The 57265-nt window shown below is 70.8% G+C and carries 50 protein-coding genes and 3 pseudogenes (1 of these 53 running past the window's edge); 37 read left to right on the top strand and 16 right to left on the bottom strand.

The genetic code is table 11. The features are described 5' to 3' along the window. The 8 genes from ACGFYQ_RS11180 to ACGFYQ_RS11145 form a co-directional block, all read left to right on the top strand. Positions 1-275 carry the 3' portion of a non-ribosomal peptide synthetase gene (locus ACGFYQ_RS11180; protein ID WP_393742350.1) on the top strand. The gene continues 1552 nt to the left of window position 1, outside the view, so 275 of the gene's 1827 nt are visible here — the last part of the coding sequence; the start codon falls outside the window, past its left edge; it ends in the stop codon at positions 273-275. 271 nt (positions 276-546) lie between these two features. Then, positions 547-3597: a beta-ketoacyl synthase N-terminal-like domain-containing protein gene (locus ACGFYQ_RS11175; protein WP_393742348.1), complete on the top strand. Its 3051-nt coding sequence runs from the start codon at positions 547-549 to the stop codon at positions 3595-3597. Then, positions 3590-4792, top strand: coding sequence for a MupA/Atu3671 family FMN-dependent luciferase-like monooxygenase (locus ACGFYQ_RS11170; protein ID WP_393742346.1), 1203 nt, complete (start codon positions 3590-3592; stop codon positions 4790-4792). The genes ACGFYQ_RS11175 and ACGFYQ_RS11170 overlap by 8 nt, the downstream gene beginning before the upstream one ends. Positions 4793-4795: 3 nt before the next feature. Further along, a complete protein-coding gene (locus ACGFYQ_RS11165; RefSeq protein WP_393742344.1) occupies positions 4796-5362 on the top strand; it encodes a gamma carbonic anhydrase family protein in 567 nt (188 codons plus the stop codon). Next, complete coding sequence (locus tag ACGFYQ_RS11160) at positions 5359-6138, top strand: thioesterase II family protein (protein ID WP_393742342.1); 780 nt, start codon at positions 5359-5361, stop codon at positions 6136-6138. Before ACGFYQ_RS11165 ends, ACGFYQ_RS11160 begins: the two co-directional genes overlap by 4 nt. A gap of 25 nt (positions 6139-6163) precedes the next feature. Continuing rightward, on the top strand, positions 6164-6958 hold the full coding sequence (locus ACGFYQ_RS11155; protein WP_393742340.1) for a substrate-binding periplasmic protein: 795 nt from the start codon (positions 6164-6166) through the stop codon (positions 6956-6958). Continuing rightward, entirely contained in the window at positions 6945-7451 is a 507-nt protein-coding gene (locus ACGFYQ_RS11150; RefSeq protein ID WP_393742338.1) for a flavin reductase family protein, read from the top strand. Before ACGFYQ_RS11155 ends, ACGFYQ_RS11150 begins: the two co-directional genes overlap by 14 nt. A 78-nt stretch (positions 7452-7529) precedes the next feature. Continuing rightward, a complete protein-coding gene (locus ACGFYQ_RS11145; protein WP_393742336.1) occupies positions 7530-8825 on the top strand; it encodes a homoserine dehydrogenase in 1296 nt (431 codons plus the stop codon). A 261-nt stretch (positions 8826-9086) separates the two neighbouring features. Here ACGFYQ_RS11145 and ACGFYQ_RS11140 read toward each other — a convergent pair whose 3' ends face one another. Next, entirely contained in the window at positions 9087-9776 is a 690-nt protein-coding gene (locus tag ACGFYQ_RS11140) for a TetR/AcrR family transcriptional regulator (RefSeq protein ID WP_393742333.1), read from the bottom strand. 86 nt (positions 9777-9862) lie between these two features. On the opposite strand from ACGFYQ_RS11140, the gene ACGFYQ_RS11135 reads away from it, so the two are divergent. From ACGFYQ_RS11135 to ACGFYQ_RS11115, 5 genes are all read left to right on the top strand, one after another. Then, the gene (locus tag ACGFYQ_RS11135; protein WP_393742331.1) at positions 9863-10660 is read left to right on the top strand and encodes a DUF4386 domain-containing protein; all 798 of its coding nucleotides are present in this window, start codon (positions 9863-9865) and stop codon (positions 10658-10660) included. A gap of 9 nt (positions 10661-10669) precedes the next feature. Then, positions 10670-14206 (top strand): AAA family ATPase, encoded by a 3537-nt coding sequence (locus ACGFYQ_RS11130; RefSeq protein WP_393742329.1) that lies wholly within the window; start codon positions 10670-10672, stop codon positions 14204-14206. 170 nt (positions 14207-14376) lie between these two features. After that, complete coding sequence (locus tag ACGFYQ_RS11125) at positions 14377-15618, top strand: glycosyltransferase (RefSeq protein ID WP_393742327.1); 1242 nt, start codon at positions 14377-14379, stop codon at positions 15616-15618. A 103-nt stretch (positions 15619-15721) separates the two neighbouring features. Further along, complete coding sequence (locus tag ACGFYQ_RS11120; RefSeq protein ID WP_393742325.1) at positions 15722-16243, top strand: hypothetical protein; 522 nt, start codon at positions 15722-15724, stop codon at positions 16241-16243. A 56-nt stretch (positions 16244-16299) separates the two neighbouring features. After that, positions 16300-16935, top strand: coding sequence for a DUF3995 domain-containing protein (locus tag ACGFYQ_RS11115; protein WP_393742323.1), 636 nt, complete (start codon positions 16300-16302; stop codon positions 16933-16935). On the opposite strand, the gene ACGFYQ_RS11110 is transcribed toward ACGFYQ_RS11115, so the two are convergent. After that, positions 16883-17311 carry a Fur family transcriptional regulator gene (locus ACGFYQ_RS11110; protein WP_393742321.1) on the bottom strand — a complete coding sequence of 143 codons (429 nt, stop codon included), beginning with the start codon at positions 17309-17311 and terminating at the stop codon, positions 16883-16885. The two genes, ACGFYQ_RS11115 and ACGFYQ_RS11110, sit on opposite strands and share 53 nt — an antisense overlap. Positions 17312-17579: 268 nt before the next feature. On the opposite strand from ACGFYQ_RS11110, the gene katG reads away from it, so the two are divergent. Further along, entirely contained in the window at positions 17580-19769 is a 2190-nt protein-coding gene (gene katG, locus ACGFYQ_RS11105) for a catalase/peroxidase HPI (protein ID WP_393742319.1), read from the top strand. Between the two features lie 97 nt (positions 19770-19866). Here katG and ACGFYQ_RS11100 read toward each other — a convergent pair whose 3' ends face one another. The 3 genes from ACGFYQ_RS11100 to kdpB (ACGFYQ_RS11090) form a co-directional block, all read right to left on the bottom strand. Next, a complete protein-coding gene (locus ACGFYQ_RS11100) occupies positions 19867-20934 on the bottom strand; it encodes a serine hydrolase domain-containing protein (protein WP_393742317.1) in 1068 nt (355 codons plus the stop codon). 474 nt (positions 20935-21408) lie between these two features. Further along, positions 21409-23346 carry an amino acid transporter gene (locus ACGFYQ_RS11095; RefSeq protein ID WP_393742315.1) on the bottom strand — a complete coding sequence of 646 codons (1938 nt, stop codon included), beginning with the start codon at positions 23344-23346 and terminating at the stop codon, positions 21409-21411. A 160-nt stretch (positions 23347-23506) separates the two neighbouring features. Further along, positions 23507-25192, bottom strand: coding sequence for a potassium-transporting ATPase subunit KdpB (gene kdpB / locus ACGFYQ_RS11090; RefSeq protein ID WP_393742313.1), 1686 nt, complete (start codon positions 25190-25192; stop codon positions 23507-23509). A gap of 396 nt (positions 25193-25588) precedes the next feature. Here kdpB (ACGFYQ_RS11090) and kdpF point away from each other — a divergent pair, with 396 nt between their 5' ends. The 6 genes and pseudogenes from kdpF to ACGFYQ_RS11060 form a co-directional block, all read left to right on the top strand. Beyond that, complete coding sequence (gene kdpF / locus ACGFYQ_RS11085; RefSeq protein WP_063789431.1) at positions 25589-25678, top strand: K(+)-transporting ATPase subunit F; 90 nt, start codon at positions 25589-25591, stop codon at positions 25676-25678. An 8-nt stretch (positions 25679-25686) separates the two neighbouring features. Next, positions 25687-27351: a potassium-transporting ATPase subunit KdpA gene (kdpA, locus tag ACGFYQ_RS11080; protein WP_393742310.1), complete on the top strand. Its 1665-nt coding sequence runs from the start codon at positions 25687-25689 to the stop codon at positions 27349-27351. Beyond that, complete coding sequence (kdpB, locus tag ACGFYQ_RS11075) at positions 27348-29453, top strand: potassium-transporting ATPase subunit KdpB (protein ID WP_393742308.1); 2106 nt, start codon at positions 27348-27350, stop codon at positions 29451-29453. The genes kdpA and kdpB (ACGFYQ_RS11075) overlap by 4 nt, the downstream gene beginning before the upstream one ends. Before the next feature lie 6 nt (positions 29454-29459). Next, the gene (locus ACGFYQ_RS11070) at positions 29460-30176 is read left to right on the top strand and encodes a potassium-transporting ATPase subunit C (protein WP_393742306.1); all 717 of its coding nucleotides are present in this window, start codon (positions 29460-29462) and stop codon (positions 30174-30176) included. Positions 30177-30306: 130 nt separating this feature from the next. After that, entirely contained in the window at positions 30307-30996 is a 690-nt protein-coding gene (locus ACGFYQ_RS11065; RefSeq protein WP_393742304.1) for a response regulator, read from the top strand. Between the two features lie 14 nt (positions 30997-31010). Next, positions 31011-33280: pseudogene (locus ACGFYQ_RS11060) on the top strand (ATP-binding protein); the annotation flags it as partial. A gap of 122 nt (positions 33281-33402) precedes the next feature. Here ACGFYQ_RS11060 and ACGFYQ_RS11055 read toward each other — a convergent pair. Beyond that, positions 33403-33528, bottom strand: coding sequence for a hypothetical protein (locus tag ACGFYQ_RS11055; RefSeq protein WP_393742302.1), 126 nt, complete (start codon positions 33526-33528; stop codon positions 33403-33405). A gap of 85 nt (positions 33529-33613) precedes the next feature. Beyond that, a complete protein-coding gene (locus ACGFYQ_RS11050; RefSeq protein ID WP_393742300.1) occupies positions 33614-34147 on the bottom strand; it encodes a toxin-antitoxin system HicB family antitoxin in 534 nt (177 codons plus the stop codon). A 364-nt stretch (positions 34148-34511) separates the two neighbouring features. Between ACGFYQ_RS11050 and ACGFYQ_RS11045 the strand changes: the two genes are divergently transcribed. Further along, the gene (locus tag ACGFYQ_RS11045) at positions 34512-36752 is read left to right on the top strand and encodes an MMPL family transporter (protein WP_393742298.1); all 2241 of its coding nucleotides are present in this window, start codon (positions 34512-34514) and stop codon (positions 36750-36752) included. A gap of 150 nt (positions 36753-36902) precedes the next feature. Here the strand turns inward: ACGFYQ_RS11045 and ACGFYQ_RS11040 are convergent, their stop codons facing one another. The 3 genes from ACGFYQ_RS11040 to ACGFYQ_RS11030 form a co-directional block, all read right to left on the bottom strand. Further along, entirely contained in the window at positions 36903-38270 is a 1368-nt protein-coding gene (locus ACGFYQ_RS11040) for a carotenoid oxygenase family protein (RefSeq protein ID WP_393742296.1), read from the bottom strand. A gap of 67 nt (positions 38271-38337) precedes the next feature. Further along, positions 38338-38778: an SRPBCC family protein gene (locus ACGFYQ_RS11035; RefSeq protein ID WP_393742294.1), complete on the bottom strand. Its 441-nt coding sequence runs from the start codon at positions 38776-38778 to the stop codon at positions 38338-38340. 158 nt (positions 38779-38936) lie between these two features. Further along, positions 38937-39503, bottom strand: a complete 567-nt coding sequence (locus tag ACGFYQ_RS11030; protein ID WP_393742292.1) for a TetR/AcrR family transcriptional regulator — start codon at positions 39501-39503, stop codon at positions 38937-38939. 162 nt (positions 39504-39665) lie between these two features. Here ACGFYQ_RS11030 and ACGFYQ_RS11025 point away from each other — a divergent pair, with 162 nt between their 5' ends. Further along, positions 39666-40892, top strand: coding sequence for a PP2C family protein-serine/threonine phosphatase (locus ACGFYQ_RS11025; RefSeq protein ID WP_393742290.1), 1227 nt, complete (start codon positions 39666-39668; stop codon positions 40890-40892). A gap of 22 nt (positions 40893-40914) precedes the next feature. Here ACGFYQ_RS11025 and ACGFYQ_RS11020 read toward each other — a convergent pair whose 3' ends face one another. Both ACGFYQ_RS11020 and ACGFYQ_RS11015 read right to left on the bottom strand, forming a co-directional pair. Continuing rightward, complete coding sequence (locus ACGFYQ_RS11020; protein ID WP_393742288.1) at positions 40915-41400, bottom strand: hypothetical protein; 486 nt, start codon at positions 41398-41400, stop codon at positions 40915-40917. A gap of 21 nt (positions 41401-41421) precedes the next feature. Then, a complete protein-coding gene (locus tag ACGFYQ_RS11015) occupies positions 41422-41811 on the bottom strand; it encodes a VOC family protein (protein WP_393742286.1) in 390 nt (129 codons plus the stop codon). Positions 41812-41916: 105 nt separating this feature from the next. Between ACGFYQ_RS11015 and ACGFYQ_RS11010 the strand changes: the two genes are divergently transcribed. The 7 genes from ACGFYQ_RS11010 to ACGFYQ_RS10980 all read left to right on the top strand — a co-directional run bounded on the left by ACGFYQ_RS11010 (position 41917) and on the right by ACGFYQ_RS10980 (position 48569). Further along, a complete protein-coding gene (locus ACGFYQ_RS11010) occupies positions 41917-42963 on the top strand; it encodes an Lrp/AsnC family transcriptional regulator (protein ID WP_393742284.1) in 1047 nt (348 codons plus the stop codon). A gap of 284 nt (positions 42964-43247) precedes the next feature. Next, positions 43248-43985 carry a DJ-1/PfpI family protein gene (locus ACGFYQ_RS11005; protein ID WP_393743253.1) on the top strand — a complete coding sequence of 246 codons (738 nt, stop codon included), beginning with the start codon at positions 43248-43250 and terminating at the stop codon, positions 43983-43985. Between the two features lie 154 nt (positions 43986-44139). Then, positions 44140-45030: an SDR family NAD(P)-dependent oxidoreductase gene (locus tag ACGFYQ_RS11000; protein ID WP_393742282.1), complete on the top strand. Its 891-nt coding sequence runs from the start codon at positions 44140-44142 to the stop codon at positions 45028-45030. A 72-nt stretch (positions 45031-45102) separates the two neighbouring features. After that, positions 45103-45684 carry a TetR/AcrR family transcriptional regulator gene (locus tag ACGFYQ_RS10995; RefSeq protein ID WP_393742280.1) on the top strand — a complete coding sequence of 194 codons (582 nt, stop codon included), beginning with the start codon at positions 45103-45105 and terminating at the stop codon, positions 45682-45684. Between the two features lie 230 nt (positions 45685-45914). Beyond that, a complete protein-coding gene (locus ACGFYQ_RS10990) occupies positions 45915-46712 on the top strand; it encodes a VOC family protein (RefSeq protein ID WP_393742278.1) in 798 nt (265 codons plus the stop codon). 271 nt (positions 46713-46983) lie between these two features. Then, positions 46984-47391, top strand: a complete 408-nt coding sequence (locus ACGFYQ_RS10985) for a YciI family protein (protein WP_393742276.1) — start codon at positions 46984-46986, stop codon at positions 47389-47391. Between the two features lie 26 nt (positions 47392-47417). Next, positions 47418-48569 carry an RNA polymerase sigma factor gene (locus tag ACGFYQ_RS10980; RefSeq protein ID WP_393743251.1) on the top strand — a complete coding sequence of 384 codons (1152 nt, stop codon included), beginning with the start codon at positions 47418-47420 and terminating at the stop codon, positions 48567-48569. A 108-nt stretch (positions 48570-48677) separates the two neighbouring features. Here ACGFYQ_RS10980 and ACGFYQ_RS10975 read toward each other — a convergent pair whose 3' ends face one another. Then, entirely contained in the window at positions 48678-49031 is a 354-nt protein-coding gene (locus tag ACGFYQ_RS10975) for a VOC family protein (RefSeq protein WP_393742274.1), read from the bottom strand. A 141-nt stretch (positions 49032-49172) separates the two neighbouring features. On the opposite strand from ACGFYQ_RS10975, the pseudogene ACGFYQ_RS10970 reads away from it, so the two are divergent. After that, positions 49173-49695, top strand: a pseudogene (locus ACGFYQ_RS10970) (NAD-dependent epimerase/dehydratase family protein); the annotation flags it as partial. A 55-nt stretch (positions 49696-49750) separates the two neighbouring features. Here ACGFYQ_RS10970 and ACGFYQ_RS10965 read toward each other — a convergent pair. Both ACGFYQ_RS10965 and ACGFYQ_RS10960 read right to left on the bottom strand, forming a co-directional pair. After that, positions 49751-50860 carry a sensor histidine kinase gene (locus ACGFYQ_RS10965; protein ID WP_393742272.1) on the bottom strand — a complete coding sequence of 370 codons (1110 nt, stop codon included), beginning with the start codon at positions 50858-50860 and terminating at the stop codon, positions 49751-49753. After that, positions 50853-51653, bottom strand: coding sequence for a response regulator transcription factor (locus tag ACGFYQ_RS10960; RefSeq protein WP_393742270.1), 801 nt, complete (start codon positions 51651-51653; stop codon positions 50853-50855). The genes ACGFYQ_RS10965 and ACGFYQ_RS10960 overlap by 8 nt, the downstream gene beginning before the upstream one ends. Before the next feature lie 123 nt (positions 51654-51776). On the opposite strand from ACGFYQ_RS10960, the gene ACGFYQ_RS10955 reads away from it, so the two are divergent. Next, positions 51777-52472: a glycosyltransferase family 2 protein gene (locus ACGFYQ_RS10955; RefSeq protein WP_393742268.1), complete on the top strand. Its 696-nt coding sequence runs from the start codon at positions 51777-51779 to the stop codon at positions 52470-52472. On the opposite strand, the pseudogene ACGFYQ_RS10950 reads toward ACGFYQ_RS10955, so the two are convergent. Further along, a pseudogene (locus ACGFYQ_RS10950) lies at positions 52430-53116 on the bottom strand (alpha/beta fold hydrolase); the annotation flags it as partial. The gene ACGFYQ_RS10955 and the pseudogene ACGFYQ_RS10950 overlap by 43 nt on opposite strands. A 61-nt stretch (positions 53117-53177) precedes the next feature. Between ACGFYQ_RS10950 and ACGFYQ_RS10945 the strand changes: the two are divergent. The 6 genes from ACGFYQ_RS10945 to ACGFYQ_RS10920 all read left to right on the top strand — a co-directional run bounded on the left by ACGFYQ_RS10945 (position 53178) and on the right by ACGFYQ_RS10920 (position 57190). After that, positions 53178-53597, top strand: a complete 420-nt coding sequence (locus ACGFYQ_RS10945; protein WP_393742266.1) for a MarR family winged helix-turn-helix transcriptional regulator — start codon at positions 53178-53180, stop codon at positions 53595-53597. 192 nt (positions 53598-53789) lie between these two features. Continuing rightward, a complete protein-coding gene (locus ACGFYQ_RS10940) occupies positions 53790-54005 on the top strand; it encodes a three-helix bundle dimerization domain-containing protein (protein WP_393743249.1) in 216 nt (71 codons plus the stop codon). A gap of 451 nt (positions 54006-54456) precedes the next feature. Further along, positions 54457-54879 (top strand): nuclear transport factor 2 family protein, encoded by a 423-nt coding sequence (locus ACGFYQ_RS10935; RefSeq protein WP_393742264.1) that lies wholly within the window; start codon positions 54457-54459, stop codon positions 54877-54879. Continuing rightward, on the top strand, positions 54879-55718 hold the full coding sequence (locus tag ACGFYQ_RS10930) for an NmrA family NAD(P)-binding protein (RefSeq protein WP_393742262.1): 840 nt from the start codon (positions 54879-54881) through the stop codon (positions 55716-55718). Before ACGFYQ_RS10935 ends, ACGFYQ_RS10930 begins: the two co-directional genes overlap by 1 nt. Positions 55719-55909: 191 nt before the next feature. After that, the gene (locus tag ACGFYQ_RS10925; RefSeq protein ID WP_393742260.1) at positions 55910-56524 is read left to right on the top strand and encodes a TetR/AcrR family transcriptional regulator; all 615 of its coding nucleotides are present in this window, start codon (positions 55910-55912) and stop codon (positions 56522-56524) included. Between the two features lie 180 nt (positions 56525-56704). Next, positions 56705-57190: a VOC family protein gene (locus tag ACGFYQ_RS10920; protein ID WP_393742258.1), complete on the top strand. Its 486-nt coding sequence runs from the start codon at positions 56705-56707 to the stop codon at positions 57188-57190. Positions 57191-57265 lie beyond the last annotated feature (75 nt).

Genomic DNA, 57265 nt, shown 5'->3' with positions numbered 1-57265 from the left:
GCGCCGCGCGGCTGACCGACCGCGAATCCACCTTCTTCGGCGTGGGCGGAACCTCCCTGAGGATCGTCGTCCTCCATGCGGAGATCCAGGCCGAGTTCGGCGTCCGCTTTCCGCTCGTCCGATTGTTCGAGCACGCCTCCTTCAACGCTCAGCGTCGATTCCTCGAAGACATGACGAAGGACCCGGGCAGTCACGCGCCGAGCGCCGCGGGGGCCGTTCCCCGCGCCGCCGCACGGCGTCGCGTGCTGTCGGCCAGGCGCTCCCGTCATCTCTAGTGCTGTGACCGGCAAGGTTCACCGGGTCGCGACGCTCCCCCGGCTACCTCCCCCAGACTCCGTCCGGGGGGACCCCCAGGGAGGTACCCCCAAGCACGGCACCTCGCAGCGTTGTCGGACCGCGCAAGTACGTCCAGTACGAGCCGCGGCCCTCCGCCTTGCGATGCACCGCACCTGGGGGCACCTCCCAGCGGTAGCTGGGGGAGCCGCGCCCCGGCAAACCTTTCCGGCCACAGCACTAGCAAGCACCCCTGTACTGGATGGGACAAGGATGAACATACAAAGCGATGACGACGACCTGATCGCGATCGTCGCGATGGAATGCCGGCTTCCGCAGGCGGCGGACGTCGACGAGTTCTGGCAGAGGCTGGTCGACGCCGAGAGCGTCATCACGGATCTTACGGATGCGGAAGTGGCGGCTGCCGGGATCCCGGCCGGTCAGAGCTCCCGGCCGGACTACGTCAAGCGGGCCGGAGTTCTGGAGGGCCTCTCGGAGTTCGACTCCACGTACTTCGGCTACTCCTCGCGTGAAGCGGACATCCTCGACGTCCAGCAGCGCCTCATGCTGGAGAAGTCCGTCTCGCTGCTGGAGCGGGCCAACATCGATCCGCGCCGCACCGACCAGCGGATCGGTGTCTTCGCCGGGTCGGGGATGAGCACCTACCTCTACCGGGTCCTGAACCGTCCGGACCTCGTCGACTCGCTCGGCGAGATGGTCGTACGCCACGGCAACGACAAGGACTTCCTGGCCACGCGGATCTCCCACAAGCTGAATCTGCGCGGCCCCAGTGTGAACGTGCAGACCGCGTGCTCGACCGGCCTGGTCGCCGTCCACTCCGCTGTTCAGAGCCTGCTGCTGAACGAATGTGACGCGGCGATCGCGGGCGCGGTGTACGTACGTGTCCCGCAGCACGCCGGATACCGGTACCAGGTCGGCGGCGTGCTGTCGCCGGACGGCACCTGCCGGCCGTTCGACGCCGAGGCCAACGGAACGCTCTTCACCAACGGCCTCGGTCTCGTCCTGCTGAAGCGGCTGCGCGACGCGATGGCCGACGGCGACGAGATCCAGGCGGTGATCGCCGGATCGGCGGTCAACAACGACGGAGCGCAGAAGGCCAGCTTCACCGCTCCGAGCGTGTCGGGCCAGGTCGGTGTCCTGAGCGACGCACTCGCGATCTCCGGCGCCAAGCAGACGGACATCACGTACATCGAGGCGCACGGTACGGGGACGGCCCTCGGCGACCCCATCGAGATCGAAGCGATCAAGCAGGCATACGGCATCGACGGCGAGCCGTGCGGCATCGGCTCGCTCAAGGGCAACTTCGGGCACCTCAACATCGCCGCCGGGATCATCGGCCTGATCAAGGCGGCGCTGGTCCTGAAGCACAAGTACGTGCCCCCGACGGTGAACGTGAAGGAGGTCAACCCGGCGCTCGAACTGGACGGCTCACGCTACTTCGTGACCACCGAGGGGCTGCCGCTCGACGGGGACCACCCGCGCTGGGCCGGCGTGAGCGCCTTCGGCATGGGCGGCACCAACGGCCACGTCATCCTCAGGAGTTACGACAAGGCTCCGGCGGTGCACGCCGTACCCGCCGAGGCCGCCGCCGGTCCGAGCATCCTCACCTTCTCGGCGAGGTCCGAAGACGCACTGCGGCGACAGGCGGCCGAACTGGCGAAGCACCTCGCGGCGGACACCGACGGCTCGCCGGCCGAATACGCGCACACGCTGCGCACGGGCAGGATGCTCCACCCCCATCGCGCCTCGCTGGCCGTGGTGGACCGTACGGAGGCGGTCTCGCGGCTGAAGGCCGAGCGGTACCACGTGGGAACCGAGACGGACTCGAACGAGATCACGTTCGTCTTCGCGGGGCAGGGAACCCAGCGTCGCGCCATGGGCTCCGTACTCGCCGCGAAGAACGCCTCCTTCGCCCGCCGGCTCGACGAAGCGGTCGCCGCGGTGAACGAGCACACGGACTTCGACCTGCGGAGCTTCCTGCGCTCCGACGGCCGGGCCGACGCCCCCGGCGCCGACGACGTCATCGACACCTCCGTGGCGCAGCCCCTCCTGTTCGCCGTCGAGTACGCACTGGCGACGGCCCTCATCGACGCGGGCGTCAGGCCCCGCTACCTCTTCGGGCACAGCCTCGGGGAGGTGGTCGCCGCGACGGTGGCGGGCGTGTTCGACCTGCGGACGGCTGCGGAGCTGGTGGTGGTACGGGCGAGGGCCATGGCCCGCTGCGCCGCCGGAGCGATGCTCTCGGTCGGCCGGCTGGATCCGTTCGCCGACCTGATCGACGCGGGCGCCCTGGTGGTCGCGGCGACCAACTCCCCCCGGCAGTTCGTCCTGTCCGGAACCCACGAGGGCATCGAGCAGGCGGTCACGAGGGCGGCGGACGCGGGCTTCCCCCACCACAGGCTCGCCACCTCGCACGCCTTCCACTCGCCGCTGATGCGCGGTGCCGCGGAGGAGTTCCTCGCCTTCCTGAAGACCGTCGACCTCCAGGAGCCGCGGATCCCGCTGGTGTCGAACATCACCGGCCGGATCCTCACTGGGTACGAGGCCCGGAACCCGCACTACTGGGCGGACCACCTGATCCGGGGCGTCGACTTCGCCGGGTCGGTGGAGACGCTGCTCGGGCTGGGCGCGCGGAGGTTCGTCGAGATCGGCTCCGGCCGGTCCATGGGCAACCTGATCCGTGCCAACGCCGGACCGGAGACGGCCTCGGCCCTGGAACTCGCCCAGACGCTGGGTGAGCCGGAGCACGAGGACGAGTCGTTCGCGGACGCCGTCGCCTTCGGGTGGGCTTCCGACCCCGAGGTACGCATCGAGGCCTATGCGAGCGCGGGGCGGATGGTGTCCCTGCCGACCTACCCGTTCGAGAAGCTGGTCCACTGGGTGGAGTCGACGCCCGCTCCCCCCTCGGATGCCTGTGGCTGCGAGGCCGAGGGCCGGTCGGACGTCGCGGAGACGAGCACGGTCCAGGCCCCGGGAGCGGGCGTCGCGGCCGCGGACGCACCGTCCTCCTCGGCGGCGGCGACGACGGCCGTGGAAAGCACCGGCGCCGACGCGGCGACGGAAGAGATCCGGCTGATCGTCGGCCGGATCTTCGAGAGCTTCCTCGGCGAGTCGACCGCGGCCGACGACCTCGGCTTCTTCGAGCTCGGCGGGAACTCGCTCATGGCGATCCAGCTGATCAACAAGCTGCGCGAAACCTTTGAACTGGACCTGTCCGTACGGGACTTCTACGAGAACAGCTCGATCTCGGCGACCACGAACGTGATGAGGGCCATGCTGCTTGAGGAGCCCGTGAATGTCTGACAGCACCTTCCTCGACGCCGGTCGGCTGGCGAGGCTGAAGGCGCAACTGAAATCCGGTTCGGCAGCCGCGTCCGAGACGGGTGAACTCCGGACGTCCGAGCCGGGTCAGCACCCGCGGCCCGCGCCGCAGGAACGCCGGCCGTCCGCGCCGATACCCGACCTGGGCGTCATCTTCTTCTCCGGCCTGAGCGGGGACAGCGACCCCTACGACCTCCTGCTGGACGTCTCGCGCTTCGTCGACGGCGCCGGCTTCACGGCGGTCTGGACCCCGGAGCGGCACTTCACCGAGGTCGGTGGCGCCTATCCCAACCCGTCCGTACTGGGCGCGGCACTGGCGATGATCACCGAGAACGTGCGCATCCGTGCGGGAAGCATCAACCTCCCCCTCCACGACGTACTGCGCGTGGCGGAGGAGTGGGCGCTCGTCGACAACCTGTCGGGCGGCCGGGTGGACCTCGCGTTGGCGCCCGGCTGGCACGCGCGGGACTTCGTCCTCAACCCGGACGGCTACGAGGACAGGGCGCAGGTGCTGGGCCGCTCGCGGGAGCAGCTGCAGGGCCTGTGGCGCGGAACCCCGGCCGGGCGCACCGATCCGTTGGGAGAAGTCCACGACATCCTGACCTTCCCCCGCCCCGTGCAGCCGGAACTCCCCGTCTGGCTGACCTCGTCGAAGAGCACGGACGCGTGGCGGTACGCGGGCGAGAACGGCCTGAACGTCCTTTCGGCGCTCATCAACTTCGGTCCGGCCGAACTCGCGAAGAGGATCGAGATCTACCGTGAGGCGCGGGCCGGCGCGGGACTCGATCCCGATCTCGGCGTCGTCTCCCTGATGCTGCACACGTATGTCGGTGTCGACACGGAGGAGTCCGTGGACCGGGTGCGGCCCGCCCTGACCCGGTACCTCAGCTCCTTCGTCTCCCAGCACGCCACCTCGGGGCAGAGCGAGTCGCAGGACAAGTCCCGGACGTTGCAGAACCTCGGCGACGACCACGACGAATTCCTCGAGATGGTGTTCCAGCGGTACGTCTCGTCGAGTTCGCTCATCGGCGACGTGGACCGAGCCCGTACGACGCTGGAGGGCTTCTCCGCGATGGGGGTGAACGAGATCGCCTGCCTGGTCGATTTCGGAGTGTCCAAGGACGACGTCATGAAGAGCCTCGCCCGGCTCTCGTCGCTTCTCCGGAAAGAGGTCTGACAGATGAAGACGTACAGCTTCCAGGGCGTCCAGCCGCGCATCCACCCCAGCGTCTACGCGTTCGACGACGTGGTGGTCATCGGAGACGTGGAGATCGAGGCGGATGTCAGCCTCTGGCCGGGCGTGACGATCCGCGGGGACAAGGGGGGCGTCCGCATCGGCCGGGGGTCGAACATCCAGGACCACTCGATGCTGCACTCGGACCCGGACCATCCGTTGATCGTCGGCCGCGACGTGACGGTCGCCCACGGCGCCCTGCTGCACGGCTGTTCGGTCGGCGACGGATCCGTCGTCGGCATCGGCGCGGTCCTGCTGAACGGTGTCTCGGTCGGGGCGAGTTCGCGGGTCTCCGCGGGGGTGGTGCTGAGCGCCGGACCGCTGCTCCCGCCCCGGAGCCTCATCGCGGGCACCCCCGCGTCCGTCCTCATGAAGCTGAGCGACAGTGACGTGGCGGTGCTGGACGAGACGGCTGCCGAGTACCGGGACCTGGCCGCGCAGTACCGCACGGGGCTCCGCCGGGTCGCCCTGCCGGGTCGTGAGCCGTCGGAGTCGCGGACGGGCGGCCGATGACACGGCCTGTCCGGGCAACCGGCACGCGGCTCCTGAGGGGGTACTCCCACGGGCATCGGCGCGTGGTCGTCTGCTTCCACCACGCCGGCGGGGGAATGTCCGCGTTCCGGGGATGGGCGGACGTGCTCGCGCCGACGACGGACGTGGTCCTGGTCCAGCTCAAGGGGCGCGAGGACCGCATAGGGGAACCGCTCACGGACCACCTGGACGATCTCGCGGTGGAGATCGCCCGAGGGATCTGCGCGATGCCGTACGACGACGTCGTACTCCTCGGGCACAGCATGGGGGCGACCGTCGCGTGGGCGGTGGCCGATGCGATCTGGTCGGTCTACCGCCGCCGCGTCCGGGTGGTGCTCTCCGCCCAGGCGCCGCCTCCGTACGACCCCGAGGCGGCCGGCCGCCTGTTCGCGCAGGGGGACGGCTGCGAGAGCGCCGTGGAGATCCTCGGGGCGGTCGGCGGCGTCTCGGCACGCGCGGTCGGCGAGTTCTACGCGGACACCCTGGCCGCGGATCTGGCGTGGATGTCCCGCGAGTTCCCCGCGCTCGCCCCCCGCGCACTGCCCGTCGACCTGTACTGCGTGGCGGCCGACGGGGACCGCCTGCTGGCCCCCGGGGTCATGGACGGGTGGGCGTCACTGACGACGCGGCACTTCTCGCAGTCGATCGTTCCCGGCGGACACATGTATCTGCTGACGGATCCCACACCCCTGTTGCACCTCGTGAAGGAGCTCGCGCTCCAGGACTCCGCGGAAAAGGTGGCCACCGTTGTTCAGTAGCGCACGTGACAGCGCGAGTATCCGCGTGGGTCTTCAACGGAACACCCCGCCGTTCTCGTATGCACCGACCGAGGAGTTCCGGCCCGTCGGCTATGCCGTCGATCTGGCGCACCTGGTGTTCGCCAGGGTCTTCGGCGGCGCGCACCTGGTCCCCCCGCTGGAGGCCGTCGAGGTGACCTCCTCCACGCGGGAGGGGATGCTCGCCGAGGGCAGCATCGACATCGAGTGCGGATCGACGACGATCACGGAGGCGCGGCTCGCGCGGCACGCCTTCAGCCTGCCGATATTCCGTACCTCTCACCGCATCGTGGTGAAGGCCGGCGAGGACCCGCCGCCGGCGAAGGTGCTGCGCGTGGTCGGCATCCAGGGCTCGACGAGCCAGGCCGCGCTGGAGGGCCAGAAGGACCTCGGCTTCGATTTCACCTTCGTCGGCGTGCCGTCCATCGGCGCGGCCTGGGACGCGTTCGTCGGCGACGGGCACATCGACGCCATGGTGGCGGACGAGGTGATCCTCAGGACTCTCCTCGGCGGCGGGCCCGCGCACGAGGGCATCAGGCTGCTCGACGTCCGGCTGGGCGGGGAGTCCTACGGATTCATGATGCGGCACGAGGACCATGAGTTCGTCCGCGCCGTGGATGCGGCTCTCGAGGAGGTCTTCGATTCCTCCGAATACCGTGAACTCCTCAGGTCGTGGTTCTTCGAGGAAATACCCGGACTGGGGTTCGGCCTTGCGATGGATCCGACGGACGAGGCATTTGTGAATACGGGGGTCCGCCCCGCGTATGCGTATCGGGAAGGCAGCGACGATGAACACCACTGAGTCCGCGGTGCAGGACCTGTTCAAGGAGGTGATGTCCTGTGTCGCCACACCCGTGTCGATCGTGACGGTCATGTCCGACGGCGATCTGCCTTTCGGGGCGACCGTCAGCGCGTTCTCGTCGCTTTCGATCGACCCCGCGATGCTTCTGATCGCTCTCGACAGGAGGTCGAAGACCCTTGAGGTAATCCGCGAGTCCGGCCGTTTCGGCCTCAATGTCCTCGGCGCCGACCAGGACGACCTGGCGATGGCATTCGCGGCCAAAGGCGGAGTCGACAAGTTCTACGGGACGAGCTGGAGCGTCGACTGCGGTCTCCCGCGCATTGCGCACGCACCGGCCTGGATAGCCTCGACCGTGGTCGACCTGGTCGACGGTGGGGACCACGTCATCGTTCTCGGCCGCGTCGACGCCGCGGAATCGACCGGCGACAAGGCGCCGTTGGTCTACTACCGGCGCAGCTTCGGAACCCATCTTCCGCACTACGAACCGGTATAACCATCCCGACCGTCTCGCACTCTGAGAAATCCCGCGTATTCCATCTGACTTACGGTCAAGGCCTGTACGATTCACAGCATGGTAAATCATGTCAAAATTGGGCTGCTTGGGTGCGGAACGGTCGGGGAGGCCTTCGCCGAGTTGCTCGTCGAGCGGCGCGCCGCGATCGAGGACGTGACGGGAATTTCCCTCGATCTCGTGCGGATCGCGGTGCGCAATCCGGATAAACCGCGCTCGCCGAAACTGGACCCGAATCTCTTCACGGGAGACCCGCTCGACGTCGTCAAGGCGGAGGACGTCGACATCGTCGTCGAATTGATCGGTGGCGTGACACCGGTCGACGAGCTGGTCGTCACGGCGCTGAACTCGGGCAAGCCGGTCGTGACCGCCAACAAGCAGCTCATCGGCAGTGCCGGTCCCGAACTGTTCGCCGCGGCGGACCGGGCGGGAGTCGACCTCTTCTTCGAGGCCGCGGCGGTGGCGGCGGTGCCGATCCTGCGGCCGATCCGGGAGTCGCTCCTGGGCGAGGACGTGACGCGCGTGGCCGGCATCGTGAACGGCACCACCAATTTCATCCTCACCCGCATGATGAGCGACGGCCTGAGTTTCGACGAGGCGCTGACGAACGCTCAGGAACTGGGACTGGCCGAGCCCGACCCGACCGCCGACATCGAAGGCGACGACGCGGCGTCCAAGGTCGCCATCCTCGCGTCGCTGGCCTTCAACCGGTCCGTCGTCGCCGACGACGTCGCCCGGGAGGGCATCGTCGGTCTCGACCTCGAAGACTTCGAACTGGCCGCACAGTTCGGGTTCGACATCAAGCTCCTCGCCGTGGCCGAGCGGTTCACCGACGGCCCGGAAGGAAGCGAGCAGATCGGGGCCCAGGTGTTCCCGGCCCTGATCGAGCGCGACCACCCGCTGGCGAGCGTCCGTGACAGCTTCAACGCGGTGTTCGTCACCACCTCCGCCGCCGGTGAGCTCATGTTCTACGGCCACGGCGCCGGCCCGCGTCCGTCGGCGTCGGCCATCCTGGGTGACGTCGTCGCTGCGGCGGACCACCTGCACCGCGGCACACACCGTCGGGTCCCCGTCGGCTCCCCCGCGGCCATCCGGCCCACGCAGGACCTCGTGTACTCCTACTACCTCCGCACGGAGGTCGACGAGGCGCCGGGCGTCCTGTCCCAGGTGACGGGCGCGTTCGCACGGCACGGCGTCTCGATCCGCAAGGTCGACCAGCACGGCTCGGAATCACAGGCGCGCGTCGTCTTCATCACCTTCCCTGCGACCGAGCGCGCGCTGCACGGCGCGCTCGACGAGCTCCGAGGGCTGGGCCACGTCCGCGATATCGGTCGAGTCCTGCGGATCTACAAGTAGGGCCACCCGCCGCACGGCTGCGCCCTCGCCGCCGACCACGGTCGACAGCGAGGGCGCAGCCGTGCGGACGGCGTTCATCGCCCCATCAGCCTGCTGCGCCGTCCTCGTCGCCTTGCGGCTCGGACAGAGCCTGAAGCACGTCATCGAGCAGCTCTAGATATCCGGACGAGTGAGAGCCAGCTGCCGGTACGTGTGGGCGCTCAACTTGGTCGCGGCCAGAGCCTCTTCCCCCCGTCCCCATGCAGCAAGCAGCGGGCGGCGTCACCTGCCTGAAGTCCACCCCTGTCGCCGGAGCCGTTCGAAGCCGTCCAGGAGGAGGTCCAGGGCGAACTCGAACTCGAACTGGTCGTCACAGCCTCGGCCGACGACGGACTCCCCGTCGTGGGCCACCGCCATGGCCAGCTCCGTCACGTAGGGATATCGACGCGCGGCCTCGGTCGCCGCGGCGGCCGTGACGCCCGGGTCGGGGCTCGGCGCGTCGTCGAACAGTTCCTGGGCGAACCCGAGCATGCGGCTGCCCAGGGCGTGCATCACGTGATGCGTCAGGTCGACGGAGAAGCCGCCGGTCCGGAACATGCCGATCACCGAGTCCATGTACGCGAGCACGACCGGTGTGGGGCTGGTCCGCGATTGGATCACCTGAGCCGCCCAGGGGTGGCCCAGGAGGGTGCGCCGCGCCGAGAGGATCCGCTGCCGGACCGCGCTCTTCCAGTCGGCGCCGGGGGCCGGCGGGTCGATCCCGCCGACGACGACGTCCACCATGCCGTCCAGGAGCTGCTCCTTGTTGGCGACGTGCTTGTAGAGCGCCATCGGCACCACGCCCAGCTCCTGCGCGAGTTTGCGCATGCTGAGCGCTTCGATCCCGATGCCGTCGGCGAGCGCGACGGCGGCGTGCAGCACCCGGTCCCTGCTCAGGGGGGCCCGGCGTCCCGTGTCCGTCTGCTGCCCCATATCGATCAGCTCCTTGTGATCAGCCGTGGACCGGCCCCGGCATCCGGCCTTGACGAGTGTACGGCGTACACCTAACGTGAGCGCAGGTGTACGCCGTACACCTGCACATGGGGAGGGTCCCGATGGACTCAGCTAGAAAAATCGCCGTCGTCGCCGGCGCGTTGTTCCTAGTCACGGAGGTCAGCGCGATCGCCGGGCTCGCGCTGTACGGCCCTGTACTCGGGGGTGCGGACTACGTGGTCGGTTCCGGCGCCGACACCCGGGTGTTCCTGGGGGCGTTGTTCGAGATCGTCCTCGCGATGGCCGTCATAGGCACCGGGGTCACGCTGTTTCCGGTCATCAAGAGGCAGAACGAAGGGGCAGCGCTGGGCTACGTCTGCGGCCGCCTCCTCGAAGCGGCCGTCATCGTCGTCGGCACCATCAGCGTGCTGTCGGTGGTGACGTTGAGGAGGAACTTCGCGGGCGGTGCGGACGGTTCGGGCGGTTCGGGCGGTTCGGGCGGTTCGGGCGGTGATGCGGCGTCCCTCGTCACGGTCGGCAAGACCCTGGTGGCGATCCACGACTGGACCTTCCTCTTCGGGCCGAACGTCATCCTCGGCGCGAACACGCTGGTTCTGGCGTGGTTGATGTACCGCTCGGGCCTCGTGCCCCGGTTCATCGCCGTACTGGGCCTGGTCGGGGGCGCGTTGATCTGCGTCTCGGCGACGGCCGTGATGTTCGGGCTCTACGAGCAGGTCTCCGTGGCGGGGTCGCTCGCGGCCCTCCCCGTGTTCGCCTGGGAAGTGACCCTGGCCGTCCGGCTCATCGCCAAGGGGTTCACGCCTTCACCCGCCGTCTCCGCCGAAGTCGGAGGCCCGGATCCGACTCCCGGAGCCGCCGGTTAAGTTGGGGGTGTGGATCGGCGGCCGCTCAAACTCGTACTCGATGTCCTGCTCGTCCTCGTCGGGGCCCTGCTGGCCATCGCGACGAACTACGCGACCAGCGGGGACGGCCATGTACCGCTACCCCTGCGTCTGTTGCGGACCTGGTCCGTGCCGCTGATCGGCGTCGCGCTGCTGGTCCTCGTCGTCGGACAGGTCTGGCTGCACTACCTCGACCGGCCGGTCGCCGTCCGGCGTACCTGGGACTCCGACCAGCCGCCGTATCCGGGGCTGGAAGCCTTCACCGAGGCCGACGCGGCCGTGTTCTTCGGCCGTGACCGTGAGGTCGCCGAGCTGGTCGGCCGGCTGCACCCGGTGGCGCCCGGCCGGGCGGCGCGGTGCGTGAGCGTCATCGGGCCGTCCGGCAGCGGCAAGTCCTCCCTCGTACGGGCCGGCCTGCTGCCCGCGCTGGCCCGGCGGCGCAGGCGCTGGACGGTCGCCGAGCCGTTCTCGCCCGGCGTGGACCCGGTCGGCGCACTGCACCGGCGACTGGAGCAACTGCCCGACGCCCGGCCCGCATTGCTCGTGGTCGACCAGCTGGAGGAGCTGCTCACCCTGTCCGGTCCCGAGGAGCGCACCGCCTTCCTGGCCGCCCTGCGCGCGGCCCTGCGCCGGGATCCGCAGCTGTGGGTGGTCGCCACCCTGCGCTCCGACTTCCTCACGGCCTTCCTGGAGACCGGATGCGCCGAGCTGGTACGGGACCCCATGGCGATCGGCGCGCTCGGCCGCGAGGAGCTGTACGAGGTCATCGAGCGGCCCGCCGAACAGGCCGGCCTCTCCTTCGCTCCCGGGGTCGTCGCCCGCATGGTCGACGACTGCGGGGGCGGCGACGCGCTCCCGCTGCTCGCGTACACCCTGCAAGAGCTCTACCTGCGGGCCGGCGGATCCGGCGGTACGGTGACCGACGAGACGTACCGCGCCCTCGGCGGCGTGGCCGGCGCCCTGTCCGACCGGGCGGACAGGATCACGGCGGAGCTGGGTGCGGCCGCTCCCGTCCTCGCCACCCTGCTGCGGTTCGTCACGGTCGACCGCAGCGAGCCCACCCGCCGCCGGGTGCCGCGCGCCGACCTGGAACCGGCGGAACGGGAAGTCGCCGAAGCCTTCGTGGCCGGCCGGCTGCTGACCGGTGACGGGGGCACGCTGGACGTGGCCCACGAGGCCCTGTTCCGGCGCTGGCCGCCGCTGAGCCAGGCGGTCGCCGCCCGCACCGAAGAGCTGCGCCGGCGCACCGAGCTGGAGCGCTGGGCCCAGGACTGGGAGCACGCCGGACGCCCGGACGCCTACCTGCTGACCGGCGAGCGGCTGACCCTGGCCCGGCAGTGGCTGGACGGCGCCGCCCGGTCGCTGGGCACGGCGCCGCTGGTCGCGGAGTTCCTCGACCGCTCGGCGCGGGCGGACCGGGCGACGATGGCGCGCACGGCGGACGCAGTCGCCCTCCGGGTGCTCGAAAGCACGGAACACAAACCGGAGTTGGCGATGGCGGCGGGGCTCGCGGCGGCCGACGAGTGCGGGCTGACGCCGGCGCTCGCCCAGGCACTGCGGACCGCGCTCGGCGCCTCCCGGCTCCGCACCGCCCACCGGTGCTTCGAGCGCGCCGTAACGGGTACGGCCTGGTCGCCCGACGGGAGCCGCTTGGCGGCCGCTTCCGGTGAGGGAGGCCTGCGGGTGTGGAACACGACGGGTGCCGAAGCCGACGCGGCCGGGCCGGCCGTCCACATCGAACAGGGCGGCTGGATCCGCTCCATGGCGTGGTCGCCCGACGGCCGCCGGATCGCGTGCGGCGCCCGTGAGGGGATGGTGAGCGTCTGGGACACCGGGACCTGGGCGCTCCTGGCCGACCTGCGGCACGGCGAAACGGCCGGCGGCCGCGCCGAGGGCGTCACCAGCGTCGCCTGGGCACCCGACGGGAGCCGCCTCGTCTCATCGGGCAGCGACCGCGTGCTGCGGGTGTGGGACACCGGACCGGCGGCCTCGTACGCCGAGGTCTCCGCCCTCCGGGGGCACACCCGTACGGTGTGGAGCGTGGCCTGGTCCCCCGACGGCGGCCGGATCGCCAGCGCGGGCGAGGGCGCGATCGTACGGATCTGGGACGCGGCGACGGGTGAGTCCCTCCGGGTGCTGCGGGACCATCAGGACACGGTCGAATCCGTCCGCTGGTCCCCGGACGGGTCCCGCCTCGCCTCCGCGTCCAAGGACCGCACGGTGCGGATCTGGTCCACCGCCTCCTGGACCGTACGGCATCGGCTCGACAGCCTCGACGGCCTCAACTGCCTGGCCTGGTCCCCGGACGGACGGCGGCTGGCCGCGGGCGACCAGGACCGTACCGTGCGCGTCTGGCAACTCCCCGACGGCGCCGAGACCGAGGACGCGGCCGGCGAGGCCACGGCCGCCGAGGCCGGACTCTGGCTGAGCGGCCACACCGACACCGTGTACGACCTCGCCTGGTCGCCCGACGGGGAGCGGCTCGCCAGCGCCTCCCGCGACCGCGTCCTCGCGGTCTGGGACGTCCGCGAAGCCACGAACACCCTGTACGGCCACGAGGATTCGGTGTGGCAGGCCGCCTGGTCGCCGGACGGCGCGCACATCGCCAGTGCCTCCCAGGACGGCACGGCCCGCGTCTGGGACGCGCACGCGGGCCGGCCGACGGGCGTACTGGGCCCGGTCGGCGAGGTCGCGGACGTCGCCTGGTCGCCCGACGGCACCCGGGTGGCGGCCGCCCTGCGCGACGGACGGGCCCTCCTGTGGCGTCCCGGTAGCGGGACCACCCGTACGCTGCGGGGCCACCGGGACGAGCTGTCGGACATCTCCTGGTCGCCGGACGGCACCCGGGTCGCCACCGCCTCGCGCGACAGCACGGTACGGATCTGGGACGCCGCCACCGGGGACGTCCGCCACGTCCTGCCGGCCGGGCGCCGCGCCCGCGGCCAGGACGACTGGCTCACCGGCACGGCCTGGTCCCCGGACGGCCGCCATCTCGCCACCTCCGGCACCGGGCGGACGGTCATCGTCTGGGACACCGGCTCCGGTGAGACGGTCACCGTCCTGCGCGGCCACGAGGACCACGCCTGGAAGATCGACTGGTCGCCGGACGGCCGTCGGCTCGTCACCGGCTCCCGCGACCGCACGCTTCGCCTCTGGGACCCCTTCGCCGGCACCGAACTCGCGGTCATGACCGGCCACGAGGACCGGGTGCAGCGTGTGGTCTGGTCGCCGGACGGCACCCGGATCGCCTCCGCCTCCCGGGACCGCACCGTCCGCCTCTGGGATCCTGGTACGGCCACCCAGCTCGCGGTCGTGGCGGTGGGCGCCGACTGGATCAACGGCCTGGACTGGCACCCGGACGGCTCCCGCCTGGTGACCGCGTCGCGCGACCGCACGGTGCGGATCTGGGACGTGTCGGCCGCCGACTCCGACGCCCTGCTGCGACGTACCCGGTCCCGCCTCTTCCGCGAGCTGACCGCCGAGGAGCGGCGCGCTTTCCTCCTCCCCGGCGCGGCCCGCACGAGGTAGCGGGGGCGGTCGTGGGCGGTGACCGCGTGCCGCGTGACACCGCCGAAACCCGTCAACGCGGCGGTGAGCGCGACCGACGACGCTCTCGGGCGGAAACCGGCCCACGGCCCACGTGTTCTCGGCGCGGCGGGGATGCCGCCGCCGGCGTCTGGGCCTGACATCCTGATGCGGTGCGCGTACTGATCGTGACCGCGGGATCCTGGGGCGACGTCGCCCCGTACACCGGACTGGGCGTGCGACTGCGCTCCGCCGGCCACGACGTGGCCATCGCCACGCACGTCCGTTTCCGGGACGCCGTCACCGCCCACGGAATCGGCTTCCGCGCCCTGCCCGTGGACCCCCGTGAAGTACTGGCGTCCGCGGCCGGCCGGTCACTGGCCAGGGCGGTCAGCCCGCCCGTGGCCATGGCCCGACTGATGCGCATGGCCCAGGAGTTCATGCCCCGGCTCACCTCGGGCGTCGTGGACGCCGTACGGCAGGGCGCCGACGTGCTGCTGAGCTCCACGTTCACCGACCCCATGTGCTCGGCGCTCGGCGAGGCGATGCGGCTGCCGGCCCTCGGCGTCTACCTCCAGCCCATCGAACCCACCGCGGCCTTTCCACCCCTGGTCACCGCGGCCCGCTCGTTCGGGCCGCACGGCAACCGGCTGGCCGCACGAGCCCTGTGGGCCGCCACCGACCGGATCTTCGCCCCCGCCGTGAGCGGACTCCGTCGCGAACTGGGGCTGCCACCACGGAGGTTCGGGGGACCGCTGGGCCTGCCGCGCGACCGCCTCGTCCTGCACGGCTTCAGCCCCCGGATCGTCCGGCGCCCCGCCGACTGGCCCGAACGCCACCGTGTCTGCGGCTACTGGTGGCCCGCGACACCGCCCGGCTGGCAGCCCGACCCGCGGCTGCTGGACTTCCTCGACGCGGGACCCCCTCCGGTGTTCGCCGGATTCGGCAGCTTCGTCGCCGCCGACGCGGAGCGGCTGAGCGCCTTGCTCGCCGAGGCCCTGCGACGCGCGAAGGTCCGCGGGATCGTCCAGTCCGGCTGGACCGGCCTGCACGCCGAGGGAGACGAGCTGCTCACCGTGCAAGAGGTCCCGCACGCCTGGCTGTTCCCGCGCACCGCCGCCGTGATCCACCACGCGGGCGCGGGGACGACCGCGGCGGGTCTGCGCGCCGGAGTCCCGGCCGTACCGGTCCCGGTCCAGCTGGACCAGCACTTCTGGGCCGGCCGCCTCACCGCCCTGGGTGTCTCCCCACCGCCCCTGCGCTACCAGCGCCTGACCGCGCCCCGGCTGGCCGAAGCGATCGTCGCGGTCACCCGCACCCCGGCCTTCCGCGCCCGCTCCCGCCGCCTGGCCGCCGGCATCGCCGAGGAGGACGGCGCGGCGCGGGTACTCACGGCCCTGGGACGGTTGGGATGAGGCCGGTTGCACCCGAGTAGCGGGTGCCCCTCCCCCGCTCGGGGGAGGCTGCTGCTCCTCGGGCAGGACGCGACGCCCGGCTGCCCCGGACAGCATGGGGAACATGACCGTTGAGAGGTACGCAGACCAGGCCCGCCGGACGCTGTTCGCACCCGCGCGGCCCGCGCCCGCAGGGCGCTTCGTGTGGCTGGCCGCAGGCCTCGCCGTCGCGTTCATGCTGGTGTACTCGGGGATCAAGGTGTACATGGCGGCGCGCGGCGAGATAGGGATGCCCGGCCACCCGGCGCCCGAGTCGGTGCAAGCACGCTTCGAGCACCCCGCGCTCGCACAGGCGGGGAACGCGTTCCTGGGCGCGGTGGCGGCGGCCGTCGCGGCGGCGACCGTCACGCGCTGGGGCGCGCTGATTCCGCGCTGGATGGTGCTGGGCGCCCTCGCGGTCGCCCTGGTGATGCAGGCTCTCGGAGCGGTGATCACCCTGCGCCGCGAGGGTCTCGACCCGGTGTCCGGCGGGTGGGGCATCGTGGCCGACGGGGTGGCTCCGGCGGCCCAGCTCGCCGCCTGGGGCGTCGTCGGGGTGTCGTACTTCCTGCGGACGCGCGCACCGCGCAAGGCAGAGACGCGATGACCCGCCGGACGGGGACGGCTACGGGGACGGGGACGGGGACGGGGACGGGAACCAGGATGCGGTCGCGGGCGGCCGCGGCCCACGTGGCCTTCGGGTGCGCGCTCGCGTACGGGGCGATGAAGCTCGACTGGGCCCTGGGCGGCGAGTTCCTCGTCCGTCAGACCCCCCTGCCGCCCGACGCCCGGGCCGAGTTGCTGGCTCGCGGCGGGGGCGTGGTGACCGGGCACTGGGGGTCGGTGGCGCTCGCCCTGGTCGGGATGGCCGCCGCGCTCCACCTTTCCGGCCGCTTCCAGCCGCACGGAAGGCTCCGCCGCGCGGCACTGCTCTGCGGAGCCTGGGCCGGATGCGTGTTCATGGTGGCGCGCGCGGTCGGACTCCTGGGCTACGGGTTCATCGGCGACCTGCGCCTGCTGACCGGGCGTGCCTCCGCAGCCCCCGCCGACCCGGAACTCGCGCGCACCCTTGCTTACTGGGACCTGCTGCTGTGGTCGCCGTACTGGCTGCTTTTCGGTCTGTGCTGGGGGGTCGCGGCACACCGGTACGCCCGCGCCGCGAAGCCCGAGCCCGCGGGCGGTGGCGGTGGCCACAGCTCCGCTCCGGCCCGGTCCGCGAGCCGGTCGACGCAGGCGCCGATCAAGATCACACGTGCGGCGGACCGGGTACGCAGGAGGGGCACAGCCCGCGGTAGGTGACCTCGACGTCGGACACCGTGAAGCCAAACCGCTCCTCCGCCGGGAGGCCGGCCAGCGGATCGCCGGTCGGGTGGACGTCGCGGATCACGCCGCAGCCGGAGCACACCAGGTGCTGGTGCGGGTGGTGCGCGTTGGGGTCATAGCGCTTCACGCGGCCGTGGGCGGAGACCTCCGCAACCTCACCGAGCAAGACCAGTTCGCCCAGGGTGTTGTAGACGGTCGCCCGGGAGATCTCGGGCAGCAGCCGCGCCGCGCGGGCGTGCACCTCGTCGGCCGTGAGGTGCACGTGCTCGCCGTCGAGGACCTCCGCGACGACACGCCGCTGGGACGTCATGCGCCAGCCACGGCCTCGCAGTCGCTCCAGCAAGTCACTCATTTCGGTTCACCTGTTCAGGCTCGGCGGGACAACAGAAGTTTACCGACATGTATCCGGCTTCTGGTGGGAAGCGGACGGTCCGACCTTCTGGACGTGATCAGCAGGTGCGAGAACTGACGGCTTTGGACTTTGACTTCTTGTTACGCGGGGCGCCCTGCGTGTTCTCGTAGCAGTGCGGTCCGCGGTGCGCGACCATACGGACGCCGATTCAAGAGCAGGCAGCAAGCAACCAGCAGATGGAAACACCAAGACAGGAAGAGGGACGGACGTGTCCGGCAGCGAAAGCGAGAACCCAGTAATCCCCTCCCCGGCCCCGGCGCCGAGTCGCCCCAGGACGAACCGGGACTGGTGGCCGAACCAGCTGGACCTTCAGGTTCTCCACCAGCACTCGCCCCGGTCCAATCCGATGGGTGAGGACTTCGACTACGCGGAAGAGTTCGCGACCCTGGACCTCGACGCGCTGAAGCGGGACGTCTTCGCGCTGATGACGACGTCGCAGGACTGGTGGCCTGCCGACTACGGCCACTACGGGCCGCTCTTCATCCGGATGAGTTGGCATGCCGCGGGAACGTACCGCATCGAGGACGGCCGGGGCGGCGGCGGCTCCGGCGCTCAGCGCTTCGCCCCGCTCAACAGCTGGCCGGACAACGCGAGCCTCGACAAGGCGCGCCGTCTGCTCTGGCCGGTCAAGCAGAAGTACGGACGGAAAATCTCATGGGCAGACCTTCTGGTCTTCGCAGGAAACTGTGCCATGGAATCCATGGGGTTCAAGACGTTCGGTTTCGGCTTCGGGCGGGAGGACATCTGGGAACCCGAGGAAATCTTCTGGGGGCCCGAGGACACATGGCTCGGAGATGAGCGCTACAGCGGCGACAGGGAACTCTCCGGTCCTTTCGGTGCCGTGCAGATGGGACTGATCTACGTCAATCCGGAAGGGCCCAACGGTAATCCGGATCCGATGGCTGCCGCCCGGGACATTCGCGAGACGTTCGCGCGTATGGCGATGAACGACGAGGAGACGGTCGCGCTCATCATCGGCGGCCACACGTTCGGCAAGTGCCATGGTGCGGTCGACCCCTCGTACATCGGCCCGGAGCCCGAGGCCGGCCCCCTCGAGGAGCAGGGCCTCGGCTGGCGGAACACGCACGGCAGCGGCATGGGGGTCGACACGCTCACCAGTGGCCTTGAGGGCGCCTGGACCACCGAGCCGACGAAGTGGGACAACGGGTACCTGGACAACCTGTTCCGGTACGACTGGGAGCTGACGACGAGTCCGGCCGGTGCGCATCAGTGGACTCCCACGGATCCCTCGGCCAAGGGCACGGTGCCCGATGCCCATGATCCGTCGAAGAGGCACGCCCCGATGATGCTGACGACGGACCTCTCGCTGAAGCTGGATCCGGTCTACGGGCCGATCACGAAGAGCTTCCACGAGAACCCGGACAGGCTCGCGGAGGCCTTCGCCAAGGCGTGGTACAAGCTGCTGCACCGCGACATGGGACCCCTCTCGCGTTACCTCGGGCCGTGGATTCCCGAGCCGCAGCTGTGGCAGGACCCCGTCCCCCAGGTCGATCACGAGCTGGTCGCGGAGGGCGACATCGCCGCTCTCAAGAGCACGATCCTCGCCTCAGGACTGTCCATCTCCCAACTGGTCACCACCGCTTGGGCGTCGGCGGCGAGCTTCCGCGGCACCGACAAGCGCGGCGGAGCCAACGGGGCGCGGATTCGACTCGCACCGCAGAAGGACTGGGAGGTCAACGACCGGCCCGAGGTGACCGAGGTGCTGCAGACCCTCGATCGGATCCGGCAGGACTTCGACCGCTCACAGACCGGCGGAACGAAGATCTCGCTCGCCGACCTGATCGTCCTGGGCGGGTGCGCGGCCGTCGAGCAGGCCGCGAAGAACGCCGGGCACGAGATCACGGTCCCGTTCGCACCGGGGCGCACGGACGCCTCGCAGGAGCAGACCGATGTGGAGACGTTCGCCGTACTCGAACCCAGGGCGGACGGGTTCCGCAACTACCTCCGTGCGGGAGAGAAGTTGTCGCCGGAGACCCTCCTCCTCGACCGCGCCAGCCTGTTGACACTGACCGCACCCGAGATGACGGTTCTGACCGGCGGCATGCGGGCCCTGAACACCGGCTTCGGGCGGTCCCCGCACGGCGTCTTCACCCACCGGCCGGAGACGCTGACCAACGACTTCTTCGTCAACCTGCTCGACATGGGTACGGAGTGGAAGGCGTCGACCTCGACCGAGAACGTGTTCGAAGGGCGGGATCGCGCCACGGGCGAGGCCAAGTGGACCGCCACCGCCGTCGACCTCGTCTTCGGTTCGCACTCCCAGCTCCGCGCCGTCTCGGAGGTCTACGCGGCCAAGGACGCGGGAGAGAAGTTCGTACGTGATTTCGTGGCGGCGTGGGACAAGGTGATGAACCTCGACAGGTTCGACCTCGCCTGAGCCCGATGTCCCGGTCGGCCGCTCATCGGCCGACCGGGACGTCATCGGGATCTCGCACCAGGCTCCCGACCCGTCGGCGGTCCCTGGTAGGCGCGGTTCAGCGGCACAGGGCCGTGTCCACGACACTCTCGAGGTGCTTCGTGGCTGCCCCGTCGGTCGGGATGCCGGTCACCGCGACGCCGGCGGCTCGGCCGTCGTCGGTGACTCCGCCCCGGGTCTCGTAGCCCGGGATGTCCCCGCCGTGGCCCCAGTAGATACCGCCGCATGACAGCGGCCTGCTCATGAGCCCCAGTCCGTAGCCGGCACCGGTGTCCCCGATGGGGACCGTGGTGCGCATCTGGGTGAGCTGTGCCTCCGGGAGGAGGCTGCCGGCCAGGAGCTCGGTGAAGAACCGGTTGAGGTCGGAGTTGGTGGAGACCATCTGGCCTGCCGCCCAGGCCGCGGAGGGGTCTATCTCCGTGACGTCGCGCAGGGGCGCTCCCGCCGCATCCCTGCGGTAGCCCTTGGGATGGGGTTCCCGGACGGTCATGTCACCGGGGGCGGGGAAGTAGGTGTGGCGCAGCCCGATGCGCTTGATGACGCGCCGGTCCATCTCCTCGGCGAGGGGCCGGCCGGTGATCTTCTGGACGATCAGGCCGGCCAGTAGGTAGTTCGTGCTGCTGTAGGCCCACTTCGTCCCGGGGTCGAAGTCGGCCTTGCGCTGGAGAGCGATGTCCAGGAGGTCGCGGGGTTCGAAGTACCGGTGCTGAAGGATGCCGTCGGTGACGTCTTCCTCGTATTCGGGAAGTCCGCTGGTGTGCTGCAGGAGGTGACGGACGGTGATGCGGCGTCCGTCGATCCCCTCCCCGCGGACGAGGCCCGGCAGATAGGTGTCGACCGTGGCGTCGAGGCCGATCTTCCCTTCACCGACCAGTTGCAGGACGACCACCGCGGTGAACGTCTTGGTATTGCTGCCGATCCGCACCTGACCGTCGACCGGCACCTTCGAGCCGGTGGCCAGGTCTCCCGCCCCCGCGGTGTAGGTACGGGTGCGGCCCTCACGGTCCGTGACGCTCGCCAGTGCGGCGGGCAGGCCGTCGGAGCGCACCAGCGCGCTCAGGCCCTGCTGGACGGTGTCCGGCCTGGCGGCGGAGGCCGCGGGCGGCGACAGGACCCCCATCGTCATGACGCCCACGGCCACCGCGACCGCCGCGTGCAGGGTTCTGCGCCGACCGGCTCGCCGCCGTCGCCCGGACGAACGAAGCCTCTGCCATTCCTGCTCACGCACGGGCCAACTCCTGGGGAATCGTTGCGAAACCAGCGGTATGTGCCGGGCCCAGCATGTCCGGATGCGACCGCCCGGAACGATCCTGCTACCCGCCGGCTCCAGGTGGGGCTAGCCCCCGGTGCGCAGTGTGAGGGCCCCGAGCGCGGTCGTCACCCGGGCCTTCTTCACCCAGCGCTCCGGCGCGTGGGAAGACCGCTTCGCCTACCAGAACCCCGGCCCGAACCCAACCTGCGGCCTGCCCTCGACGCCACCGGATGGCGACTGGCGGTCTACGACGACGCCGAACAGCACTTCCCCGCCTGCGCCGTCCCGGCGCAGTGACCGGCCTTACGCCTTGCCGCGCGACCGCCGACCCCCGCCGCGTCGACCGGGTCAGCCGGCGTGGACGTGGGGGCGGCGGGCGCGGTCCGGTTCGGCCTCGCGGATGACCTCGCGGGTGACGGGGGCGACCTCGCCCTGACCGAAGAGGAAGAACCGCAGGAAGTTGGCCATCGGGTTGCCCTCGGTCCACTCGAAGTAGATGTGCGGGCGTTGGCCGGTCTCGTCCCGTACGTGGAGGAGGAGGGCGGCCAGCGCGTTGGGGATGCTGGAGCTCTCCAGGGTCAGGACGCGGTAGCGGTCGTGCAGCACCTCGCCGCGTACGCGCATGCCGGATTCGAACTCGGACGCGTCCAGGACGGTGACCTCGACGAACACCACGTCGTCCTCGGACGGGATGTCGTTGTCCGCGCGGATCTGTTCCTTCTTCTGCCGGTACTCGTCGAGGTCCCGGTTGTCGGGCTCGTTGGCGATGAAGCGGATCGTGCGGTTGGCGGTGTCCCTGATGAAGCGCTGCGCCATGTCGTCGAACTCCACGTGCGTGACGCGCAGCTCGAAGACCCGGGCGAGGCGGGAGAGGAGGGAGAGCGCCATGATGCCGCCGATGAAGCAGGCGCCGATCTTCACGCCGTCCGGCCGCTCCACGACGTTGACGGCCGTGGTGTAGATGAAGACGGCAGAGATGATGCCGAAGCCGATCGTCCAGCCGCGCTCCCCCGCCCGGCGGGCGGCGATGGTCACGGCGACGGCCGCCGAGGTGATCAGGACGAGGACACCGGTGGCGTACGCGCCGCCCTGCGCGTCCACGTCGGCGTCGAAGATCCACGTCACCAGGAACGCGACCAGGGTGAACACGATCACCATCGGCCGCAGGGCCCGGGCCCAGTGCGGGGCCATGCCGTAGCGGGGCAGGTAGCGCGGCATCAGGTTCAGCAGACCCGCCATGGCCGAGGAACCGGCGAACCACAGGATGAGGATCGTGGAGATGTCGTAGACCGTGCCGAAGGCGGAGCCGAGGTACTCGTGGGCCAGGTAGGCGAGGGCGCGGCCGTTGGCCTCGCCGCCCGGCTGGAACGCGGCGGGCGGGATCAGCAGCGTGGTGATGAAACTGCTGGTGATGAGGAAGATGCTCATGATCACGGCGGCCGTGGTCAGCAGCTTCTTGGCGCCGCGGATCCGTCCGGCGGGCTTCTCTTCGGTGTCTCCGGGGTCGCCCTGGACGTGCGGCATGACCGCCACACCGGTCTCGAACCCGGACAGGCCCAGCGCGAGCTTCGGGAACACGATGAGTGCGATGGCGATCATCATGAACGGGTTGCCGTGCTCAGTGGTCAGTGCCGTCGTCCAGTCGGTGACGACCTGCGGTTCGCTGACCACTTCCCACAGGCCCACGGCCACGACCACGACGTTCAGCCCCAGGTAGGTGACCACCAGGACCACCGCCACGCCGATGGCCTCGCTGAACCCCTTGAGGAACACGGCACCGAGCAGCGCGATCATGATCAGGGTGATCAGCACCTCGTTCCCGTGCAGGGTGCTGGTGAGGTGCGGGTTCTCCACCAGGTGCGCGGTCGCGTCGGCAGCCGACAGGGTGATGGTGATGAGGAAGTCGGTCGCCGCGAACCCGAGCAGGGTCAGGACGAACAGCTTCCCCTTCCAGAACGTCAGCAGCCGCTCCAGCATGGCGATCGAGCCCTCGCCGTGCGGGCTCTCCTCGGCCACCCGCCGGTAGACGGGCAGCGCGCCGAACAGGGTCAGCAGCACGAGCACGATGGTCGCCAGCGGCGACAGCAGACCGGCCGCGAGCGCCGCGATACCGGGCTGGTAGCCGAGGGTGGAGAAGTAGTCCAGACCCGTCAGACACATGACCCGCCACCACGGCCGGCCATGGGGCTGGGCCGCCGATTCCTTGGCGGCGGGCGAACCCGTCTGGGCGGTCAAGCCTTCCAGCATCCACGCGCGCAGGCGCGAGGAGCGGGCAGGGGTGGCCATCGTGGGGAGCTCCTGTCGTACGGCAAAGATTCAGCCATCGGCATCGACGGCTGAGCAAGCGTACGCAGACTGATCACTCACGCACGCGGGCGAGCAAATCCTGACGCGTCCTTAACGCCTGGAGCCACCTGCGGCGTAGTGGATGCACGCACCGGGAAGTTCAGCCGAGGCCGGGAACGGTGGACACCACCAGGTCGATGAGCTTGATGCCGACGAACGGCAGGATCAGGCCGCCGAGACCGTAGACGCCGAGGTTGCGGCGCAGCAGGTCGTGCGCGGAGGCGGGGCGGTAGCGGACGCCGCGCAGGGCGAGGGGGATGAGGGCGACGATGATCAGGGCGTTGAAGATGATCGCCGAGGTGATGGCAGAGGTCGGGCTGCTCAGCCCCATGATGTTGAGCGCGCCGAGCCCCGGGTAGGCCGCGGCGAACATGGCGGGGATGATCGCGAAGTACTTGGCGACGTCATTCGTGATGGAGAAGGTGGTCAGGGCGCCTCGGGTGATGAGGAGCTGCTTGCCGATCTCGACGATGTCGATGAGTTTGGTGGGGTTGGAGTCCAGGTCCACCATGTTCCCGGCCTCCTTGGCGGCCGTGGTGCCCGTGTTCATGGCCACGCCGACGTCGGCCTGGGCGAGGGCCGGGGCGTCGTTGGTGCCGTCACCGGTCATCGCGACCAGCCTGCCGCCCGCCTGCTCCCGCTTGATGAGGGCCATCTTGTCCTCGGGAGTGGCCTCGGCGACGTATTCGTCGACGCCGGCCTCGGCGGCTATGGCGCGGGCGGTCAGCTCGTTGTCGCCGGTCACCATGACCGTACGGATCCCCATCTGCCGCAGTTCCTCGAACCGCTCCCGGATGCCCTCCTTGACGACGTCCTTGAGGTGGACGATGCCGAGGACCCTCGGCCCGTCCCAGTCGTGGACCGCCACCAGGAGGGGCGTGCCTCCGGACCGGGACACGGCGGCCGACCATGCGGCGGCCTCGGACGGTACGGTCCCGCCGCGCGCCACCACCCAGTCGCAGACCTGCGTCACCGCGCCCTTGCGGAGGGCGCAGCCGGCGCCGTTGTCCCAGCTCAGGTTGACGCCGCTCATCCGCGTGCGGGCGCTGAACTCGGTGAAGCGGGGGTTGCTGAGGTCCTCCTGGGCGACCGGCTGGAGCCCGTACTCCTGGGCCAGGGCGACGACGGACCGGCCTTCCGGGGTCTCGTCGGCGAGGGAGGACAGCTGCGCGGCGTCCGCGAGCTTGATGTCTTCCACGCCCGGCAGCGGGATGAAGGCCGCGGCTTGCCGGTTGCCGTGGGTGATGGTGCCGGTCTTGTCGAGCAGCAGGGTGTTCACGTCGCCGGCGGCCTCGACGGCGCGTCCGCTCATCGCGAGGACGTTGCGCTGGACGAGGCGGTCCATGCCCGCGATGCCGATCGCGGAGAGCAGGGCGCCGATGGTGGTGGGGATGAGCGTCACGAGCAGGGCCACCAGCACGGTCGTCGACTGGGCGGCTCCCGCGTACGCGGCCATCGGCTGGAGGCCGACCACGATCAGGATGAAGATCACGGTGAGGGCGGCCAGCAGGATGTTCAGCGCGATCTCGTTCGGGGTCTTCTGCCGGGACGCCCCTTCGACCAGGGCGATCATCCGGTCGATGAAGCTGTTCCCGGGGCGCGAGGTGACCCGTACGACGATGCGGTCGGACAGGACGGTCGTACCGCCCGTGACCCCGGACCGGTCGCCTCCCGACTCCCGCAGCACGGGGGCCGATTCACCGGTGACGGCGGACTCGTCCACCATCGCCGCTCCGTCGACCACGTCCCCGTCGGCGGGGACCGGCTCCCCCGCTTCGACGAGCACGAAGTGGGGCGAAGGTGAGGACAGAGTCGGAACGGCATGGCCGGATCGCCAGTGTTCTTGGCGGTATCCATACGGTCGCCGCCCCACTCTTCACGCGCTCCTGACACGAGGCCGAGAGGCCGCCCTGACAGCCCGCCGGGGCGCGGGCCGGGCCGACCCGGTCGGCGTCGGTCTCTCGCGTCAGAGCTGCGTTAAGGGTTCCCCCGCGCCCGTATGAACCCCGTCAAGACGTCTTAACGCCCTGGTGAAGACGCGGTTAGCTCATGACCGGCCACACGGCCGATTCCCATCTCATCACTTCATCCAGGAGCTCACGATGGCCGATCTGGCCTTCGTCTTCGCCACGGTCGCGGTGTTCGCGCTGGTGGCTCTCATCGCCCGGGGGGTGACGAAGCTGTGACTGCCGAGAACATCGTCGGCCTCGTCGTGGCCGTCTCCCTGCTGGGTTACCTCGTCCTCGCCCTTGTGTATCCGGAGAGGTTCTGAGTCCTGATATGAGCCCCGTAACCGCTGGTGTGCTCCAGCTGCTCGCGCTGATCGCCGCGCTCGCGCTGGCCTACCGTCCCCTGGGCGATTACATGGCCCGCGTCTACTCCTCCGAGAAGCACTACAAGCCGGAGAAGTGGATCTACAAGGCCATCGGCGCCAACCCCACCGCCGAGATGCGCTGGCCCGCCTACCTGCGCGCCGTCCTCGCCTTCTCCGCCGTGAGCGTCCTCTTCCTGTACCTCCTGCAGCGCGTGCAGGGCAGCCTGCCCGGTTCGCTCGGCTTCGTGTCGATCGACCCGGACCAGGCCTTCAACACCGCCGCGTCGTTCGTGGCGAACACGAACTGGCAGTCGTACTACGGCGAGCAGGCCATGGGCCACGTCGTGCAGACCGGCGGCCTCGCGGTGCAGAACTTCGTCTCGGCCGCCGTCGGCATGGCCGTCGCGGTGGCCCTCGTACGGGGCTTCGCGCGCTCCCGCACCGGTGAGCTCGGCAACTTCTGGTCCGACCTGGTCCGCGGCACCGTCCGCATCCTGCTCCCGATCTCGGTCATCGGCGCGATCGTCCTCGTCGCGTGCGGGGTCATCCAGAACTTCGCCGGCATCCACGAGGTCGGCCAGTTCATGGGCGGCTCGCAGCAGTGGAACGGCGGGGCGGTGGCCTCGCAGGAGGTCATCAAGGAGCTCGGTACGAACGGCGGCGGCTACTTCAACGCCAACTCCGCCCACCCCTTCGAGAACCCGACGCCCTTCTCCAACCTCTTCGAGATCTTCCTGATCCTGGCCATCCCGCTCGCGCTGACCCGCACCTTCGGCCGCATGGTCGGGAACCTGCGCCAGGGCTACGCGATCCTCGCGACGATGGGCATCATCTGGCTCGGCTTCACCGCGCTGATGATGTGGACCGAATTCGCCCACCACGGCCCGGCGTTCGACATCTCCGGCGGGGCGATGGAGGGCAAGGAGACCCGCTTCGGGATCGGCGGTTCGTCGATCTTCGCGGTGGCCACGACGTTGACGTCGACCGGCGCGGTGAACTCCTTCCACTCCTCGTACACCGGCTTCGGCGGCGGTATCGCGATGCTGGGCATGCAGCTGGGTGAGATCGCGCCCGGTGGTGTCGGCTCCGGCCTCTACGGCATGCTGGTCATGGCGATCATCGCGGTGTTCATCGCCGGTCTGATGGTCGGCCGCACCCCCGAGTACCTGGGCAAGAAGATCGGCACCCGCGAAATCAAGCTGGCGGCCTGCTACATCCTCGTCACCCCCGCCCTGGTCCTGTGCTTCACCGCGGCCGCCATGGCCCTGCCCACCCCGGCCGACTCCATGACGAACGCCGGGGCGCACGGCTTCTCCGAGATCCTCTACGCCTACACCTCGGGCGCCAACAACAACGGCTCGGCCTTCGCCGGCCTGAACGCCGACACCCAGTGGTTCAACTCGACCATCGGCATCGCGATGCTGCTCGGCCGCTTCCTGCCCATGGTGTTCGTCCTGGCGCTGGCCGGCTCGCTGGCCGAGCAGAAGCCCGTCCCGGAGACGGCGGGCACGCTGCGCACCGACAAGCCGCTCTACGCGGGCCTGCTCGTCGGCACGATCGTCATCATCACCGGTCTGACCTACTTCCCGGCCCTCGCGCTGGGTCCGCTCGCCGAAGGGCTCGCGTCATGAGCACCATCACCCCCACCCGCGCTCCACACGAAGACATCCCGACCGGTCACAAGCCGGGCGCCGGACGGGTCGGCGGCGGTCTCTTCGACCCGAAGCAGCTGCTGAAGTCCTTCCCGGACGCGGTGCGCAAGCTCGACCCGCGCGTCATGATCAAGTCCCCGGTCATGTTCGTCGTCCTCATCGGCTCCGTGGTCACGACCGTCCTCGCGGTCAAGGACCCGACGGACTGGTTCGGCTGGGCGATCACCGCCTGGCTGTGGCTGACCACGATCTTCGCCAACCTCGCGGAAGCCGTCGCCGAGGGCCGCGGCAAGGCCCAGGCCGACACCCTGCGCAAGGCCAAGACCGACTCCGTGGCCCGCCGCCTGACCAAGGACGGCACGGGCGAGGAGCAGGTCCCCGGCACCGAGCTGCGCATCGGCGACCTGGTGGTCTGCGAGGCGGGAGACGTCATCCCCGGCGACGGTGACGTCGTCGAAGGCGTCGCCTCGGTCGACGAGTCGGCCATCACCGGTGAGTCCGCGCCGGTCATCCGGGAGTCCGGCGGCGACCGCTCGGCGGTGACCGGTGGTACGAAGGTGCTGTCGGACCGGATCGTCATCAAGATCACGACCAAGCCCGGCGAGACCTTCATCGACCGCATGATCGCCCTGGTCGAGGGCGCGGCCCGGCAGAAGACGCCCAACGAGATCGCGCTCAACATCCTGCTCGCGTCCCTCACGATCGTCTTCCTGCTGACGGTCGTCACCCTGCAGCCGTTCGCGATCCACGCCGGTGCCGAGCAGTCGATGATCGTGCTCACCGCGCTGCTGGTCTGCCTCATCCCCACCACCATCGGCGCACTGCTCTCCGCCATCGGCATCGCCGGCATGGACCGCCTGGTCCAGCGCAACGTCCTGGCCATGTCCGGCCGCGCGGTCGAGGCCGCCGGTGACGTGTCCACGCTACTGCTCGACAAGACGGGCACCATCACCCTCGGCAACCGCCAGGCCTCGGAGTTCGTCCCGGTCAAGGGAACGACGGAGGCCGAGCTGGCGGACGCCGCCCAGCTGTCCTCGCTGGCCGACGAGACGCCCGAGGGCCGCTCGATCGTGGTGCTCGCGAAGGAGAAGTACGGACTGCGCGAGCGCCACCAGGGCGAACTCGCCCATGCCACCTGGGTGCCCTTCACCGCCCAGACCCGTATGTCGGGTGTCGACGTCGACGGTACGAAGACCCGCAAGGGCGCGGCCGGTTCGGTCATCACCTGGGTCGAGGAACAAGGCGGCCACGTCTCGGACGACGCCGACCTCCTCGCCAACTGCATCTCCGAGGCCGGCGGCACGCCGCTGCTCGTCGCGGTCGCCGACGAGAGGGGCGCCCGCGTCCTGGGGGTCATCCACCTCAAGGACGTCGTCAAGGAGGGCATGCGCGAGCGGTTCGACGAACTGCGCCGCATGGGCATCAAGACGATCATGATCACGGGCGACAACCCGCTGACGGCCAAGGCGATCGCGGAGGAGGCCGGAGTCGACGACTTCCTGGCCGAGGCCACCCCCGAGGACAAGATGGCCCTCATCAAGCGGGAACAGGCGGGCGGCAAGCTCGTCGCCATGACCGGCGACGGCACCAACGACGCCCCCGCCCTCGCCCAGGCCGACGTCGGCGTCGCGATGAACACCGGCACCTCGGCCGCCAAGGAGGCCGGGAACATGGTGGACCTGGACTCCAACCCCACCAAGCTCATCGAGATCGTCGAGATCGGCAAGCAGCTGCTGATCACGCGTGGCGCCCTGACGACGTTCTCCATCGCCAACGACGTCGCGAAGTACTTCGCGATCATCCCCGCCATGTTCGCCGTGGTCTATCCGGGCCTGGACAAGCTCAACATCATGGGCCTGACCTCGCCCGAGTCGGCGATCCTCTCGGCCGTCATCTTCAACGCGCTGATCATCATCGCCCTGGTGCCGCTCGCCCTCAAGGGCGTCCGGTACCGGCCCACCAGCGCCGACAAGATGCTCCGCCGCAACCTCGGCCTGTATGGCGTGGGTGGTCTGATCGCCCCGTTCATCGGCATCAAGGTCATCGACCTCCTCATCTCCCTCATCCCCGGAATCGGCTGATCCACGATGAACAACTCTGTAGGCAACACTGCACGCCTGATCGGTGCGGGCCTCCGCGCCCTGCTGGTTCTGACGGTGATCTGCGGCGTGCTCTACCCGCTGGCCGTCACGGGGATCGCCCAGACCCTGTTCAACGACAAGGCCAACGGCTCCGAGATCAAGGACAAGAGCGGCCGGGTCGTCGGCTCCTCCCTCATCGGGCAGAGCTACAACCTGCCGAAGCAGAACCCCGACGACGAGGAGGAGGCGGCGAAGCCGGACCTCAAGTGGTTCCAGCCGCGCCCCTCCAACGGCCTGGGCGCCAACTCGGTCAACACCCGGTACTCGCTGATCCTGTCCGGCGCGACCAACCGCTCCGCCGACAACGGTGCCGTGGGCGGCCAGTGCAGCAAGGACGCGGAGGAAGGCACCCTCTGCGCACAGGTCATCGCCGCCAAAGACGCCGTCGTCACCGACAACTCCACCGCCTCCTACCAGGTCAAGCCGGAGGACGTGCCGGCCGACGCCGTCACCTCCTCCGGCTCCGGCCTCGACCCGAACATCTCCCCCGAGTACGCCGAACTCCAGGTCCACCGGGTCGCCGAACAGAACAAGCTCGACGTCAAGCAGGTCGCGAAGCTCGTGGCCGACCACACCACAGGCCGCACCCTCGGCTTCATGGGCGAACCCCGCGTCAACGTCCTCGAACTCAACACCGCGCTCACGTCACTGACCAAGAGCTGACGGCCCGCACCCATCGCACGGACCAGGAGCCGGCGTGGCGCGGAGTTCCCTCAGCCACCGCTGGTCGGGGGTACCCCGGCGCCCCGCCGGCTCCGTCCCGTGCCCGTAACGAAGGAAAGGCCGCATACCGATGACCCGGGTGCTGGTGGTGGAGGACGACCCTCAGCTCGTCCGCGCGCTGAAGATCAATCTCCAGGCGCGCAAGTTCGACGTCGAGGAGGCGCCCGACGGCGGCTCCGCCCTGCGGCTCGCGGCCGCCCGCAAACCTGACGTCATAGTGCTGGACCTCGGTCTGCCCGACATGGACGGCGTCGACGTGATCAGGAGCGTCCGCGGCTGGAGCCGCGTGCCCATCCTGGTCCTCTCCGCCCGCCACACCTCCGAGGACAAGATCCGGGCCTTGGACGCGGGCGCGGACGACTACGTGACGAAACCGTTCAGCATGGACGAGCTCCTCGCCCGCCTGCGCGCGGCCACCCGCCGCCAGGAGACCCCTGCGGCATCCCTGGCCGACGAGACCTCCGTGGTCACGACCGACGAGTTCACCGTCGACCTGGTCGCGAAGAAGGCCCGGAGGGGCGACCGCACCGTACGGCTGACCCCGACCGAGTGGCACCTGCTGGAGATCCTCATCACCCACCCCGGCCGGCTGATCACCCAGGCCAGGCTGCTGCTGGAGGTCTGGGGACCGACGTACGGGGAGAACACCAACTACCTGCGCGTCTACATGGCCCAGCTACGGCGCAAACTGGAAGCGGACCCCTCCCACCCCCGGTACCTGATCACCGAACCGGGCATGGGATACCGCTTCGAACCCTGATCATCCGCCCGATCGTCAGCCACACCAACGTCCCCGGCTCGCGCAACGCCAAGCGCTGGCAGGACGTCGAGGAGCTGCTCCAGGCCGGCATCGACGTCGTGTCCACCGCAACATCCAGCACTTGGAATCGCTCGGCGACGTCGTCGAGACCATCACCGGCGTGCGCCAGCGCGAGACCGTACCCGACGAGGTGGCCCGGCGGGCCGACCAGATCGAGCTCGTCGACATGTCCCCGCAGGCCCTGCGCCGCCGCATGGCCCACGGCAACGTCTACAAGCCCGACAAGGTCGACGCCGCCCTCTCCAACTACTTCCGCCCCGGCAACCTGACCGCGCTGCGCGAACTCGCCCTGCTCTGGGTCGCCGACCGGGTCGACGAGTACCTCCAGGAATACCGGGGCGAGCACAACATCCGCTCCACCTGGCAGGCCCGCGAGCGCATCGTCGTCGGCCTCACCGGCGGCCCGGAGGGACGCACGCTCATCCGCCGCGCCGCCCGCCTCGCCGAGAAGGGCGCGGGCGGCGAGGTCCTCGCCGTCTACATCGCCGCCAGCGACGGACTCACGTCCGCCTCCCCCAAGGAACTCGCGGTCCAGCGGACCCTGGTCGAGGACCTGGGCGGCACCTTCCACCACGTCATAGGCGACAACGTCCCGGACGCGCTGCTGGAGTTCGCGCGCGGGGTCAACGCCACGCAGATCGTCCTCGGCGTCAGCCGCCGCCGCTCCTGGCAGTCCGTCTTCAGCCCCGGCGTCAGCGCCACGGTCGCCCGCGAATCCGGGCCCGACCTCGACGTGCACATCGTCACCCACGACGAAGCGGCCAAGGGCCGCGGCCTGCCTGTCGCCCGCGGCGCGCGGCTCGGCCGCTCCCGCATCATCTGGGGCTGGCTGACCGGCATCGTCGGCCCCGCACTCCTCGCCGTCCTGCTGAGCCAGGTCGTCCCCGACCTCGGGCTCGCGAACGACATGCTGCTGTTCCTCACCTTCACGGTGGCGGCGGCCATGCTCGGTGGACTGCTCCCCGCCCTTGCCTCAGCGGCGGTCGGGTCCCTGCTCCTCAACTACTTCTACACGCCACCGCTGTACCAGTTCACCATCTCCGACCCCAAGAACATCGTCGCCATCGCGATCTTCGTCGGGGTAGCGGTGTCGGTGGCCTCCGTGGTCGACCTGGCCGCCCGGCGCACCCACCAGGCCGCCCGCCTACGCGCCGAATCCGAGGTCCTCTCCTTCCTCGCGGGCAGCGTCCTGCGCGGCGAGGACTCCCTCGACGCCCTCCTCGAGCGCCTCCGCGAGACCTTCGCCATGCAGTCGGTCGTCCTCCTGGAGCGCACCAGCGAAGTCGACTCGTGGACCACGGCGGCATCCGTGGGCGGCGGCCCGGTCGGCCGCCCCGAGGACGCCGACGTCGACCTGCCCGTAGGCGACAACATGGCTCTGGCTCTGACCGGCCGAGTGCTCCCGGCCGAAGACCGGCGGGTGCTCGGCGCCTTCGCCGCCCAGGCCGCCGTCGTACTCGACCGCCAGCGCCTCGTCGACGAGGCGGGCAAGGCCAAGGAACTCGCCGAGGGCAACCGCATCCGCACCGCGCTGCTGGCCGCCGTCAGCCACGACCTGCGCACCCCGCTCGCCGGCATCAAGGCGTCCGTCACGTCCCTGCGCTCCGCCGACGTCGAATGGTCCGAGGACGACAAGGCCGAGCTCCTGGAGGGCATCGAGGACGGCGCCGACCGCCTCGCCGCCCTCGTCGGCAACCTCCTCGACATGTCCCGCCTCAACACCGGCACGGTCGTCCCGCTGATCCGCGAGACCGACCTCGACGAGGTCGTCCCGATGGCCCTGGGCGGCGTACCGGAGGACAGCGTGGACCTGGACATCCCCGAAACCCTCCCGATGGTCGCCGTCGACCGGGGCCTGCTGGAGCGGGCCGTCGCCAACATCGTCGAGAACGCCGTCAAGTACAGCCCCGACGGCCGGCCGGTCCACGTCTCCGCCAGCGCCCTGGGGAGCCGGGTCGAGCTCCGGGTGGTCGACCGCGGGCCCGGCGTCCCGGACGACGCCAAGGGCCGTATCTTCGAACCCTTCCAGCGCCACGGCGACGCCCCACGAGGCGCCGGAGTCGGCCTCGGCCTCGCCGTCGCCCGTGGCTTCACCGAGGCCATCGGCGGCACGCTCGCCGCCGAGGACACCCCCGGCGGCGGCCTCACCATGGTCCTCACCCTCCCCGTGGCGGGCGGCACTCCGCCCGTCACCGCGGAGCTCCCGGCCTCGGCGGTCACCTGATTCCGCGGCGACCGGCCGAGCCGCCGGGCCCGTCACACCGACATGGACAGGTGGCCGGAGTACGGCTGCCGACCCGCGCACACGAGCCGCCCGGCCCCGGTAGGGGGATGGGCCCGCGGCCCTCAGAGGCGGACCGGCAGGCCGACCGGATAGGTGCCCTCGCCCGCGAACCCGACGCGCTCGACGGCGTCGCGTCCGACGGCGAGGGACAGGCTGTCGCGCCGCAGCAGCAGTTGGTCGAGGATCACCTCGGTCTGCAGGTTGGCGAGCGCGGCTCCGATGCAGCGGTGTGCGCCGTGCCCGTACGCAATGTGCCCGGCGCCGCGCGCCGCCTCACGGGTGAGGTCCAGCTTTCCGGCCGGTGAAGCTCTCTCCGGTCCGGTTCCGCTTGAGCCCGGAGGGGCCTTCACGTTCGCCGGGTTCCAGGGCCGCGGCCAGGACCCGGACCAGCCAGGCGTTGACCGACAGTCCCTCCTGGTTCGCCGCTTCCTCGGCGCGGGCCTTGAGGTGGGCGGGCAGCCGGAGGTTGATGCGCGCGGTGCCGCCTTCCTCGCCGTCCGCCGCAAGGGGAGGGGCGGGCGGCGCGGTGGCCGTATGCGGTACTGCGCCGTAGGGCTCCAGGGCCGGCGGTGGCGTCACCACGAAGGTGGGGTTCAGGCCCCGCAGGCGTACGTCGACCGATCCGGGAGCGAGGTCGCGGGCGACCTCGTCCATGGCCGCGGAGAGGGCATTCAGCAGCGTGAGCCGGGCGGCGGATTCCAGCGGTGCGGTCAGCCGCTCGGCCAGGGCGCGAGCTTCATCCCCACCGGCAGCCGCGGCGACCGCGAGCTCCTGCCGGAGGTTGTCGACATACGGCGTGAGGTCCATGGCGCCACTATGGCACACAGAAGCGCCATAGCGAACCACCACCCCGCATGAAGTGCGGCGCTCCCTGCCTAAACCGCTGGCGGCAGGGTTGCGAGCTGCGGAAACGCGCCACTCCTCCACTCTCCCCATGGCGCCCTCGGCAGCCGCCCGGCGCCGGTGCGTGGCACCCGAGGCTTGCGTTGGCGCCACCACGGTGCCATTGTGGCGCCACAGGGTCACGGCGGTAGCGCCGCCGGATCTGTCACTGCTTCCGGGCCGCTTGAGCCCGACCCGCATCACCTTCGCCCCGCCCGACGGGGCGCGCATCGAAGGCGGCCTCGCGGTCCGCCCGTTCACCGCCCATCCGACAGGAGTCTGTTTCGCCGTGGCTACATACCTCTACAAGCTGGGCCGCCTCGCCTTCCGGCGGCGGGGCTTGATCGCACTGCTGTGGGTGCTGATCCTCGGCGGGGTGGGTTTCGCCGCCTCGTCCGCTCCGGCGCCCCCGGCCGACACCTTCTCGATGCCGGGCACCGAATCACAGAAGGCGTTCGACCTGCTCAAGGAGAAGTTCCCGGCCGCGAGCGCCGACGGTGCAAGCGCCCGGGTCGTCATCCGCGCGCCCCAGGGCGAGAACATCTCCGGCCCCCAGCGGAAGGCAGCGGTCTCCGGGCTCGTCTCCGACCTGGCGAAGGCCCCGGAGGTGGTCGCGGTCACCGACCCCTACCAGGCGGGCGCCGTCAGCAAGGACGGCACCACCGCCTACACGGTCGTCACCTACAAGGTCGCCGCCACCCAGTTGACCGACACGGATCACGACACCCTCGACCAGGCACTGGACAAGGCCCGCGGGACGGGGCTCACCGTCGAAGCGGGCGGTGACGCCATCAAGATCGAGGCGGCCATGGGCGGCGCCGAGGGCATCGGCATCCTCGTCTCGGCCCTCGTCCTGCTGATCACCTTCGGGTCGATGATCGCCGCCGGCATGCCCCTGCTCACCGCCCTCGTCGGCGTCGGCGTCGGCATCAGCGGGATCGTCGCGCTCGGCAGCACCCTCGGCCTGTCGGCAACCACCTCCACGCTCGCCATGATGATCGGCCTCGCCGTCGGCATCGACTACGCCCTGTTCATCATCTCCCGCTACCGCTCGGAGATCGCCGAAGGCCGTGAGCGGGAGGAAGCCGCCGGGCGCGCCGTCGGCACCGCCGGATCGGCCGTCGTCTTCGCAGGGCTCACCGTCGTCATCGCTCTGGCCGGCCTCTCCGTCGTGAACATCCCGATGCTCACCAAGATGGGCGTGGCGGCAGCGGGCACGGTCGCCGTCGCCGTCCTGATCGCGATCACCCTCGTCCCCGCGCTGCTCGGCTTCGCGCCGGTCAAGGTGCTGCGCCGGCTCGACCGCAAGGCGGTCACCGGCAAGCCGCTCTCCGCCCGCCAGCAGCGCAAGGCCGCCAGGGAGGCCGCACGGCGGAAGCCCAACCTGGGTACGCGCTGGGCCAGTTACGTCCTGCTCCACCCGGTGGCCGTCCTGCTCGTCGGAGTGCTCGGGCTGGGCACGATCGCGCTGCCCGCCGCCGGCCTGGAGCTGGGACTGCCCGGCGAGGGCACGATGGCCGCCGAGACCACCCAGCGCAAGGCGTACGACATGCTGTCGGAGTCCTTCGGCCCCGGCTTCAACGGACCTCTGATGATCACCGTGAGCGCCGAGGACGCGTCGGCCGCCGCCGGCTCGGTCGGTCGGGCTCTGGCGGAGGTGGACGGCGTCGCCTCCGTCTCACCGGCCGCACCCAACACGGCCAACGACACCGCGATCCTGAACGTCATACCGAGCACCGGACCCAACGACCACGACACCGAACAGCTCGTCCGCTCCCTACGGAACAAGGTGGCCGGCATCGAAGCCCGCACGGGCGCGGACGAGGTCCTCGTGACCGGCCAGACCGCGATGTTCATCGACTTCTCCGAGACCCTCGACGACTCACTGGTGCCGTACCTCGCACTCGTGGTGGGCCTCGCCTTCCTCCTGCTGGTACTCGTCTTCCGCTCGATCCTCGTCCCGCTCAAGGCGGCGCTCGGCTTCCTGCTGTCGGTGAGCGCGGCCCTCGGAGCCGTGGTCGCGGTGTTCCAGTGGGGCTGGCTCGCCGACGTCTTCGGCGTCAAGGAAGCCGGCCCGGTCATGAGCACGATGCCGATCTTCATGATCGGTGTGGTGTTCGGCCTCGCGATGGACTACGAGGTGTTCCTGGTGAGCCGGATGCGGGAGGCCTACGTCCACGGGGCACGGCCCGGCGATGCCGTGGTCACCGGCTTCCGCCACGGCGGGCGCGTGGTCAGCGCGGCCGCGATCATCATGGTGAGCGTGTTCTCCGGCTTCATCACGGAGCAGAACGACCTGATCAAGATGATCGGCTTCGCCCTGGCGACAGCCGTCCTCTTCGACGCCTTCGTCGTCCGCATGGCCATCGTCCCGGCCCTCTTCGCGCTGCTCGGCAAGGCGGCCTGGTGGCTGCCCGAGTGGCTGGACCGCGCCTTGCCGAACGTGGACGTGGAGGGCGCGAAACTGGGCGCCGGGGCCCCGGCGGCATCCCGGGTGCGGGAACCGCACTACTCGGACTCCGCCCACTGAGAAACACATCGAGAAGGGGCGCCCGGCTGCTCTCACAGCCAGGCGCCCCCCTGGGCTTGGCGTGCCGTGGTCAGCCCGACGCTCACGCCCGGAGCTTGCCTACCGCGCCTGGCCTGCGGGGTCGGCCGCCTGGCCGGCGCCGACCGGTGGTCAGCTGTCGGAGCCGTCGAGGGCGTTGTCGGGGATCCAGGAGCCGTGGATGCCGCCGGTGACCCGGCGCGGGAGGTGGACCGTCGCGATCCGGTCGAGACCGGAGGCGTCCAGGACCAGGAGCCGGGAGGCGTCCTGCTTGAGGTCGGAGACGACGGTGAGCAGGTAGCCGTCGTCCTCGCGGGTGGCGCCGGCGGCGGGGACGAACACGGCCTCGCCCGGCAGCCGGGCGTCGCCGGCCTGGTGGATGCGGCGGGCGCCGGTGGCGCGGTCGTACTTGACGATGCCGTAGCCGCCGTGGCCTTCCTGGTCGGGGAAGGAGACCGCGTACTGGTAGCGGTGCTCGGCGCCGAGGAACTCCTCGTTGAGCGTGGGGAACTCGACGGCGAGGTCGTCGATGATCTGCTCGTCGACGCTGCCGGCGGCCAGGTCGATGACCCATCGGCGGTTGTAGGAGCGGGTGTTGGGCTCGGTGCCGCGGCCGGGAGCGCCGACCCACCAGTTCCAGGAGAGCTGGAAGCCCTCCCGGTCGACGGTCGGGCCCTCCAGCACGATGCGGCCCTGGGCGTCCTCGTAGGCGTTGGCGGCGTGCAGCATGCTGCCCGGCTCGATGGAGAACCAGCGGATCCTCGCCGCGCCTTGCGGGCCGCGGGGCATGACGCCGATCCGCGCCGGCTGGGCGTCGTTCCAGCCGTACGGGATGCCGGAGTGCTCGGCGGGGTCGAAGGTGACGGTGCCCTCGACGAAGACCACGTGGTGGCGGGTGACGGCGAAGTCGTGCTTGAGGGAGGCGCTCGCCCCCGGCACCTCGACGCTGTAGGCGATCCGCCCCTCGGCGTCGGCCACGTGGTACACGAGGTACGGCGGGAACGGCGAGGAGCCGAAGAAGTGCAACTCGCCGGTGACTGGGTCGGTCTTCGGGTGCGCCGTCATCGCGCCGCGCAGCTTGCCGTCGAAGTCGTAGGCGCCGACCGTGTCGAGGTTCCGGGTGAGCTCGAAGGGGAAGTTCGCCTCGGACAGCGCCAGCAGCCGTCCGGCGTGCTCGATGACGTGGGTGCCGGCGGTGCTGGCCGTCAGGTCCGGGCCCTGCTCGGTCATGTAGGAAGCACCGTCCAGGGCGGGGGTGCGCACCCAGCGGTTGCGGTACCACTCGGCGTGGCCGTCGCGCAGCCGGATGCCGTGGACCATGCCGCTGCCCTTGAACCAGTGGGTGGGAGTGACGCCGGGCTTGGGGTTGTGGCTGTTGCGGATCAGCCGGCCGGTCAGCTCCGGCGGCAGGGAGCCCTCAACGGTCAGCTCGGTGGCTGTGATCTCGTCGACGGCCGGGGCGTAGTGGCCGGTCAGGTAGGGCTTCTTGTCGGTGGTCATGGCAGGTACCTCGCTCTGCGTGACGGTGTCGGACGAGAGATGTCGCAGGCGCGATGGGCGACGGGAGTCAGCCGGCCTGCTCGGCGCGGGCCTTGAGGGCCGCGAGCCAGACGGTCAGGGAGTCGTGCAGGGCCTGGCCGAGCTCGTCGGCCGCGGCGTCGACGGGGGCACCGCTCCAGGACTCCTCGGTGCGGACGCTCACCTGGCTGCCGGTCTGCTCGAAGGTCCACACGTGGATGCCCTCGATGCCGTTGGCCGGGCCGCCCCAGACCAGCCGCTCACCGGGGACGATCTCGCGGATGGTGGAGGTGATGTCCAGCCCGTGCGTCTTCCAGCTGAAGGAGTTGCCCGGCAGCAGCGGGCCGTCGAGCCCGGCCTGGTCGACGTGGGCGTTCCAGCTCGGCCAGGCGTCGATGTCGGTGTGCAGGGCCCAGACCCGCTCCAGCGGGGCGTCGATGACGGTGGACAGGCGGACGATGACGGGAGCGGTCTCGTCGATGGTGAACATGGTTGGTCTTCCTCTCGATCGATGTGCTGTCGGTTGCGCTTTCGGCGCTCATGATCCGCACGAGCCTCCATGAGTGGTTAACCACTCACACTTGACGCCTAAGAAAAGGCGGGGCCGTGTACCCCGCCGACAGACGGCTGCCCGGCTTGCGCCGGGCGTCAGTAGTGCGTGATGCCCGCGGACAGCGTTCGGGTCCAGGGGGCGTCCACCTCGTCGGCCCCCATGGAGACGATGAGGTGGCACAGCATGCCGAGCGCGAAGAACTCCTGGACCTGCCCCTCGGTGCCGCCGGAGGCGCCGCGGACGTACTCCACCAGCCGAGCGTAGCCCTGCCGGACCGCCTCACGGACAGCCGGCTCGGAGACGGCCGCGGCCTGGGCGTGCAACTGGATCAGCATCAGGTCGTTGTCGCTGATCAGCAGCGCGTAGGCGTCCCCCATGGCCTCCAACACCGCCTCGGCGGAGCTGCCCTTCACCTCGGCCGCCGCCCGCTCCAGACCGGCCCGGACCTGCACGAAGCAGTGCTCGACCACTGCGGTGAACAGCAGCTCCTTGCTCGGGAACAAGCGGTAGACGTACGCCTGTGAGATGCCGGCCGCCTTCGCCACCTCGGTCGTGGTGGTGCCCCAGTAGCCGCGCGCCGCGAAGGCGCCGATGGCGGTGCGCAGCACCGTCTCGCGGCGCTCCTCGGCCGTGGACAGCTGGCGGGGTCGTTCGCTCTTCATGTGAGTACTCAACCACTCACACTTTTGCCGTGTCAACGTATCCGTGCGGATGGCGCGAAGTTCGTTGCCCGCGGTCGGGCAATACGCTGGTGAAAGGAACGCGCTGATGGAATGTCTTCCTCGTCGGGCTCCCTGGTGCGGACCAGGGGTTACGGAGGCGTCGTGCCGGAACAGGATGGCGTGGAGGCACGCCTACGCGCGATGGAAGAGGCTCTCGAGCGGATCGGGACGTCCTTCGACGAGCGGGCGACCTGGCGGGAGCTGGCGGGATTCGTGTTCCGGACCCTGTGCGACGCCGCGGCTGTGGACGTGATCGGCCACGGCGGCAGGAATGACCGTGTGGCCTCGGCCGGCGCGACGGATCTCCTGGACGACCCCGGCACCGACACCGGGATCACCCCCGCGGTCCGGGCTCTGGACGAGGGACATCCCGTGCATGCGTACTCCGGCCGCGGCACGGAAGGATCCGTACACCTCGTCTCGGTACCGCTGATCGGCCGGGGCGAGCTCTACGGAAGGCTCCTCGCGGTCCGGACGCACGGCGGCTTCAGCGACCACGAGACGGCGACGCTGCACTTCGCGGCACGACTCGCATGCGTGCACATCGGACACGCACGGCGCCTGGCGGCAACCGAGAAGATCGCACTCGACCTCCAGCGGGCCCTGGTGGCCGAACCGGGCCGACCACACCCGAACCTGGAAGTCGCCAGCCGCTACCTGCCGGTCGGACCACGAACCCTCGTCGGCGGCGACTGGTTCGAGACCGTGCGGCTGCACTTCGGCCGGACCCTGCTGGTGGTCGGAGACGTCATGGGCCACGGCCTGGAAGCCGCCGTCGACATGAACGCCTACCGCTCCCTCCTGCGCGACGTCGCCTCCACCGATCTCGCCCCCCACCGCGTGCTTCGCCAGCTCGACGCCCTGTCCGCGGCGGACGACAACCGTCGCCCCGCGACCTGCCTCATCGTCCGCGTCGATCCCGCCCGCGGCATGGCCGTGTACGCCAGTGCCGGACATCTGCCGCCCGCCGCCTTCACCGCCGACGGCCCGGGCGAGCTGCTGAAGGTTCCCGTCGGCCCTCCGCTGGGCACCGGCATCGGCGGATACGAAGCCGTCGCCCTGCCGATCACCACCGATCAGACCATCCTGCTCTATACGGACGGCCTCGTGGAACGCCGCGGCGAGGACATCGACACCTCCCTGGCCCGGCTCGCGGCGCTGCACATGACCACCGGAGCAGGAGTCTCCGATGTCGTGGACGCGGTCTGCGACGGACTCGACGCACAGCACGCCGAAGACGACGTCGCCGTCCTCGCCGCCCGCCTCCGCCCCCGTCCGCCCCACGATCCCGCCGGCAGTGCCCTTCACACCGCCGGGCCTCCGCCGTGAACTCGTCCGGCGCCGGCGACGTTCATGGCGACGGGGACCTGACCGCCGGCTCCGACGGGGCCCCCGCGACGGCCCGGCCGTGGCGGACCAGCACGGTGACGGTGGCCGCGAGGAAGACGGCCTGCAGGGCCGTCCGGGGGCCGAGCCGGTCCCACCAGGACACGTCGCCGCCGGCGGCGTACACGTTGGCCGGGAACATCGCGACCAGCAGTGCGCTGAGTACGGCGGCCGAACCCCGGGCGGTCCGCGACCACAGCAGCCCGAGTGCGCAGGCGAGTTCGGCGATGCCGGTCAGTGTGACGAGCAGCTCCGGGGCCGGCAGGGCCGCCGGCACCATGGCGACGATCTCCTCGCGCATCGCGACGAAATGCGCGCCGCCGGTCAGCGCGAACATGGCCGCCAGACCTCCCCTCAGGGCGACGGTCGGCCGACGGAACCGTACGGCCCCGAGCGCCCCGGCGAGCAGCAGCAAGCCTACGACGGTGACGAGTGTGACGAGCGGTTCCATGTCAGGGCCTCCGCGCCGCAGTCACGCGAAGTCGCCGGTCACGGCCTCGGCCGACCGGCGGACGGTGTCCGGGTCGATCCGCTGGATCTGCACGACGACCCCGTCCGGGTCGGTGACCCGGATGCTGCGGCCGAAGTTCTCCTCGACGAGCTCGTACGGGTAGCCGCGCCGTCGGAGCCGCTGCGCGACCTCCTCCAGCGGTTCATCCGTTGCGAAGCCCAGTTCGGTGGCGCCGGGCGGCCGCCCCTGCGAGACGGCGGAGGCGTGGACGCCGACGGCGCCGGCTGCTGCGGTCAGCCGGACCCAGACGGCCGCGCCGGGCTCCTGCCGGACAGTGAGTCCCAGCCCCGCGTAGAAGTCCCGGGACGCCTCGACGTCGGCCACATATCTGATGGGAAGGACGGTCAACATGGTCTGCCCTTTCTGGTGCGGTCACCATCAGCGTCCTGTCCGGTACTCCCGTGCCCTCTGTACAGTCGCCGGAATGGACGCAATCAGACGTTCGGATGCGATGTCATGACGCAATCCGTCACGCTCGACGCGCTGGACCGCCGTCTGATCCATGCCCTCCAGATCGACGGGCGCGCCTCGTTCAGCCGGATCGCCACCGTGCTCGGGGTCCCGGAGCGCACCGTCACACGCCGCTACCACCGGCTGCGGTCGACCCTGGTGGTCCGGGTCGTCGGGCTCGTCGACAGCCGGCGGATCGGCATGCTCGACTGGTTCGTCCGCATCGACTGCACGCCGGACGCCACCGACGCGCTCACCGCCGCCCTCGCGCAGCGGGACGACACCTCGTGGATCGCCCCGCTCGCCGGGGGAACGCGGCTGACCTGCATGATCCGCACCCCGGCCTCGAGTACGGACAGCGGGCGCCCGCTCTTCGACCACCTGCTGCGGACCCCGGGGGTACGGGATGTGGAGGCGGGCTGCGTGCTGCGCTCGGTCGCCGGTGTCGGCGGCTGGGCCGGCCGGACGAGCGCGCTGGACGCGTCCGAGCAGGCAGCCCTCCGCAGTCCCGCGCCGGATCCGCCGGGCGCCCCGGAAGCGCCCGCCGAACCGTCCGGCTGGGGCGAGGCGGAGGCACGGCTGGCGGGCGAACTGGCCCGGGACGGCCGGGCGGACGTGGTACGGCTGGCCGCCGTCACCGGTTGGTCGGCCTCGACCGTGCGCCGCCGCGTCGCCGGACTGCGGGCGGCCGGGGTGCTCCATTTCGAGGTGAACGTGGACCCGTCCCACTTCGGCTTCCCCTTGGAGGCGCTGCTGTGGCTGGAGGTGGCGCCGGCCGCGCTGGTCGAGGTGTCGCAGGCGCTGTCACGGCACGACGCGGTCGCCTTCGCCGCCGTCACCACGGGCCGGGCGGCGGTCTTCGCCATGGTCCAGTGCCGTAACACCGGCGCCCTCTACGACTACCTGGCCGACGAGTTGGCCGCGCTGCCGGGCATCGGCCGGATGGAGACCGCGCTCGTCCAGCGCCGCGCCAAACGGGCGGGACCGCTCCTCGTGCCGACGATGCCGGAACGGCCGGAACGGCGCGGTCCGGGACGGGAACAAGGACGCTGACCGGCAGACCGGCCGCCAAGCCCCGCTGGCGATCCGGCCGCCGCGAGCTTTCGCCGAGCAGCGGAACCCGTATCCACCGCGGCCCTTGGCGCTCTATGCGATCGGTCTCGCGCGGCCCGTTGTGGGGCACGCCACAAGATCCATGAGGAACTCGCGCGTTGGCACCACCGACCTCTTCGAGGAGGCCGCGGCTCGCCCGAACGGGTGCATGGGGAGACGGGTGCGGGCGGGCCTGCGCCCGTCACCGATCCGTCCGAACCACACCGAGGAGAGCCTGAATGAGCCTGAACCGAAGGGACTTGCTCCGAGCCTCGACCGCCCTCGGCGCCACCGGCGCGGTCGCGGGAGTCGCCGGACTCGGCGCCGGCCCGGCCGCCTCCGCGGCCGAGGGCAGCAGCACTGCCCCTGGCGGTACACCCCTGAGGGTGCACATCGTCATGTTCGACGGGGTGGAGGAACTCGACTTCGCCGCCCCGTACGAGGCCTTCTCGGCCTCCCGCTTCTTCACGGACCGGCCGGTCGAGGTCCGGTATGTCACCACCTCCCACCCCGGTTCGGTCCGGGCGTCGTACGGAACGCGCGTCGGCGTCGAGCACGGCTGGACCCCGCAGCACGCCGACATCATCGTGGTGCCGGGCGGCGGCTACGCCCGCCGCGAGGACCCCGGGGTGTGGGCCGAGATCCGGCGCGGCACCCTCCCGCGCGCACTGGAAGCGGCGCGCCGCCCAGGGCTCACCATCGCCGCACTGTGCACGGGAGTCATGTTGCTGTCCGCCGCCGGACTGACCCGCGGGCGGCCCTGCACCACCCACCACAAGGCGCGCCCGGACCTGGAGCGGCAGGGCGGCGTGCTGAAGAGCGCGCGCGTGGTGGACGACGGCGATCTCGTGACGGCCGGGGGCATCACCTCGGGTCTGGAGCTCACCCTGTGGCTCGTTCGCCGCGAACTGGGCGCCGACGCGGCGAGCAGCCTCGAGGCCATGCTGGAGTACGAGGCCCGCGGCACGGTGTGGTCCCGGTAGGCGCGACCGCCGGGCACCGGACAGAGATGCGGACGTCGACGTCCCCGCGATCTCGACGGCCGGACAGGCTCTAACCGGATAGGTCATCCAGATATGTGCTACGGTCGCGCCAAGCGGATGAACTATCCGGATGTGTGTTGGGGGTGGGTGTGCCATGAAGAGGACTGCTGTGGTCACGGCGGGAACGGGCGGCATCGGCTTGGAGACGGCCCTGGGGCTGGCGGCTGCCGGGTTCTCGGTCACCGTGGTCGGCCGCGACGCCGACCGGGGCGCCCGGGCGCTCGACCGCATCAACGCGACGAGCCCGGCGCACCCGGGCCGGTTCCTGTCCGCCGACCTCGCCTCGCTCGACGACGTGCGCGCGCTCGCCGGCCGGATCGCCTCCGACCATGCGGCCTCGGGCGAACCGCTGACCGTACTGGTCAACAACGTCGGGGCGATGTTCGCGGATCGACAGGACCTGGGCGGCGTCGAGGCATCGTTCGTCGTCAACCACCTCTCGCCGTACCTGCTGACCGAACTTCTGCTGCCCACCCTGACGGCCGGCACGCCGAGCAGGATCGTGAACGTGACGTCAGGTGCGGTCGGGCTCGCCAAGCGGGTGTTCGACGCCGTCGAACCGTCCGGTGGCTACTACGGCTTCCACTGGTACGGCCGCGCCAAGCTCGCCAACCTCGCCTACACGCTCGACCTGGCCGAGCGGCTGGACGGCACGGGCGTATCCGTCTTCGCCGCCGACCCCGGCGGTGCCGCGACCGACATGACCAACGGCACCCTGGCCGACCCGAAGATCGTCTCGCCGGCCCTGCGCCTGCTGTGGCCGCTGGTGCGCCGGAGGTTCGCACGCTCGACTTCCGGCCCGGCCTCCGTGGCGGCCAGGCCCTCGATCGTCGCGGCCACCGACGACGCCCTGACGGGCCGGACCGGCATCCTCATCGGCGCCCAGGCACACCCGGTGGCGCCTTCCCGTGCGGCGACCGACCCCCGCGTCGCCGAGGCCGTACTCCGACTGAGCGAACGGTACGCGCCTCTCGCGGCCACCTGACCCGCCATGCGAGGTCCGGACGGGCGGCGGCTGCGGGACCACACGGATGGGCTATCCGATTAGCATGTCCCCATGACGACGACGCCACTGCGCAAGGACGCGGCCCGCAACTGGGACCGGATCGTCGCCGTCGCCCGTGCCCTGGTCGACCAGGGCACGCCGTTGCAGCTCAACGACGTCGCCCGCCGCGCCGGACTCGGTGTCGGCACCGTCTACCGGCACTTCGCCACGCCCGAGGCGCTGCTGGAGACCGTCGCCACTCCCTGCCTGGAGGCCCTGGCCGCCCACGGCCGGCAGGCGCTGGCCGACACCGACCCCTGGGGCGCGCTGGAAGCCTTCCTGACCCGCACCGTCGAAGCGCAGGTCACCGACGCCTCCCTGGCCCCGGTCACCGCCGCGCCCGCAGATGCCCTGCCGCGCACCACGGAACTCAAGACGTCGCTGTGGTCGGTCGGCACCACCCTCCTCGACCGGGCCACAGCGGCCGAAGCGGTCCGCCCCGACCTGGCCTCCACCGACCTGGTCCCGCTCATGTGCGGCATCGCCCACGCCGTGCACGTCCACGGCGGCACACCCGCCGACCGGATCGACACCGCTCACCGCTACCTGGCCACGCTGCTCGAGGGCCTGAAAGCCGCGCCGACGCACGCTTGAGACGCGTCCCGCGTCACCGGGAAACAGTCAGTTCGCCAGGGAGATCAACACGGCGGGCGACGTCACGCGCCTCCCGCAAGGCAACGAACTCCCTGCTGCATCGTCGGTGTTCGGACACCATCCGAGCCACCTCGCCGCCGGCTCCGCACCAGGCGGCGGGTGCGGTCGACGGGCGATGGTCGGTGTCGGGTGCCACTGTGGTCGTACAGGACCTGCGAAAGGCAATCGTCATGATCACTACTGACTTCGCACCCGGCTCCCCCTGTTGGATCGACCTCGGCGCGCCCGACGTCCGGGCCGCCGCGGCCTTCTACGGCGCCGTCCTCGGGTGGGACTACGAGTCCATGGGCGAGGGGGAGGACATGGAAGGCGGGATGTTCCGCAAGGACGGCAAGATCGTCGCCGGGCTCGGCAAGCTCACCGAGGAAGGCGCGCGCTCGGCCTGGATGATCTACTACAGCGTCACCGATGCGGACGCCACCACCCAGGCGGTCGAGCGCGCGGGCGGCACGGTGCGGGTGGCTCCGATGGACCTCGAAGAGTGGGGCCGGATGGCGCAGTACAGCGACCCCCTGGGGGGACAGTTCGCCGTCTGGCAGCCGGGCACGAACACGGGAGTCGAGTTGGTGGACGAGCCGGGCTCACTGTCCTGGACCGAGCTGTACACGAGCGACGCCGCGGCCGCCAAGGAGTTCTACGGCGGTGTCTTCGGCTGGCAGTTCAACGACATGGGGCTGCCGGGCGGCGGAGGTACGTACTCCCTCATCACCCCCGCCGGACTTCCCGAGGAGCGCATGCACGGCGGCCTCATGCAGCTGCCCGAGGAGAACCTCGCCCTCGCGAAGGGACGGCCGTACTGGCACCCCGTATTCGCCGTCGCCGACTGCGACGCCACCGTCGCCAAGGTCACCGAGAACGGCGGCAGCGTGCAGATGGGACCGGAGGACGCGGAAGGCGTCGGCCGGCTCGCCGTCTGCCTCGACCCGTCGAACGCCGACTTCGTGGTCCTCACTCCGGTCCGCGGCTGAGCCCAGGCAGGCCGGAGGAGCTTCCGCTCGTGCGTCATATTGCCGAGGCTTCTCTTGATTCAGCTGCTCGGTTCGCTGCTGGTCTTGGAGGCCTCGCTTCGTCGCGCGCCCTCGCGCCGACGCCGTGGACCCGGACACCGCGAGACGGCTCACCCAGGCTCATCCACGAAAAGCCCAAAGAAAGCCGGACGGCGATGTCGAGAACCCGTGACCGGCTCCGTCCCCGCAATGACCGCGACCACAATGGGTCGCACGAGCGAGGAGAAACACGATGGCCAAGTACTTGCTGCTCAAGCACTACCGCGGCGCCCCGGCTCCGGTCAACGACGTGCCCATGGACCAGTGGAGCCCGGAGGAGATCTCGGCGCACGTGCAGTACATGAACGACTTCGCGGCCCGCCTGGAGAAGGCAGGCGAGTTCGTCGACGGTCAGGCGCTCGCCCCCGAGGGAGCGTGGGTCCGCTACGACGGTGAGGGGCGCCCGCCGGTCACCGACGGACCGTTCGCGGAGACCAAGGACCTCATCGCCGGCTGGATGATCATCGACGTCGACAGCTACGAGCGCGCCGTCGAGCTGGCCGGGGAGCTGTCGGCCGCCCCTGGGGCGGGCGGGAAGCCGATCCACGAGTGGCTGGAGGTACGCCCGTTCCTGGCCGCGCCGCCCACCATCACGGAGTGACCCCTGAGGTGAACGAGGTGAACGAGGTGAACGGGGTCCAGCTCCGGAGCCTCACGCCGAGCGTGCTCGGGATCCTCGTCCGCCGCGGAGCCGACTTCGCGGCGGCCGAGGACGCCGTGCAGGACGCTCTGGTCGAGGCGGTCCGCGTCTGGCCGGCCGACCCGCCGCGGGATGCCAAGGGCTGGCTGGTCACCGTGGCCTGGCGCAAGTTCCTCGACGCGACGCGCGCCGACGCCGCCCGCCGCCGGCGTGAGGACCGCGTCGAGGAGGAGCCGGCGCCCGGGCCCGCGCCCCCGGTGGACGACACGCTCCAGCTCTACTTCCTGTGCGCCCACCCGTCGCTGACCCCGTCGTCCGCGGTCGCGCTCACACTGCGCGCCGTCGGGGGGCTGACCACCCGCCAGATCGCCCAGGCCTACCTGGTGCCCGAGGCGACCATGGCGCAGCGCATCAGCCGGGCCAAGCGCACCGTCTCCGGCGTGCGGTTCGACCAGCCTGGCGACGTCGCCACCGTGCTGCGCGTCCTCTACCTGGTCTTCAACGAGGGCTACTCCGGCGACGTCGACCTCGCCGCCGAGGCCATCCGGCTCACCCGGCAGCTCGCGGCCGCGATCGACCACCCCGAGGTGGCGGGGCTGCTCGCCCTCATGCTGCTCCACCACGACCGGCGCGCCGCCCGGACCGCGCCCGACGGCAGCCTGGTGCCGCTCGCCGAGCAGGACCGCGGCCTGTGGGACACCGAGTCGATCGCCGAGGGCGTCGAGATCCTGCAGGCGGCCCTCGCCCGCGACCGGCTGGGCGAGTTCCAGGCCCAGGCCGCCATCGCGGCACTCCACGCCGACGCGCGCTCCGCAGCGGAGACCGACTGGGTGCAGATCGTCGAGTGGTACGACGAGCTCGCGCGCCTGACCGACAGCCCGGTCGTCCGGCTCAACCGCGCGGTGGCCGTCGGCGAGGCCGACGGACCGCGCGCCGGCCTGGCGGCGCTCGCGGCGCTGGACGACTCACTACCCCGCCACGCCGCGGTGGCGGCGTACCTCCACGAGCGCGACGGCGACCTGGCGACGGCGGCACGGCTGTACACCGAGGCGGCCCGAAAGGCACCCAACCTCGCCGAACGCGACCACCTGACGCGCCAGGCCGCCCGGCTCAACGCCCGCGGTGTCGCTGACGGGTGATGCTGCGGGCCCCAGCCTGACCCTGTTGCCCAGTGCCTGGCTGACCAGGGTTCACATCTCGACAACCTGGTGGTCCACCAGCACGTCACCGCCTGCGTGAAGACGCGGTCAGGCGGGCTGCCACAGCTCGACGCGATTGCCCTCGGGATCGGTGACCCACCCGAATCGACCGACACCCTCCATGTCCTGCGTTTCTTCGGCCACGTCCGCTCCCTTGGCGCGCAATTGCGCGAGCATCGCATCCAGGTCGCGGACCCGGAAGTTGAGCATGGTTTGCTGGGCGCGGGACCCGAAGTAGTCGGTCTCGGACTCGAACGTCGCGAACACCGTCAGGCCGGCTCCCTGACGCCACAGGCCGTACTCATCGGCGTCCAGGCCCAGGCAATCGCGATACCACGCGCTCAGGGCCGCCGGGTCGGCGGCCCGCATGAAGTATCCACCGATTCCAAGCACACGTTCCATGCCGCCATCTTGCCAGGACCGCTATCACGATCCTGTTCGTGACGCTGCCCATCGCTCTTCCCGCCGCACCCGTATGACAGAAGTCTTACGTGCACGTGTGGGAGACCCCTCGGGGATTCCACGCTGCGTAACGTCCCAGGTATGCGCGTACTCGTCACCGGAGGAGCCGGGTTCATCGGCTCCCACATCGTCACCGCCCTCAAGGACCGCGGGCACGACCCCGTGGTCCTCGACGCCCTGCTGCCCGCCGCCCACCCCGGCACGCCACCGCTGCCCGACGCGGAGTTCGTCCGGGCCGATGTACGGGACGCCGACGCGGTACGGGCCGCGCTGCGCGGGGTGCACGCCGTGTGTCACCAGGCGGCCATGGTCGGGCTCGGGAAGGACTTCGCGGACGCCCCCGGATACGTCGGCTGCAACGACCTCGGGACGGCAGTGCTGCTGGCGGAGATGGCGGCCGCCGGGGTTCGCGAGCTCGTCCTGGCCGGGTCGATGGTGGTCTACGGGGAGGGCCGGTACGAGGTGCCCGCGCCACGGGGTGGTGCGGCCGGGGCCCAGGCTGACGACGGATCTGGCGGCCGGCCGGTTCGAGCCGCGCTGTCCGGACTGCGGGGCCGAGCTCGCGCCGGGTCTGGTCGACGAGGACGCGCCGGTCGGCGTGCGTCGGCGAGCGCCGTCGGCTGAGCCCGCATATGGCCCGCTGATCCGACCGGTACGGTCTACGCGGGGGCCGGGAGGGTCAGTTCGAAGCGGCAGCCGCCGGGCACGTTGCGGACGTCGGCGTGGCCGGAGTGGGCCTCGACGATGCCTCGGACGATCGCCAGCCCCAGGCCCGCGCCGGAGGGAGGCGTGCGTGCCTGAGACCCTCGCCAGCCGGTGTCGAAGACGCGGGGAAGGTCCTCCTCGGGAATCCCGCCGCAGGCATCGGTGACCGACAGCACCACCACGTCCGCGCGGCGTTCGGCGGCGATCGCGACCGTTCCGTCGGCCGGGGTGTGGCGGATGGCGTTGACGAGCAGGTTGGACAGCACCCGGGTCATCTCCTTGCCGTCGACCTCCACCGGCAGCGGGGCCACGCCCCCGCCGGCCAGCCGCACGCCGTGCTCCCGGGCAACGGCGTCCGCGCCCGCGAGCGCATCGCCGACCAGCTCGTAGAGGGACATCCGGGTGGGGCTGAGGGAGAGGGCGCCCGCATGGATGCGGGACAGCTCGAACAGGTCGGTGACCATGGAGTTGAGGCGCTCCACCTCGGCTCGCATCTGCTGGTGGTAGCGAGCCGGATCGGCCACCATGCCGTCCTCCAGCGCCTCCGACATCGCGCGCAGCCCGGCCAGCGGGGTCCGCAGATCGTGCGAGATCCAGGCCACGAGCTCGCGCCTGGAGGTCTCCAGTGCCCGCTCGCGTTCGCGCGATGCCACGAGGCGTTCGCTGGAGACGGCCAGTTCGCGGCTCAGCGCCGCGAGTTCGGCGGGGGCGGGCGCGGCGGGAGCCGTGAAGGTGCCGCCCTGCCCGAAGTCCCGTGCCGCTCCGACGAGTTCCCGGCAGCGCAGCACGACCTGCCGGCCCAGCAGCAGCGCCGTGCCCAGGGAGACGGCGGCGGCCATCGCGACGACCGTGGTCACCACGGCCAGGTCGTGGGAGGACAGGAACATCGCCCACGCCACCGCGAGCGTCCCGGCGAGCATCGCGGACACGGCGACGGCCGCGACGACCGCGAGGGACACGGCGACGCTCCGCCGGCGCAGTATCCGCAGCGCGACGGCGCCGAGCAGCCCGGCGGCCCCCGCGCCGAGGAACGCGTACGAGGCGATCAGCAGCAGGTCACGCACGGCCGTCCTCCGCCCGGGTCCCGGCCCCGGCCTCCGCGCGGTCGGACGGGCGCGGGCCCGCCTCGAAGCGGTATCCGGCGCCCCAGACCGTCCGGATCAGCTGCGGATCGGCCGGATCGTTCTCGATCTTGCTCCGTAGCCTGCGGACGTGAACGGTGACGGTGGACAGGTCACCGAAGTCCCAGCCCCAGACCTCGCGCATCAGCCGCTCCCGGTCGCAGACCTGCCCGGGGTGCCGCAGGAAATAGGCGAGGAGGTCGAACTCCCGGAGGGTGAGAGCCAGTTCCGCTCCGTCCTTCGTCGCCCGGCGGGCAGCTGGGTCCACCGCCAGGCCGGCCGCCGCGAGCGGGGGCTCGTCGGCCGGGGCTGCCGAGGATGTCCTGCGCAGGACCGACCGCACGCGCAGGACCAGCTCGCGCGGGCTGAAGGGCTTGGTCACGTAGTCGTCCGCGCCGACCTCCAGACCCAGGATCCGGTCGTCCTCGTCGCCGCGCGCGGTGAGCATGACCACGGCTACGGAGCGCATCCCGTTCTCGTTCGCACGCAGCCGGCGGCAGACCTCCAGGCCGTCCATGCCGGGCAGCATCAGGTCGAGGACGACGAGGTCGGGCCGGTGCCGGGCGGCGGCCTCCAGCGCGGCCGGGCCGTCCGCGGCCCGGTGCACGGTGAATCCGGCCCGCTCCAGGTAGCCCGCCACGACCTCGGAGACGGTCGGGTCGTCGTCCACCACCAGGACGCAGCCCGTGACGTCGCCGGAGGCGGGGCCGCGGGCGGTTTCGTTGCTGAATGCCATGCCCACAGGGTGACACCGTGCCGCGCCCCGTGGACCCGCGCCTGCCGCCGTGCGAAGCGGTGTCCGCGTTTCGTAAGGTCTTCGGGCGCCTTTCTCCGCCGTCCGGTTCCTACGGTGTGGAGGGTGACTTCTTCTGCTTGTCGTCCGCCCCTCGCGGACCTCGTACTGCCGTGCCTCGACGAGGCGGAAGCCCTTCCCTGGGTGCTGGCGCGGGTGCCGGGCGGGTGGCGGGCCATCGTCGTCGACAACGGCTCCACCGACGGCTCGGCCGACATCGCGCGCCGGCTCGGCGCCACCGTCGTGCACGAGACCCGGCGCGGCTTCGGCGCCGCCTGCCACGCCGGGCTGCTCGCCGCGCGCGCCGAGTTGGTCTGCTTCTGCGACTGCGACGCCTCCATGGACCCCGGCCTGCTGGCACCCATGGCCGGGCGGGTCGCGGCAGGCCGGACGGACCTGCTGCTCGGCCGACGCCGCCCACAGGGACGCGGTGCGTGGCCCGCGCACGCCCGGGCCGGGAACTTCGCCCTGGCCCGGATGCTGCGCCGCCGTACCGGCCTGCGGTTGCACGACCTCGGGCCGATGCGGGTCGCGCGCCGCGAGGCACTGCTCGGTCTGGAGCTGACCGACCGGCGCAGCGGCTACCCGCTCCAGACGTTGCCGGGCAGCCGAGTGCCGACGGGGTCGGCGATCGTCTCGCGCAGGAAGCCGTCGATCGCGGCGAAGGTCACTTCCGGCCGTTCCAGTTGTGGCAGGTGGCCTGCCTCGGGGATGACGTGGAGTCGGCCGTTGCCGAAGGCGTCGGCGTACGCGGCGCCGTAGGCGGGGGTGACGATGCGGTCGCTCTCACCCCAGAGCAGGAGAGCGGGAACGTCGACACGCCGCAGTCGGCGGAGCAGCTTGGGGTCGTGCATGCAGGGGTCGCCGGCGAGGACGCGCAGAGTGGCCATGTTGTCGCGCTGAAGGGCGACTTGCCCGGCGGGGAGCGTCTCGGGGTCACGGTAGAAGCGGGCCGAGTCGTGCCAGGCGTACTCGGCCACGCCGAGAGCGTCGAGCGCGAAGAAGTCTCTGATCGGCTCGGTCTCGACGTGGACTCCGACGGGGTCGATCAGGACGAGCCCGGTGATGATTCCACCGGTGTCCCGTACGGCCATCTCCGCCGCGGTCCAGCCACCGATCGAGGAGCCGACGACCAGGACGTCACGCAGCCCGCGGTCTTGGAGGTGGTGCAGGTAGGCGAGGGCCAGATCGTCGATGCCGGTCAGCCAGCCCGGGCGGTGGGTACCGTCCCATCCCGGGTGTACCGGTGTGATGGCGTGCGCGGTCCGGGCGAGGTGGGACGAGAGTCCGGCGACCGTGGCCGGTCCCCCGCCGCCGTGCAGGATCAGGCAGGGCCTGCCGGTACCGGCTTCGGTCAGGGTGAGGGACAGGTCCGGGTACAGGGCGACGCTCTTGTCTGAGGGCATGCCCAGACGATAACTAAGCTTGTTTATATAAACAAGCTTAGTTGTGCTCTAGACTGGGCCCATGCCCGATGAACTGCAGGTCCTTGGAAGAGCGGTGAAGCAGGCCCAGTACCAGCAGCACCGCGCACTGGACAGCCGCCTCGCCGCCGCCGGCACGACCCTGGCACAGTGGGACGCCCTCCGCGCGATCAGCCGAACACCCGGGGCACCGGCCCGGGCCCTGGCCGCGGCGACGTTCCAGAGCGAGCAGGCCTTCGGCACGCTCGCCGGCCGACTGACGGCCCTGGGCCTGATCGACCGCAGGCCGGGCATCGGCCGGCGCATCGAGCACTACCTCACCCCCTCCGGCGAAGAGGTCCTGAGCGCAGGACACCGAATCGCCGACGAGGTCCTCGCCGCCTGCTACTCGAACCTGTCCCCCGCCGACCGCACCACGCTGCTCGACCTGCTCCAACGCATCGACGGCGGCGCGGGCGCGTAGGCCGGGCGCCACGCCCCGAGCGCTGTGGCGCCGAGACCTCGGCCACCACTGATCGCCGGAACGGGTGCGGCGGGTTCCAGCCGGTGGGTACTGCCGACGGCCGCACAGAGCGGCGAAAGATCGGCTTCCGGACCGAAGGCCGCTCCGCGAGACGTGGGGAAGGCGATCCCCGAAGGAAGGCCGAGGTGCGTGATGGCGGAATCGGAGGATGCCCTCACCATCCGCCACGTCGCAGAGCGGCTGATGAAGGCACACCCTCAACTGGACGCCGGCCTGGTGCAGAGCTCGGTACAGACGGCTTACGAAGAGCTCAGGTACGCACGCGTGCGTACCTACCTGCCAGTCCTGATGGAGCGCAGAGCCAAGGACCTGCTGCCCTCCGACGAGCAGTCGGAACGCAATACCTGACCCTCGACGCGTGAGCGTCCCCGGCGTGTCGCGACGACCCCGGGCGCGACGCTCAGCGCCTCGAGCGGCCTCTGCCGAGTGGCGCCGCTCCGGTCAGCCGGTCCCGCCGCCCTGGGCCCTGCGGGTGAGTTCCCCGGCCGTGGGGCCGTAGGCGGATTGAGGGCCGCCCTGCCCAAACATCTCCGTGACGATGTGTCACAAACCGCGTGCTGCCCGGGAGATGAACCCCTCGTTCCCCACGCGGCGATGCGAGCGGGGCAGACCCTGCCCGGATCTTGCGAAGCGGACCGGCAGTCCGTATTCTCTCATCCATTCGGACTATCGGTCCGCTTCCATTCGGGTGCCCCGTCATGAAGAACCGCGATCACTGGATATCGCGCTTCCCGTGACGAGCGGCCGTACCCGACGGGCTGGGATCGCTGTGTCTTCGAGCAGAACGGAAGCCTCGACCATGACAACGCCGATGACACCCGCGGAGCTGTACCGCCACGGTCTGCGCCTGCTGCTGAAGAAGGACATCCCCGGCTGGGTGGACCTGTGGGACGCGAACGGGGTCCTGGAGTTCCCCTTCGCGCCCCGTGGCTGGCCCGAGCGGCTGGAGGGCCGGCAGGCCGTCGCGGACTACATGCGCCGCTACCCCGACCACGTCGACGTCCACGACTTCCCCGACGTGAACATCCACCAGACCACCGTCCCCGAGACGATCGTGGTGGAGATGCGCGGGGTCGGTCGCCTGGTCGAGACGGACAGCCCCTTCGACATGACCTACATCGCCGTGGTCACCGTCAAGGACGGGCTCATCACCTCCTACCGCGACTACTGGAACCCCCTCGCCGTCTCCCAGCCGGGCGCCGACTTCGTAGGAGCGAAGTGATGACCACTCCCCACGCCACCCTGGTCATCGGGGCCACCGGCACCACCGGCCGTCGCGTCGCCGCCGGGCTGATCGCCGAGGGCCACCGCGTCAGGGCCGCCGGCCGAACCGCCACCCCGATGGAGGGTGCGGAGGCTGTCCGCTTCGACTGGAACGAGCCCGCGACCTGGGACGAGGCCCTGGACGGCGTCGACCGCACCTACCTCATTCCGCCCATCGGCTCCGCCCACCCGGCCGCGGCCATGCTGCCCTTCCTCGGAAAAGCCCGCGCGGCAGGCGTGCACCGCGCGGTGCTCCTCAGCTCCTCGGCGATCCCCGCCGGCGGTCCGGCGGTGGGCCGGGTCCACGAGGAACTGCCCGGCCTGTTCGAGGAGTGGGCGGTGCTGCGGCCCTCCTGGTTCATGCAGAACTTCGCCGGCTTCACCCCCCACGCGCGCAGCATCCGCGAGGACGGCGCCATCCTCACGGCCTCGGGAGACGGACGCGTCGGGTTCGTCGACGCCGAGGACATCGCCGCCGTGGCCGTACGTGCCCTGGCCGACGACCAGGCTCCCAACACCGACCTGATCCTCACCGGGCCGCAGTCGCTGAGCTACGACGATGTCGCCGCGATCATCACCGAGGTCACCGGCCGGTCCGTCGTGCACCAGCGCCTCACCTTCGAGCAGCTGCGCGACCGCTGGGCGGCCGAGATCCCGCTGGAGTTCGCCACCCTGCTGGCCGGCATGGACCGAGCCATCGCCGACGGGGCCGAGGACCGCACCTCGGACACCGTCGAGCGCCTCACCGGACGCCCCCCGGGCACGCTCCGCGCCTTCGTCGAACGGGAGGTCCGATGAAAAGCCTGCGGCCGGCACGACGCCTGAAGGCAGCGACGCCCACTGCCACCCGGGCGCCCTCCGTCTGCCTGTAGCGCGTATCTTCGACTGGCTCGACGACACGATCCGACCTGTCGCGGGCCACACGGGACCACCGGACACCACGAACCGTTCCGGGGCCCTGGACAAGGCGAAAACCAAGAGGAGGACCTGTGACCCAGCGCCCGGAGCGCCCGGAGCGCGCGGACGCCCTGCGCAACCGAGAGGCCGTCCTGGCTGCCGCCGATGCCCTCTTCGCTGCCAGCAGCAGCCCCCACAGCGTGTCGATGGACGACATCGCCGCGGCCGCGGGCGTGGGCAAGGGCACCCTCTTCCGCCGCTTCGGCGACCGCGCCGGCCTGATCGGCGCCGTGATCGCCTCCCGCCTCGAACCCGTGCGGCAAGCCGTGCGGGAAGCGCATGACGCAGCCGCGTCCTCACCGCGACAGCGGGTACGGGACCTCCTCGACGCCTCACTGCTCTTCAAGATCGAGAACCGGAACCTGATGTCGGCAGCGGAGGACGCGGGGCTCAGCAGCCCCTACCAGGCCGAGCACTACGGCTGGTGGCACGAGATCCTTCGTGCGGCACTGGATCAGGTGCCCGGAGTCCAGGCCGCGGATTTCACCGCCCACGCCCTGTTGGCCGCCATCCGCGCCGACCTCGTCGCGTACCTGATCGACGATCAGAAGATGACCCCCGAAGCCCTGCGGTCCTCGCTCGCGGCCCACATCGACAACGTCCTCGGCAACAGCTCCGATCCACTCGGCACGCGGCAGGAGGCATGAGTCGCGGAACGGGATCTGGTGGCCCTCCGCTGACGGGGGCGACAGCGGGTACTGCGGCCCTTCGGGGCATGCGGTAGCGGGCTGCCGCGCGGCGTGGGCGCGTGTCCCGCAGGTTCGGGATATCAGTGGTCGCGGACGGCGGTCTGCGGTGATCGTCACTGTTCGGAAAGACGGGATCCAGTGACCGTAAAGCCCGTTCCCGAGGGATATCCGCGGGTCACGCCGTACCTCTGTATCGACGGAGCCGCGACCGCGATCGACTTCTACGTCTCCGTGCTCGGCGCGAACGAGCGGATGAGGATGCCGGCGCCCGGAGGCAGGATCGGCCACGCCGAGCTGGAGCTGGGCAACTCGGTCATCATGCTCGCGGACGAGCACCCGGACATCGGATTCCGCTCGCCGAAGGCGGTGGGCGGTACGCCCGTCACCCTGCACGTGTACGTCGAAGACGTCGACGCAGTCTTCACCAAAGCCCTCGGCCGGGGAGCCAAGCAGCTGTCGCCGGTCAAGGACGAGTTCTACGGCGACCGCACCGGGCAGTTCGAAGACCCCTTCGGCCACCGCTGGAACGTCGCAACGCACGTGGAGGACGTTCCGCTGGAGGAGATGGAGAAGCGGTCCGAGGAGGCCATGCGGTCCATGGACTCCACGCCGGGCGGCAGTTGAGCCCGTCCCTCTCGCCGGCGGACACGTACTTGCTGACCGTGCCGCCACTGGTCGGCTCTCGTGGGCCGGGCCGTT

The organism is Streptomyces sp. NPDC048258, assembly GCF_043201995.1.
Taxonomy (GTDB): Bacteria; Actinomycetota; Actinomycetes; order Streptomycetales; family Streptomycetaceae; genus Streptomyces.
The sequence above is the reverse complement of the archived record's forward strand: the minus strand, read 5'-3'. Positions and strand labels throughout refer to the sequence as shown.

Coding starts and splice junctions, on each gene's coding strand:
- ACGFYQ_RS11170 (WP_393742346.1), top strand. CDS start 3,590: ATGTCTGACAGCACCTTCCTCGACGCCGGTCGGCTGGCGAGGCTGAAG.
- ACGFYQ_RS11110 (WP_393742321.1), bottom strand. CDS start 17,311: ATGAGTGACTTGCTGGAGCGACTGCGAGGCCGTGGCTGGCGCATGACG.
- ACGFYQ_RS11175 (WP_393742348.1), top strand. CDS start 547: ATGAACATACAAAGCGATGACGACGACCTGATCGCGATCGTCGCGATG.
- ACGFYQ_RS11040 (WP_393742296.1), bottom strand. CDS start 38,270: ATGACCACCGACAAGAAGCCCTACCTGACCGGCCACTACGCCCCGGCC.
- kdpB (WP_393742308.1), top strand. CDS start 27,348: ATGAGCACCATCACCCCCACCCGCGCTCCACACGAAGACATCCCGACC.
- ACGFYQ_RS11065 (WP_393742304.1), top strand. CDS start 30,307: ATGACCCGGGTGCTGGTGGTGGAGGACGACCCTCAGCTCGTCCGCGCG.
- ACGFYQ_RS11030 (WP_393742292.1), bottom strand. CDS start 39,503: ATGAAGAGCGAACGACCCCGCCAGCTGTCCACGGCCGAGGAGCGCCGC.
- ACGFYQ_RS10960 (WP_393742270.1), bottom strand. CDS start 51,653: ATGGCATTCAGCAACGAAACCGCCCGCGGCCCCGCCTCCGGCGACGTC.
- ACGFYQ_RS11050 (WP_393742300.1), bottom strand. CDS start 34,147: ATGGACCTCACGCCGTATGTCGACAACCTCCGGCAGGAGCTCGCGGTC.
- ACGFYQ_RS11150 (WP_393742338.1), top strand. CDS start 6,945: ATGAACACCACTGAGTCCGCGGTGCAGGACCTGTTCAAGGAGGTGATG.
- ACGFYQ_RS10930 (WP_393742262.1), top strand. CDS start 54,879: ATGACCACTCCCCACGCCACCCTGGTCATCGGGGCCACCGGCACCACC.
- ACGFYQ_RS11010 (WP_393742284.1), top strand. CDS start 41,917: ATGACGCAATCCGTCACGCTCGACGCGCTGGACCGCCGTCTGATCCAT.
- ACGFYQ_RS10945 (WP_393742266.1), top strand. CDS start 53,178: ATGCCCGATGAACTGCAGGTCCTTGGAAGAGCGGTGAAGCAGGCCCAG.
- ACGFYQ_RS11115 (WP_393742323.1), top strand. CDS start 16,300: ATGCGGTCGCGGGCGGCCGCGGCCCACGTGGCCTTCGGGTGCGCGCTC.
- ACGFYQ_RS11140 (WP_393742333.1), bottom strand. CDS start 9,776: ATGGGGCAGCAGACGGACACGGGACGCCGGGCCCCCCTGAGCAGGGAC.
- ACGFYQ_RS10935 (WP_393742264.1), top strand. CDS start 54,457: ATGACAACGCCGATGACACCCGCGGAGCTGTACCGCCACGGTCTGCGC.
- ACGFYQ_RS10985 (WP_393742276.1), top strand. CDS start 46,984: ATGGCCAAGTACTTGCTGCTCAAGCACTACCGCGGCGCCCCGGCTCCG.
- ACGFYQ_RS11100 (WP_393742317.1), bottom strand. CDS start 20,934: ATGACGATGGGGGTCCTGTCGCCGCCCGCGGCCTCCGCCGCCAGGCCG.
- ACGFYQ_RS11015 (WP_393742286.1), bottom strand. CDS start 41,811: ATGTTGACCGTCCTTCCCATCAGATATGTGGCCGACGTCGAGGCGTCC.
- kdpA (WP_393742310.1), top strand. CDS start 25,687: ATGAGCCCCGTAACCGCTGGTGTGCTCCAGCTGCTCGCGCTGATCGCC.
- ACGFYQ_RS11035 (WP_393742294.1), bottom strand. CDS start 38,778: ATGTTCACCATCGACGAGACCGCTCCCGTCATCGTCCGCCTGTCCACC.
- ACGFYQ_RS11000 (WP_393742282.1), top strand. CDS start 44,140: ATGAAGAGGACTGCTGTGGTCACGGCGGGAACGGGCGGCATCGGCTTG.
- ACGFYQ_RS10940 (WP_393743249.1), top strand. CDS start 53,790: ATGGCGGAATCGGAGGATGCCCTCACCATCCGCCACGTCGCAGAGCGG.
- ACGFYQ_RS11165 (WP_393742344.1), top strand. CDS start 4,796: ATGAAGACGTACAGCTTCCAGGGCGTCCAGCCGCGCATCCACCCCAGC.
- ACGFYQ_RS11160 (WP_393742342.1), top strand. CDS start 5,359: ATGACACGGCCTGTCCGGGCAACCGGCACGCGGCTCCTGAGGGGGTAC.
- ACGFYQ_RS11095 (WP_393742315.1), bottom strand. CDS start 23,346: ATGGCCACCCCTGCCCGCTCCTCGCGCCTGCGCGCGTGGATGCTGGAA.
- ACGFYQ_RS11070 (WP_393742306.1), top strand. CDS start 29,460: ATGAACAACTCTGTAGGCAACACTGCACGCCTGATCGGTGCGGGCCTC.
- ACGFYQ_RS10990 (WP_393742278.1), top strand. CDS start 45,915: ATGATCACTACTGACTTCGCACCCGGCTCCCCCTGTTGGATCGACCTC.
- ACGFYQ_RS10975 (WP_393742274.1), bottom strand. CDS start 49,031: ATGGAACGTGTGCTTGGAATCGGTGGATACTTCATGCGGGCCGCCGAC.
- ACGFYQ_RS11020 (WP_393742288.1), bottom strand. CDS start 41,400: ATGGAACCGCTCGTCACACTCGTCACCGTCGTAGGCTTGCTGCTGCTC.
- ACGFYQ_RS11120 (WP_393742325.1), top strand. CDS start 15,722: ATGACCGTTGAGAGGTACGCAGACCAGGCCCGCCGGACGCTGTTCGCA.
- ACGFYQ_RS10995 (WP_393742280.1), top strand. CDS start 45,103: ATGACGACGACGCCACTGCGCAAGGACGCGGCCCGCAACTGGGACCGG.
- ACGFYQ_RS11145 (WP_393742336.1), top strand. CDS start 7,530: ATGGTAAATCATGTCAAAATTGGGCTGCTTGGGTGCGGAACGGTCGGG.